This window comes from Kitasatospora sp. NPDC101155 (genome assembly GCF_044768305.1).
Classification (GTDB): domain Bacteria; phylum Actinomycetota; class Actinomycetes; order Streptomycetales; family Streptomycetaceae; genus Kitasatospora.
On record NZ_JBIWPN010000002.1, the window covers coordinates 88,889 to 146,559 of the forward strand.

The 57,671-nt window shown below is 74.1% G+C and carries 43 protein-coding genes, 1 pseudogene and 1 riboswitch (2 of these 45 running past the window's edge); of the genes and pseudogenes, 21 read left to right on the plus strand and 23 right to left on the minus strand.

From position 1 onward, the window contains the following. The 4 genes in view from cbiE to ACIRYZ_RS02975 are tightly spaced (at most 42 nt apart) and all read left to right on the plus strand, a layout consistent with a single transcriptional unit that may run on beyond the window. On the plus strand, positions 1–594 hold the end of the coding sequence (cbiE, locus tag ACIRYZ_RS02960) for a precorrin-6y C5,15-methyltransferase (decarboxylating) subunit CbiE (protein ID WP_402938707.1). 645 nt of this gene lie to the left of the window's left edge; the window shows 594 of its 1,239 coding nt (coding positions 646–1,239); its start codon lies off the left edge, out of view; it ends in the stop codon at positions 592–594. After that, positions 591–1,352, plus strand: coding sequence for a precorrin-4 C(11)-methyltransferase (gene cobM / locus ACIRYZ_RS02965; RefSeq protein WP_402938709.1), 762 nt, complete (start codon positions 591–593; stop codon positions 1,350–1,352). Before cbiE ends, cobM begins: the two co-directional genes overlap by 4 nt. Beyond that, positions 1,349–2,122 carry a cobalt-precorrin-6A reductase gene (locus tag ACIRYZ_RS02970; protein ID WP_402938711.1) on the plus strand — a complete coding sequence of 258 codons (774 nt, stop codon included), beginning with the start codon at positions 1,349–1,351 and terminating at the stop codon, positions 2,120–2,122. The genes cobM and ACIRYZ_RS02970 overlap by 4 nt, the downstream gene beginning before the upstream one ends. A gap of 42 nt (positions 2,123–2,164) precedes the next feature. Continuing rightward, the gene (locus ACIRYZ_RS02975; protein ID WP_402938715.1) at positions 2,165–2,668 is read left to right on the plus strand and encodes a DinB family protein; all 504 of its coding nucleotides are present in this window, start codon (positions 2,165–2,167) and stop codon (positions 2,666–2,668) included. Positions 2,669–2,781: 113 nt separating this feature from the next. Here ACIRYZ_RS02975 and ACIRYZ_RS02980 read toward each other — a convergent pair whose 3' ends face one another. Both ACIRYZ_RS02980 and ACIRYZ_RS02985 read right to left on the minus strand, forming a co-directional pair. Continuing rightward, positions 2,782–4,311 carry a UDP-N-acetylglucosamine 1-carboxyvinyltransferase gene (locus tag ACIRYZ_RS02980; RefSeq protein ID WP_402938718.1) on the minus strand — a complete coding sequence of 510 codons (1,530 nt, stop codon included), beginning with the start codon at positions 4,309–4,311 and terminating at the stop codon, positions 2,782–2,784. 161 nt (positions 4,312–4,472) lie between these two features. Continuing rightward, complete coding sequence (locus ACIRYZ_RS02985) at positions 4,473–5,666, minus strand: cobalt-precorrin-5B (C(1))-methyltransferase (protein WP_402938720.1); 1,194 nt, start codon at positions 5,664–5,666, stop codon at positions 4,473–4,475. 341 nt (positions 5,667–6,007) lie between these two features. Between ACIRYZ_RS02985 and ACIRYZ_RS02990 the strand changes: the two genes are divergently transcribed. Continuing rightward, a complete protein-coding gene (locus ACIRYZ_RS02990) occupies positions 6,008–7,747 on the plus strand; it encodes a TIGR03767 family metallophosphoesterase (protein WP_402938723.1) in 1,740 nt (579 codons plus the stop codon). 138 nt (positions 7,748–7,885) lie between these two features. On the opposite strand, the gene ACIRYZ_RS02995 is transcribed toward ACIRYZ_RS02990, so the two are convergent. From ACIRYZ_RS02995 to ACIRYZ_RS03005, 3 genes are read right to left on the minus strand one after another with little or no spacing between them, the layout of a single operon-like run. Then, positions 7,886–9,403, minus strand: a complete 1,518-nt coding sequence (locus ACIRYZ_RS02995) for a precorrin-2 C(20)-methyltransferase (protein WP_402938726.1) — start codon at positions 9,401–9,403, stop codon at positions 7,886–7,888. Further along, on the minus strand, positions 9,400–10,026 hold the full coding sequence (locus ACIRYZ_RS03000) for a precorrin-8X methylmutase (protein ID WP_402938728.1): 627 nt from the start codon (positions 10,024–10,026) through the stop codon (positions 9,400–9,402). The genes ACIRYZ_RS02995 and ACIRYZ_RS03000 overlap by 4 nt, the downstream gene beginning before the upstream one ends. Then, complete coding sequence (locus ACIRYZ_RS03005; RefSeq protein ID WP_402938730.1) at positions 10,023–11,267, minus strand: cobalamin biosynthesis protein CobG; 1,245 nt, start codon at positions 11,265–11,267, stop codon at positions 10,023–10,025. The genes ACIRYZ_RS03000 and ACIRYZ_RS03005 overlap by 4 nt, the downstream gene beginning before the upstream one ends. A 280-nt stretch (positions 11,268–11,547) precedes the next feature. Then, positions 11,548–11,633, plus strand: a riboswitch (cobalamin riboswitch). Positions 11,634–11,787: 154 nt separating this feature from the next. Between ACIRYZ_RS03005 and cobN the strand changes: the two genes are divergently transcribed. Further along, positions 11,788–15,516, plus strand: coding sequence for a cobaltochelatase subunit CobN (cobN, locus tag ACIRYZ_RS03010; RefSeq protein ID WP_402938733.1), 3,729 nt, complete (start codon positions 11,788–11,790; stop codon positions 15,514–15,516). A 108-nt stretch (positions 15,517–15,624) separates the two neighbouring features. Further along, positions 15,625–17,322: an apolipoprotein N-acyltransferase gene (gene lnt / locus ACIRYZ_RS03015; protein ID WP_402938736.1), complete on the plus strand. Its 1,698-nt coding sequence runs from the start codon at positions 15,625–15,627 to the stop codon at positions 17,320–17,322. Positions 17,323–17,346: 24 nt separating this feature from the next. Here lnt and ACIRYZ_RS03020 read toward each other — a convergent pair whose 3' ends face one another. The 4 genes and pseudogenes from ACIRYZ_RS03020 to ACIRYZ_RS03035 all read right to left on the minus strand — a co-directional run. Further along, positions 17,347–18,111, minus strand: coding sequence for a VOC family protein (locus ACIRYZ_RS03020; RefSeq protein WP_402938738.1), 765 nt, complete (start codon positions 18,109–18,111; stop codon positions 17,347–17,349). A gap of 52 nt (positions 18,112–18,163) precedes the next feature. Then, positions 18,164–19,072 carry an NADP-dependent oxidoreductase gene (locus tag ACIRYZ_RS03025; RefSeq protein WP_402938741.1) on the minus strand — a complete coding sequence of 303 codons (909 nt, stop codon included), beginning with the start codon at positions 19,070–19,072 and terminating at the stop codon, positions 18,164–18,166. A gap of 248 nt (positions 19,073–19,320) precedes the next feature. Beyond that, a complete protein-coding gene (locus ACIRYZ_RS03030; protein ID WP_402938744.1) occupies positions 19,321–20,196 on the minus strand; it encodes a GyrI-like domain-containing protein in 876 nt (291 codons plus the stop codon). Positions 20,197–20,316: 120 nt separating this feature from the next. After that, positions 20,317–20,589, minus strand: a pseudogene (locus tag ACIRYZ_RS03035) (glutamate dehydrogenase); the annotation flags it as partial. Between the two features lie 303 nt (positions 20,590–20,892). Here ACIRYZ_RS03035 and ribA point away from each other — a divergent pair. After that, positions 20,893–21,522: a GTP cyclohydrolase II gene (ribA, locus tag ACIRYZ_RS03040; RefSeq protein WP_402938746.1), complete on the plus strand. Its 630-nt coding sequence runs from the start codon at positions 20,893–20,895 to the stop codon at positions 21,520–21,522. Positions 21,523–21,636: 114 nt separating this feature from the next. On the opposite strand, the gene ACIRYZ_RS03045 is transcribed toward ribA, so the two are convergent. The 3 genes from ACIRYZ_RS03045 to ACIRYZ_RS03055 all read right to left on the minus strand — a co-directional run bounded on the left by ACIRYZ_RS03045 (position 21,637) and on the right by ACIRYZ_RS03055 (position 28,240). After that, a complete protein-coding gene (locus ACIRYZ_RS03045; protein ID WP_402938749.1) occupies positions 21,637–24,999 on the minus strand; it encodes a hypothetical protein in 3,363 nt (1,120 codons plus the stop codon). Positions 25,000–25,191: 192 nt separating this feature from the next. Next, a complete protein-coding gene (locus ACIRYZ_RS03050) occupies positions 25,192–27,312 on the minus strand; it encodes a putative bifunctional diguanylate cyclase/phosphodiesterase (RefSeq protein ID WP_402938752.1) in 2,121 nt (706 codons plus the stop codon). A gap of 121 nt (positions 27,313–27,433) precedes the next feature. Continuing rightward, positions 27,434–28,240 carry an SAM-dependent methyltransferase gene (locus ACIRYZ_RS03055; RefSeq protein WP_402938755.1) on the minus strand — a complete coding sequence of 269 codons (807 nt, stop codon included), beginning with the start codon at positions 28,238–28,240 and terminating at the stop codon, positions 27,434–27,436. 280 nt (positions 28,241–28,520) lie between these two features. Here ACIRYZ_RS03055 and ACIRYZ_RS03060 point away from each other — a divergent pair, with 280 nt between their 5' ends. The 8 genes from ACIRYZ_RS03060 (at position 28,521) to ACIRYZ_RS03095 (ending at position 38,022) form a co-directional block, all read left to right on the plus strand. Continuing rightward, positions 28,521–29,069, plus strand: a complete 549-nt coding sequence (locus tag ACIRYZ_RS03060; protein WP_402938757.1) for an SRPBCC family protein — start codon at positions 28,521–28,523, stop codon at positions 29,067–29,069. After that, on the plus strand, positions 29,066–30,265 hold the full coding sequence (locus ACIRYZ_RS03065) for an aminotransferase class I/II-fold pyridoxal phosphate-dependent enzyme (RefSeq protein WP_402938760.1): 1,200 nt from the start codon (positions 29,066–29,068) through the stop codon (positions 30,263–30,265). The genes ACIRYZ_RS03060 and ACIRYZ_RS03065 overlap by 4 nt, the downstream gene beginning before the upstream one ends. Before the next feature lie 211 nt (positions 30,266–30,476). Beyond that, positions 30,477–31,835 (plus strand): ergothioneine biosynthesis glutamate--cysteine ligase EgtA, encoded by a 1,359-nt coding sequence (gene egtA, locus ACIRYZ_RS03070; protein WP_402939499.1) that lies wholly within the window; start codon positions 30,477–30,479, stop codon positions 31,833–31,835. Continuing rightward, positions 31,832–33,175 carry an ergothioneine biosynthesis protein EgtB gene (gene egtB, locus ACIRYZ_RS03075; protein WP_402938763.1) on the plus strand — a complete coding sequence of 448 codons (1,344 nt, stop codon included), beginning with the start codon at positions 31,832–31,834 and terminating at the stop codon, positions 33,173–33,175. The genes egtA and egtB overlap by 4 nt, the downstream gene beginning before the upstream one ends. Further along, a complete protein-coding gene (gene egtC / locus ACIRYZ_RS03080; protein ID WP_402938765.1) occupies positions 33,175–33,924 on the plus strand; it encodes an ergothioneine biosynthesis protein EgtC in 750 nt (249 codons plus the stop codon). The genes egtB and egtC overlap by 1 nt, the downstream gene beginning before the upstream one ends. A 45-nt stretch (positions 33,925–33,969) precedes the next feature. Then, complete coding sequence (gene egtD, locus ACIRYZ_RS03085) at positions 33,970–34,941, plus strand: L-histidine N(alpha)-methyltransferase (RefSeq protein WP_402938768.1); 972 nt, start codon at positions 33,970–33,972, stop codon at positions 34,939–34,941. Positions 34,942–35,099: 158 nt separating this feature from the next. Continuing rightward, the gene (locus ACIRYZ_RS03090) at positions 35,100–36,524 is read left to right on the plus strand and encodes a sugar porter family MFS transporter (RefSeq protein WP_402938771.1); all 1,425 of its coding nucleotides are present in this window, start codon (positions 35,100–35,102) and stop codon (positions 36,522–36,524) included. A 397-nt stretch (positions 36,525–36,921) separates the two neighbouring features. Next, the gene (locus tag ACIRYZ_RS03095; protein WP_402939502.1) at positions 36,922–38,022 is read left to right on the plus strand and encodes a nitric oxide synthase oxygenase; all 1,101 of its coding nucleotides are present in this window, start codon (positions 36,922–36,924) and stop codon (positions 38,020–38,022) included. A gap of 57 nt (positions 38,023–38,079) precedes the next feature. Here ACIRYZ_RS03095 and ACIRYZ_RS03100 read toward each other — a convergent pair whose 3' ends face one another. Further along, positions 38,080–38,760 carry a TetR/AcrR family transcriptional regulator gene (locus ACIRYZ_RS03100; RefSeq protein ID WP_402938774.1) on the minus strand — a complete coding sequence of 227 codons (681 nt, stop codon included), beginning with the start codon at positions 38,758–38,760 and terminating at the stop codon, positions 38,080–38,082. A gap of 175 nt (positions 38,761–38,935) precedes the next feature. Between ACIRYZ_RS03100 and ACIRYZ_RS03105 the strand changes: the two genes are divergently transcribed. From ACIRYZ_RS03105 to ACIRYZ_RS03120, 4 genes are all read left to right on the plus strand, one after another. After that, a complete protein-coding gene (locus ACIRYZ_RS03105) occupies positions 38,936–40,099 on the plus strand; it encodes an acyl-CoA dehydrogenase family protein (protein ID WP_402938776.1) in 1,164 nt (387 codons plus the stop codon). A 27-nt stretch (positions 40,100–40,126) separates the two neighbouring features. Next, complete coding sequence (locus ACIRYZ_RS03110) at positions 40,127–41,326, plus strand: thiolase family protein (RefSeq protein ID WP_402938779.1); 1,200 nt, start codon at positions 40,127–40,129, stop codon at positions 41,324–41,326. Positions 41,327–41,355: 29 nt separating this feature from the next. Next, positions 41,356–42,114: a 3-oxoacyl-ACP reductase FabG gene (gene fabG, locus ACIRYZ_RS03115; RefSeq protein WP_387615472.1), complete on the plus strand. Its 759-nt coding sequence runs from the start codon at positions 41,356–41,358 to the stop codon at positions 42,112–42,114. Between the two features lie 287 nt (positions 42,115–42,401). Continuing rightward, complete coding sequence (locus ACIRYZ_RS03120; RefSeq protein ID WP_402938781.1) at positions 42,402–43,796, plus strand: S8 family serine peptidase; 1,395 nt, start codon at positions 42,402–42,404, stop codon at positions 43,794–43,796. A gap of 204 nt (positions 43,797–44,000) precedes the next feature. Here the strand turns inward: ACIRYZ_RS03120 and ACIRYZ_RS03125 are convergent, their stop codons facing one another. Continuing rightward, positions 44,001–46,193 (minus strand): hypothetical protein, encoded by a 2,193-nt coding sequence (locus ACIRYZ_RS03125; protein WP_402938784.1) that lies wholly within the window; start codon positions 46,191–46,193, stop codon positions 44,001–44,003. Between the two features lie 171 nt (positions 46,194–46,364). Here ACIRYZ_RS03125 and ACIRYZ_RS03130 point away from each other — a divergent pair, with 171 nt between their 5' ends. Next, a complete protein-coding gene (locus tag ACIRYZ_RS03130) occupies positions 46,365–46,898 on the plus strand; it encodes an HAD domain-containing protein (RefSeq protein ID WP_402938787.1) in 534 nt (177 codons plus the stop codon). Positions 46,899–47,323: 425 nt separating this feature from the next. On the opposite strand, the gene ACIRYZ_RS03135 is transcribed toward ACIRYZ_RS03130, so the two are convergent. The 9 genes from ACIRYZ_RS03135 to ACIRYZ_RS03175 form a co-directional block, all read right to left on the minus strand. Further along, entirely contained in the window at positions 47,324–51,331 is a 4,008-nt protein-coding gene (locus ACIRYZ_RS03135; protein ID WP_402938790.1) for a LysM peptidoglycan-binding domain-containing protein, read from the minus strand. Continuing rightward, positions 51,331–51,714 (minus strand): hypothetical protein, encoded by a 384-nt coding sequence (locus ACIRYZ_RS03140; RefSeq protein ID WP_402938792.1) that lies wholly within the window; start codon positions 51,712–51,714, stop codon positions 51,331–51,333. The genes ACIRYZ_RS03135 and ACIRYZ_RS03140 overlap by 1 nt, the downstream gene beginning before the upstream one ends. Positions 51,715–51,992: 278 nt before the next feature. After that, positions 51,993–52,478, minus strand: a complete 486-nt coding sequence (locus tag ACIRYZ_RS03145) for a TadE/TadG family type IV pilus assembly protein (protein ID WP_393024582.1) — start codon at positions 52,476–52,478, stop codon at positions 51,993–51,995. Continuing rightward, positions 52,475–52,849: a TadE/TadG family type IV pilus assembly protein gene (locus ACIRYZ_RS03150; RefSeq protein ID WP_402938796.1), complete on the minus strand. Its 375-nt coding sequence runs from the start codon at positions 52,847–52,849 to the stop codon at positions 52,475–52,477. Before ACIRYZ_RS03150 ends, ACIRYZ_RS03145 begins: the two co-directional genes overlap by 4 nt. Positions 52,850–52,884: 35 nt before the next feature. Then, on the minus strand, positions 52,885–53,178 hold the full coding sequence (locus ACIRYZ_RS03155) for a hypothetical protein (RefSeq protein ID WP_402938802.1): 294 nt from the start codon (positions 53,176–53,178) through the stop codon (positions 52,885–52,887). A gap of 48 nt (positions 53,179–53,226) precedes the next feature. Beyond that, positions 53,227–54,105, minus strand: a complete 879-nt coding sequence (locus tag ACIRYZ_RS03160) for a hypothetical protein (RefSeq protein ID WP_387615500.1) — start codon at positions 54,103–54,105, stop codon at positions 53,227–53,229. Continuing rightward, positions 54,102–55,076 carry a type II secretion system F family protein gene (locus ACIRYZ_RS03165; protein WP_402938804.1) on the minus strand — a complete coding sequence of 325 codons (975 nt, stop codon included), beginning with the start codon at positions 55,074–55,076 and terminating at the stop codon, positions 54,102–54,104. Before ACIRYZ_RS03165 ends, ACIRYZ_RS03160 begins: the two co-directional genes overlap by 4 nt. Continuing rightward, positions 55,076–56,737, minus strand: a complete 1,662-nt coding sequence (locus tag ACIRYZ_RS03170; RefSeq protein ID WP_402938806.1) for a CpaF family protein — start codon at positions 56,735–56,737, stop codon at positions 55,076–55,078. Before ACIRYZ_RS03170 ends, ACIRYZ_RS03165 begins: the two co-directional genes overlap by 1 nt. Next, positions 56,727–57,671, minus strand: partial view of a hypothetical protein gene (locus ACIRYZ_RS03175; RefSeq protein ID WP_402938808.1) — the 3' portion only. 288 nt of this gene lie beyond the right edge of the window; the window shows 945 of its 1,233 coding nt (coding positions 289–1,233); the start codon falls outside the window, past its right edge — the gene reads right to left on this strand; the stop codon is at positions 56,727–56,729. Before ACIRYZ_RS03175 ends, ACIRYZ_RS03170 begins: the two co-directional genes overlap by 11 nt.

Genomic DNA, 57,671 nt, shown 5'->3' on the forward strand with positions numbered 1-57,671 from the left:
CCCCGCAGCTCCCTCGTCCCCGGCCTGCCCGACGCCGCGTACGAGAGCGACGGCCAGCTCACCAAGCGGCACGTGCGCGCCGCCACCCTCGCCACACTCGCCCCGTCCCCCGGCGAACTGCTCTGGGACGTCGGCGGCGGCTCCGGCTCGATCGCCGTGGAGTGGCTGCGCGCCCACCGCGACTGTCAGGCCGTCAGCATCGAACGCGACGCCGTCCGGGCCGAGCGCATCGCCCGCAACGCCGCCGCGCTGGGCGTCCCCCGGCTGCGCGTGGTGACCGGCCCCGCCCCGGCCGCGCTCGCCGAACTCCCCGCCCCCGACGCCGTGTTCATCGGTGGCGGCCTCACCGCGCCCGGCCTGCTGGACAGCTGCTGGGCCGCGCTGCGCCCCGGCGGCCGGCTGGTCGCCAACACCGTGACCCTGGAGTCCGAGGCGCTGCTCACCGAGTGGTACCGGCGCCACGGCGGGGAGCTCGTCAAACTCGCTGTCGCCCACGCTGTCCCGGTGGGCGGCTTCACCGGGTGGCGGCAGGCCATGCCGGTCACCCAGTGGTCCGCCGTCAAGCCCAACCCCCTTCAGGAGGACGCCTCGTGACCGTCTACTTCATCGGAGCCGGCCCGGGCGCCGCCGACCTGATCACCCTGCGCGGCCAGCGCATCCTGGCCCGTGCCGAGGTCTGCCTCTACGCCGGCAGCCTGGTCCCGCGCGAGCTGCTGGACGAGTGCCCGCCCGGTGCCCGGCTGACCGACACCGCACAGCTCAACCTGGACCAGATCATCGCCGAGCTGGTCGGCGCGCACCGGGCCGGCCAGGATGTGGCCCGGCTGCACTCCGGCGACCCGTCCGTCTTCTCGGCCGTCGCCGAGCAGATGCGCCGCCTGGACGCGGCCGGCGTCCCGTACGAGGTGGTCCCCGGCGTGCCCGCCTTCGCCGCCGCCGCGGCCGCGCTGAAGCGGGAGTTGACCGTACCGACCGTCGGCCAGACCGTGATCCTCACCCGGATCGCCAAGCGCGCCACCCCCATGCCCGAGGGCGAGGACCTCGCCACCCTGGGCCGCAGCGGCGCCCTGCTGGTGCTGCACCTGGCCGCCGGGTACGTGGACGACGTGGTCGAGCAGTTGCTCCCCCACTACGGCGCCGACTGCCCGACCGCGGTGGTCGCGATGGCCAGCCGCCCCGACGAGCTGGTGCTGCGCGGCACGCTCGCCGACATCGCCGAGCAGGTCAAGGCGGCGGGCGTGGTCCGCACCGCCGTCATCATCGTCGGCCGGACGCTCGCCGCCGAGCAGTTCCGTGACAGCCACCTCTACTCGGCGGACCGCGAGCGCCCGCACGAGCCCTGCGGCGCATGATCCGGCACGTCCTGATCCTCGGCGGGACCACCGAGGGCCGGGCGCTGGCCGCCGCCCTCGTCCCGTCCGCGCGCAGGGTCACCAGCTCATTGGCCGGCCGGGTCGCCCAACCCCGGCTGCCCGCCGGGGAGGTGCGGATCGGCGGCTTCGGCGGCCCGGACGGACTGACCGCCTGGCTGCGCGTCGAAGGGGTGGACGCCGTGGTCGACGCCACCCACCCCTTCGCCGCCGGGATCTCGGGCAATGCCGCCCTCGCGGCGGCGGCCACCGGCGTGCCGCTGCTGGTACTGCGCCGCCCCGGCTTCACGCCCGTCGACGGCGATCGCTGGCACCCCGTCAACTCACTCGCGGCGGCCGCCGAACTGCTGCCGGGCCTCGGGCAGCGTGTCTTCCTCACCAGCGGCCGCCAGGGCATCGGCGCCTTCGCCCACCTCGACGGGATCCACTTCCTCGCCCGGTCGGTGGACCCGCCCGAGCCGCCGCTACCGCCCTCGCTCGAAGTCCTGCTGGACCGCGGCCCGTTCACCCTCGACGGCGAGCGGGCTCTGCTGCGCCAGCACCGCATCGACGTCCTGGTCACCAAGGACAGCGGCGGCGCCGCGACCGCGCCAAAACTCACCGCCGCACGCGAACTCGGCCTGCCCGTGGTCGTGGTGGTACGCCCGCCGGTGCCGGAGGGCGTACCGGTCGCCCGGGACGTCGAGGGGGCGCTGCACTGGCTGGAACAGCTCGACTCCGGCTCGGCGCCCACGCCGGTGTCCAGCGAGTGAAATTGCCGGGTGGCCCGACCGGCCACCCGGCACGATGGCCCGATGAGCGATGACCAGCGCGCCACCACCCTGCGTACCGCCGACGAACGGGCCACCCTGACCAGCTTCCTGGACCACCAGCGCGACACCCTCGCGATGAAATGCGCCGGCCTCAGCACCGAACAGCTGCGCACCCGCGTGCTGGAACCCTCCGGGCTCTCGCTGCTCGGGCTCGTCCGCCACCTCGCCGAGGTGGAGCGCAGCTGGTTCCGCAACGTCCTCGACGACGAGGCCAGGCACGGTTTCTGGAAGCACCCCGACGGCACCTTCGCCGAGTTCGACGTCGAGACCGCCGACCCGGAGGAGGCCTTCGCGATCTGGCGCCGGGAGTGCGACCACGCCCGGGAACTCGTCGCCGCCGCGGAGTCGTTGGACGTCCTGGGCCACTACGGCGAGGAGGTCTTCTCGCTGCGCTGGATCCTCACCCACATGATCGAGGAGTACGCCCGCCACAACGGCCACGCCGACCTCCTGCGCGAGCACCTCGACGGCTCCACCGGCGAGTAGCGCACCGAAGCCGGAGCGGGAGCGGGTGGGCCACTACCTGAACACCGGGTTGGACGTCGCCGCGCTGCTGGCCGACCTCAGCGGGTGAGGCCGGCCTGTGCGATGGCGATCTGTCAGATGTCGCGGAAGGTCTCGATCTGGGCGCCGATCGAGTTGAGGCGCTCGGCGAGGTCCTCGTAACCGCGGTTGATGACGTAGACGTTGCGCAGGACGGAGGTGCCCTGGGCGGCGAGCATCGCCAGCAGGATGACCACGGCCGGGCGCAGCGCGGGCGGGCACATCATCTCGGCGGCGCGCCAGCGGGTGGGGCCCTGGACCAGCACGCGGTGCGGGTCGAGGAGCTTGACGTCCGCGCCGAGCCGGGTCAGCTCGGTGAGGTAGATCGCGCGGTTGTCGTAGACCCAGTCGTGGATCATCGTGGTGCCGTGCGCGGCCGCGGCGATGGCGGCGAAGAACGGCACGTTGTCGATGTTGATGCCGGGGAACGGCATCGGGTGGATGGTGTCGATCGGCGCGGTCAGTTTGGACGGGCGCACGGTGAGGTCGACCAGGCGGGTGTGGCCGTTGTGGGCCGGGTACTCGGGGGTCCGGTCGTAGTCGAGGCCCATGCCCTCCAGCACCGCGAGCTCGATCTCCAGGAACTCGATCGGCACCCGGCGGATCGTCAGCTCGGAGGAGGTGACCACGGCGGCGGCGAGCAGGCTCATCGCCTCCACCGGGTCCTCGGCCGGGGTGTAGTCGACGTCGCAGGTGATCTGCGGGACGCCGTGGACGGTGAGGGTGGTGGTGCCGATGCCCTCGATCTTGACGCCCAGCTCCTCCAGGAAGAAGCAGAGGTCCTGGACCATGTAGTTGGGCGAGGCGTTGCGGATGACGCTCACGCCGTCGTGCCGCGCGGCGGCCAGCAGGGCGTTCTCGGTGACGGTGTCACCGCGCTCGGTCAGCACGATCGGGCGGTCCAGCGGGACGCCGGGCTCGACCGAGGCGTGGTAGGCGCCGCCGGTGGTGGCGACCTCCAGGCCGAAGCGGCGCAGCGCGGTCAGGTGCGGCTGGACGGTGCGGGTGCCGAGGTCGCAGCCGCCCGCGTACGGGATGGCGAAGCGCTCGGCGCGGTGCATCAGCGGGCCGAGGAACATCAGCACGCTGCGGGTGCGGCGGGCGGCCTCGACGTCCATCGCGGCGAGGTCGAGCTCGGCCGGCGGGGTGAGTTCGAGGTCGCGGCCCTCGTTGATCCAGCGGCTCTTGACGCCGATGCTGGTGAGCACCTCAAGGATGCGGTAGACCTCTTCGATCCGGGCGACGCTGCGGATCGTGGTGCGGCCGGTGGTCAGCAGCGAGGCGCAGAGGATCGCCACGCAGGCGTTCTTGCTGCTGCGGACGTCGATCGCGCCGGAGAGCCGGGTGCCGCCGGTGACCCGCAGGTGCATCGGGCCGGAGTAGCCGAGGGAGACGATCTCGCTGTTGAGGGCATCGCCGATGCGCGCGATCATCTCAAGGCTGACGTTCTGCTTGCCCTGTTCGATGCGGTTGACCGCGCTCTGGCTGGTGCCGAGCGCCTCTCCGAGCTGCGCCTGGGACCAGCCGCGATGCTGGCGCGCGGTACGGATGAGGGTGCCGATACGGGTGAGGTAGTCGCCTGTCACTCGGCAGACCATATCTCATGGTTGAGATCGCGACAGAATCAAGGTTGGGCGTGACGCTACTTTTGTCCGTTTCTCTCCTCGCATGAGTGTCAGATCTTCACATCACCGCGCGAAATTGCTGAACTTCTGCTGCGCCGACGCTGCGCTCAACTCGACGCCGTTCAGGGCCCGAACGGTTCCGCCCGGCCGACGATGGTGCCCGCGCGGTCGATGCAGATGACGTCCACCGCGACCGATGAGCCCCGCAGCACGTCCAGAGCCGTCGCCCGGGCCGCCTCGGCGACCAGGTCCCCGAGCGGCACCCCCGCCGCCCGGCACAGCTGCACCGCCTCCAGCCCGGTATTGGCCGCCGCCACCGCCTCGGCCAGTGCCTCGTCCGCCCCACCACGCCGGGCCAGTTCGGCCAGGTAGCCCTTGTCCACCTGGGAGCGCGCCGAGTGCAGGTCCAGGTGGCCGTAGGCGAGCTTGGACAGCTTGGCGAAGCCGCCCGCGATGGTCAGCCGGGGCACCGGGTGGCGCTTGAGGTACTTGAGGACGGCCCCGGCGAAGTCGCCCATGTCGAGCAGCGCGTCCTCGGGCAGTCCGTGCACCGCGACGGCGACCTTCTCCGACGTCGAACCGGTGCAGCCCGCCACGTGGGTGCGCCCGGCCGCCCGGGCCACGTCCACGCCGCGCCGGATCGAGTCGATCCAGGCCGAGCAGGAGTAGGGGACGACGATCCCGGTGGTGCCGAGGATGGACAGGCCGCCGAGGATGCCCAGGCGCGGGTTCCAGGTCGAGCGGGCGATCTCCTCACCGTGGTCGACGGAGACCTCGACCACCACGTCCCCGCTGCCGCCGTGCGCCGCCGCCACCTCTGCCACGGCGTCCCGGATCATCTGCCGGGGCACCGGGTTGATCGCGGGCTCGCCGACCGGCAGCGGCAGGCCCGCCTTGGTGACCGTCCCGACCCCGGGACCGGCCCGGAACACCACTCCGGCGCCGGGTTCGCCGGCCCGTACGGTCGCGCGGATCAACGCGCCGTGGGTGACGTCGGGGTCGTCGCCGGCGTCCTTGACCACCCCGGCCATGGCGCTGACCGGCCCGGCTCCCGACCCGGTCAGCGCCTCGGTTCCCGACCTGGTCAGGTCCCCGGAGCCCGACCCGGTCAGCTCCTCGGCGGCGAGGGCGAAGGCGGGTTGGTGACCCTTGGGGAGGGTGATGGTCACCGGGTCCGGGAACTCGCCGGTGAGCAGCGCGGTGTAGGCGGCCTTGGTGGCGGCGGTGGCGCAGGCGCCCGTCGTCCAGCCGTGGCGCAGACCGCTGCTCTTCAGCTGACCGGCCCGGCCTCCCGCCCCGGCTCCCGCTGCGGCCACCTGCGCCTCACTTCCGAACGTCCGAGCGTCGGACCGCGCTCGCGCGCCGTCCCGCTTGCCTCGGCGGCCGCACCCGGCCGTCGCCGCCGATTTTCCCCCATCCGTCCCGCGCCGCCCCGACCGGGGTGGCGGTCCGCGCCCGGACCGGGCCACCGCGCGCGAGCTGCGGAGGCGGTGCTGCCCCGCGTTCCCGAAGAGTTCTCCGCACGGGGCTAACACCCGGGGCCTACCCGTGGGTAATCTGTCGCTCCGCCAGAAGTGCGGGTTCATGACACTCAGGCCCGGTGGACGGGGCGCTCGCCCGGCCGGGCCATCAGCATGTGGGGGTTTTTGTGGCAGGGATGAGACGTCGTACGTTCCTCACGGGTACGTCAGTGGCCGCCGCCTGGTCGGCCCTGTCTCTGGGCAGCGCCCAGTTCGCCTCGGCCGCGGCGCGCGATCAGGCGCTGGCGACCACGGCCGCGCGGGCGGTCAAGGTCACCGGCACCACCCTGGAGCAGGTGGCCACTCCGGTCGGCACCGACTCCTACAAGCGGCTGACGGCCGGGCCCGGCTGGCCGCTGGTGGTGCGCGGGGACCTCGCGGCGCCGGACGCCGGACGGGACGACCGCCGCACCGGGCTGGCCAGCTTCGTCCAGTTCAGCGATCTGCACCTGGTGGACACCGAGTCCCCGGTGCGATTCGAGTTCCTGGCCAAGAGCAACGGCAGTGCCTACCGGCCGCAGGAGGCCCTGAACGCCCGCGGGGTGTCGGCCCTCGTCGAGCGGGTCAACTCGCTCGACGGCGGCCCCTACACCGGCATGCCGTTCAGCATGGTGATGGCCACCGGTGACAACACCGACAACCACGAGCTGGCCGAGCTCGACTGGTACCTCACGGTCATGGGCGGCGGGCGGATGGCCCAGAACACCGGTGACCTCAGCCGCTACGAGGGCGTGCAGAACTCCGGCAACTCCGCCTTCTGGAACCCCGAACTCGCCTACAACGACAGCTACAAGGCGAAGGGCTTCCCGCAGATACCCGGCTTCCTCGCCGCCGCCGGCCGCCCCTTCGACGCACCGGGTCTGCGCACCCCCTGGTACACCACGGTCGGCAACCACGACGACAGCATCGAGGGCACGCTGCCGGACTTCGGGCTGCTGAACGACCTCTACACCGGCGAGTACAAGCTGGAGGGCTGCGACGACGCGACCGCGGCCCAGCTGATGGACTCGCTGCGCCGCGACCCGGCGGGCGCCGTGCTGCTGCTCGCCAAGCTCCTCGCCAGCGGCGAGGCGGTGCGCCGGGTGACCCCGGACGAGCGCCGGCACCCGTTCACGCTCAAGGAGTTCGCCGAGGCCCACCTCAACCCGGCCGTCACCGGCGCGGGTCCGTACGGGCACGGCTTCACCTCGGACATGGCGAGCAGCGGCAAGCTCTACTACACCTTCCGGATCTCGGAGAAGGTGGTCGGCATCAGCCTGGACACCACCAACCGGGCCGGGTTCGCCGACGGCTCTCTGGGCACCGCCCAACTGCGCTGGCTGGAGCAGCAGTTGAAGGCGCACAGCGGGCACTGGTACGACACCAACGGGAACCGGGTGACGGGCGGCAGCACCGACGACGTGATCCTGGTCTTCAGTCACCACACCAGCGGCTCGATGGGCAACCTGCTGCCGGACCCGCGCAACATCTTCGAGAAGCGGCACGACGGCAACGAACTGGTCGCCCTGCTGCAGCGCTACCCGAACGTGGTCGCGTGGGTGAACGGGCACACCCACATGAACAAGATCACGGCGCACGGCCACCCGGTGCCGGAGCGGGCGTTCTGGGAGATCAACACCGCCTCGCACATCGACTACCCGCAGCACGGGCGCATCATCGAGATCGCGGACAACGGGGACGGCACGCTCTCCCTGTTCACCACGCTGATCGAGTCCTCCGCGCCGTACGGGACGGACTTCGGCAGTACCTCGGACGCAAATCTCGCGGCGCTGTACCGCGAGCTGTCGTACAACGACCCCAACGGGAGGGTCTCGGCGCTGCTGGGCTCCGGGGAGGACCACAACACCGAGCTGCTGATCACCAAGCCGACTCGGTGACGCACGCGGCAGCAAGAGCTGACAGCTGACAGGTAAAGGCGAACAGAAGACAGATGACAGCTAGCAGATAACGAAATCTGTCAGCTGTCATCTGTCAGTCGTGCGTAGCAGGCGTCGGGCGCCGTCAGCGGCCCGCCGTCACGCCTCCGGGTACCGCCGAGGCGTCCAGACGACCTCCACGCCGCCGCCCCGCTCGACCGCCTGGGTCTGCGAGGAGCCGATCAGCAGGATCGTCCGCATGTCGACCAGCGCCGGGTCCAGCTCGCCCAGCCGCACGATCCGGATCCGCTCGGTCGGCCCGCCGACGTCGCGCGCCATCACCACCGGGGTCTCCGGCGCGCGGTACTCCAGCAGCAGGTCCCGGGCCAGGCCGACCTGGGTGGTGCGGGACTTCGAGCCCGGGTTGTACAGCGCGAGCACCAGGTCCGCCTCGGCGGCGGCGCGCAGCCGCTTCGCCACCGCCTCCCACGGCTTGAGCCGGTCCGACAGCGAGACCGTCGCGTAGTCGTGCCCCAGCGGGGCCCCCGCCCGGGAGGCGGCCGCGTGCGCGGCGGTCATCCCGGGGAGCACCCGCACCGGCACGTCCCGGTACGCCTCCTCGCAGGCGACCTCCAGCACCGCGGTGGCCATCGCGAAGACGCCCGGGTCGCCCGAGGAGACCACCGCGACCCGGTGCCCGCGCCGGGCGAGCTCCAGGGCGAACTCGGCGCGCTCCGACTCCACCTTGTTGTCCGAGCCGTGCCGCCGCTGCCCCGGCCGCTCCGGCACCCGGTCCAGGTAGGTGGTGTAGCCGACCAGGTCGGTGGCCTCGGCCAGCGCACCGCGCGCCTCGGGGGTGAGCCAGAGCGGCCCGGCCGGACCGGTGCCGACCACGGTCACGCTGCCCGTGCCGTCCGACAGCCGCACGGTGGGCTCCAGTGGCGCGACCTTGCTCGGCAGCACCGCCACCGAGAAGTACGGGACGGTCTCGGCGTCGACCTCCGCGAGCGGCGCGACGCGCTCCCCGGCCATGAAGGCGCGCTCGACGTACTGGGCGTCCTCGAGTCGCCCGGCCCGCTCCAGCGCCCGCCGGACGGTCGGGAAGGTGCGCCCCAGCTTCATGATCACGGCGGAGTCGGCGGCGGCGATCCGCGCCGTCAGCTCCTCCTCGGGCAGGGTGCCCGGGATGACGGTGAGCGTCTCCTCGGCCTCGGTCAGCGGCTGACCGAGCCGGGCCGCCGCCGCGCTGACCGAGGTCACGCCGGGCACCACCTCGGTCGGGTAGCGGTGTGCGAGCCGCTTGTGCATGTGCTGGTACGAGCCGTAGAACAGCGGGTCGCCCTCGGCGAGGACCACCACGTCGCGCCCGGCGTCCAGGTGGGCGGCCAGCCGGGCGGCGGCCTCCCCGTAGAACTCGTCCAGCGCGCCCCGGTAGCCGCCCGGGTGGTCGGTGGTCTCGACGGTGAGCGGGTAGACCAGCTTCTCCTCGATCTGACCACCCGTCAGGTAGCGCTCGGCGATCGAGCGCGCGATGGAACGGCCGTGCCGGGCGCTGTGGTACGCCACCACGTCGGCCTTGCCGATGAGTTCGGCGGCGCGGACGGTCACCAGCGAAGGGTCCCCCGGGCCGAGGCCGACGCCGTACAGTCGACCGACGGCGGTCTGATTCTCCGTCACTCTTCTTCGCTCGCAATCGCGTTGATGGCCGCTGCGGCGATCGCGCTGCCGCCGCGTCGACCACGCACCACCAGGTGCTCCAGGCCGGACGGGTGCTCGGCGAGGGCCTGCTTGGACTCGGCGGCGCCGATGAAGCCGACCGGGACGCCGATCACCGCGGCCGGACGGGGCGCACCCGCCTCGATCATCTCCAGCAGCCGGAACAGCGAGGTCGGCGCGTTGCCGACGGCGACCACCGCGCCCTCCAGCCGGGGCAGCCACAGCTCCATGGCGGCCGCGCTGCGGGTGTTGCCCATCTTCCGGGCGAGTTCGGGCACCGACGGGTCGGTGAGGGTGCAGATCACCTCGTTGTCGGCGGGCAGCCGCTTGCGGGTGACGCCGCTGGCGACCATGTTGACGTCGCAGAGGACGGGCGCACCGGCGTGCAGCGCCGCGCGCGCCGAGGCGACCACGCCGGGCGAGTACACCAGGTCCTCGACCAGGTCGACCATTCCGCAGGCGTGGATCATCCGCACCGCGACCTGGGAGACGTCCGCCGGGAGGGCGGCCAGATCGGCCTCCGCGCGGATGGTGGCAAAGGACTGGCGGTAGATGGACGCGCCGTCCTTCTCGTACTCGATCACTTCGTGGTCCTCCTGGCCTCGGCGACCGCCTCGGCCATCTGCTCGTTCCTCACGTCCACGGAAGTGCCCGCGGTCGTCGCCGGCCCGTTGACCGTCACCCGGTAGCCGTGCCCCGTGGCGAGCACGTCCACCCACCGCCCGGCCGGGTGGCCGCAGCGTCGCTCACAGCCGGACCAGTGCACCGGCAGTCCGCCCGGCCCGGCCTCCGACGCCCGCGCGGCGTCCGACTCCAACGCCCGCGCGGCGTCCGCGCGGACATCGGCCAGCGACTTGGCGCAGCCCGGCAGCCCGGTGCAGGCGGTGGCCCGCTCCCAGGCCGAGCCGGGCGCGGTACGGAAGCCGGCGGCTTCGAGCGCGGGCAGCCGGTCGGCCGGGGCGCCGGGCAGCACCGCGCCGCGCCAGGGGGTCAGCCGCAGCTCGCCGACGGAGGCGGCGACCAGCGCGCGCCACTGCGCGGCGCTCGCTCGCCCGAAGCGCATGCCCACCGAGAGCCCGCCGGGCAGCGCGCCGACGACGGGCGCCGCGCCGGTGGCGGCGGGCAGCAGCAGCGTGCCGGCCGGCAGCAACTCGGGCACCTCGCGCAGGTGCCAGGCCTTGCGGCCGCTGGTGCGCAGCGCGTCCAGGAAGGTGCGGGCGGCGTCCAGGACGGCCGTCACCTCCTGCCCGGGCTCGACCGGGTGTCCGGCGGCGGCGCGCCCGAGGCGCAGCACGGCGGGCCCGCCCGAAGCTGCGATCAATGTCACATCGGCGTCGAGCGCGGCGACGTCGCCCCGCCCGTCATCCAGCGCGAACAGGAACTTGCCGGAGAGTGCGGCCGCCCAGTCGCTCGCGCACAGCCGCGCGTCCAGTTCCCGCACCCAGGCCTGCACATCGGCCGAGTCGGCCGGGCCCAGCCCCGCCAGCGGCGAGGCGACGATGTTGCGCACCCGCTCGTGGGTGTCCGAGGGCAGCAGGCCGACGGCGCGCAGCCGGTCGGCGAGTTCGGCGCCGCAGTCCGGGGCCAGGCCGCGGAGTTGGACGTTGCCGCGCGAGGTGGTCTCCAACTCCCCGTCGCCCAGGGCCTCGGCGGCCTCGGCCAGAACCAGCGCCTGACGGTCCGTCAGCAGGCCGCCGGGCAGGCGGACCCGGGCGAGGGCGCCGTCGTCGGCCGGGTGCAGACGAAGTGCCCCGGGGCAGGCGTCGGCGCGCCCCCGGTCGGGCACGGCGGCGCCCGGCGCGGTGGCGTCGGGTGTCGGTGGCATGGCGGCGAGCATACAGATGATCCGATCGGTTGCCTCCGTCCGCTGCATCACACCCGACGTCACCCGGAGGCACACGCGGCGTCACCCCGCAACGCTCCCGGCTCACGCACCGGCCCCCGCGCCCGATCACGCGCCGGGCCGTTCCGCGGCCCCGCGCCCGCCCGTACGCCACCCCCGTGCCGCACGTGGCGGAACTCGCCCTCCCCCAGGTCAGCCGCACCCCGTACGATGCTGCCGGGCGGTCCCAGCGGACCGTCCGCACGCCAGCGACGGCGCAGGGGAGGAAACCGGTGCAAGCCCGGTGCGGTCCCGCCACTGTGACCGCGGCTCACCGGGAGACCGGTCGGCCGCGGGAGCCAGGAACTCCCGCCGTCCTCCACCGGCCCGGGGCGCGGACCCCGAGGAAGGCAGAAATGCACCCCCGCTGTCGCATGCCCGCGCCCGTGTCCCCGGCCACCACCGCGGCCATCCTGGCCACCCCGGCCACTCTGGCCACCGACGAGGCCGGGAGGGCCTTCGCATGATTCTGCTGCTGTCGACGTCCGACACCGACCTGCTCAGTGCCCGCGCTTCGAACGGCCCCGTCCCGTACCGGCTCGGCAACCCGGCCCGGCTGTCCCCCGAGGACCTGCCCGCGCTGCTGGAGGGCACCGAACTCGTGGTGGTCCGCCTGCTCGGCGGGCGGCGCGCCTGGCAGGAGGGCCTGGACGCGCTGTTGGCCGGCCCCCGCCCGGTGGTCGTGCTGACCGGTGAACAGGCTCCCGACGCCCAGCTGATGGAGCTGTCCACCGTCCCGGCCGGCATCGCCGCCGAGGCGCACGCCTACCTCGCCCACGGCGGCGCGGCCAACCTGGCCGAGCTGGGCGCCTTCCTCTCCGACACGGTGCTGTTGACCGGCCACGGCTTCGCCCCGCCCGCCTCCGCCCCGGCGTGGGGTCCGCTGGAGCGCGAGGCTCGCGGCAACGACGGCCCGACGGTGGCGGTGCTCTACTACCGCGCCCACCACATGAGCGGCAACACCGCGTTCGTGGAGACGCTCTGCCAGGCGATCGAGGACCGGGGCGCCCGCGCCCGGGCCTACTACTGCGCCTCGCTGCGCGGCGCCGAGCCCGAACTGCTGGCCGCGCTCGGCGAGGCCGACGCGATCGTCACCACCGTGCTGGCCGCCGGCGGCACCCGCCCCGCCGACGCCCAGGCCGGCGGCGACGAGGAGGCCTGGGACGCCGGCGCGCTCGCCGCCCTGGACCGCCCGATCCTGCAGGCTCTCTGCCTCACCTGGTCGCGCGCCCAGTGGGAGGCCAGTGACGACGGCCTCTCCCCGCTGGACACCGCCACCCAGATCGCGGTACCGGAGTTCGACGGCCGCCTGATCACCGTCCCGTTCTCCTTCAAGGAGCTGGACGAGGACGGCCTGACCGTCTACGCCGCCGACCCGGAGCGCGCCGCCCGCGTCGCCGGCACCGCCGTCCGGCACGCTCTGCTGCGCCACACCCCGGCCGCCGAGCGCCGCCTCGCGCTGGTGCTGTCCGCCTACCCGACCAAGCACGCCCGGGTCGGCAACGCCGTCGGCCTGGACACCCCGGCCAGCGCGGTCCGCCTGCTGGACCGGCTGCGCGCGGAGGGTATGGACCTCGGGGACGACCTCCCCGGCCTCGACGCCGCCCCGCCCCGAGCCGAAGGGCCCGCCGGTGCCGAAAGGAAGGAGCGCGGGAGCGACGAAGGAGCGACGGAGCGACGACCGTCGGCGCCGGGTCAGGAGGGCCCGGAGGCGAGCGGGCGAGTCACAGCCCACGAGGGCGACGCGCTGATCCACGCCCTGATCGCCGCCGGCGGCTACGACCAGGACTGGCTGACCGAGGACCAGCTGGCCCGCAACCCGGTCCGCATCCCCGCCGCCGACTACCGCCGCTGGTACGCCACGCTCCCCCAGGCCCTGCGCGAGCAGGTCGAGGAGCACTGGGGCCCGGCCCCCGGCGAGCTGTACGTCGACCGCTCGCAGAACCCGGACGGCGACATCGTGCTGGCCGCGATCCGCTCCGGCAACCTGCTGGTGCTGATCCAGCCACCGCGCGGCTTCGGCGAGAACCCGGTCGCCATCTACCACGATCCCGACCTGCCGCCGAGCCACCACTACCTGGCCGCCTACCGCTGGATCGAAGCCGCGCAGGAGGACGGCGGCTTCGGCGCCCACGCCGTCATCCACCTCGGCAAGCACGGCAACCTGGAGTGGCTGCCCGGCAAGACCGCCGCGCTGTCCGCCGAGTGCGGCCCGGACGCCGTCCTCGGTGACCTGCCGCTGATCTACCCCTTCCTGGTCAACGACCCGGGCGAGGGCACCCAGGCCAAGCGCCGCGCCCACGCCACCCTGGTCGACCACCTGGTGCCGCCGATGGCCCGCGCCGATTCCTACGGCGACATCGCCCGGCTGGAGCAGCTGCTCGACGAGCACTCCAACATCGCCGCGATGGACCCGGCCAAGCTGCCCGCGATCCGCGCCCAGATCTGGACCCTGATCCAGGCCGCCAAGCTGGACCACGACCTCGGCCTCGACGAGCGCCCCGAGGACGACGGCTTCGACGACTTCCTGCTGCACGTCGACGGCTGGCTCTGCGAGGTCAAGGACGCCCAGATCCGCGACGGTCTGCATGTCCTCGGCCAGGCCCCGGCCGGCACCGACCGGGTCAACATCGTGCTCGCCATCCTGCGTGCCCGGCAGATCTGGGGCGGCGTCAGCGCCCTGCCCGGTCTGCGCGAGGCGCTCGGCCTGGACGAGGCCGCTCTCACCCTCGGTGCCACCGACGCGGCCGAGGCCCAGGCCCGCGCCCTGGTCGAGGCGATGGAGGCGCAGGACTGGGCGCCCGAGGCGGTGGAGAAGGTCGCCGCCGGGCTGCCGGAGGCCGTCCGCGAGGTGCTGAACTTCGCCGCCACCCAGGTGGTACCGCGCCTGGAAGCCACCACCGACGAGCTGGACGCCGTACTGCACGCGCTCCAGGGCGGCTTCGTTCCGGCCGGGCCGTCCGGCTCGCCGCTGCGCGGCCTGGTCAACGTGCTGCCGACCGGCCGCAACTTCTACTCCGTCGACCCGAAGGCCGTCCCCAGCAAGCTCGCCTGGGAGACCGGCCAGGCGCTCGCCGCCTCGCTGATCGAGCGCTACCGGGCCGACAACGACGGCGCCTACCCTCCCTCGGTCGGGCTCTCGCTCTGGGGCACCAGTGCGATGCGCACCGCCGGTGACGACATCGCCGAGGCCTTCGCCCTGCTCGGCGTCCGACCGGTCTGGGACGACGCCTCGCGCCGGGTCACCGGTCTGGAGCCGATCCCGCTGGACGAACTGGGCCGCCCGCGCATCGACGTCACGCTGCGCATCTCCGGCTTCTTCCGGGACGCCTTCCCGCACGTGGTCGCCCTGCTGGACGACGCGGTGCGCCTGGCCGCCGCCCAGGAGGAGGCCGACGCGGACAACTTCGTCCGGGCCCACGTGCAGGCCGACCTCGCGGTGCACGGCGACGAGCGCAAGGCCACCGTCCGCGTCTTCGGCTCCCGCCCGGGCACCTACGGCGCGGGCCTGCTCCAGCTGATCGACAGCCGGGACTGGCGCACCGACGCCGACCTGGCCGAGGTGTACACGGTCTGGGGCGGCTACGCGTACGGCCGCGGGCTGGACGGGCGCCCGGCGCGCGAGGAGATGGAGACCGCCTACAAGCGGATCACCGTCGCCGCGAAGAACACCGACACCCGCGAGCACGACATCGCGGACTCGGACGACTACTTCCAGTACCACGGCGGCATGGTGGCCACCGTCCGCGCCCTCACCGGCAAGGCACCGACCGCCTACATCGGCGACTCGACCCGCCCGGAGACGGTCCGCACCCGCACCCTGACCGAGGAGGCCGCCCGCGTCTTCCGCGCCCGGGTGGTCAACCCGCGCTGGATCGAGGCGATGCGCCGCCACGGCTACAAGGGCGCCTTCGAGATGGCCGCGACGGTCGACTACCTGTTCGGCTACGACGCCACGACGGGCGTGGTCGCGGACTGGATGTACGAGAAGCTGACCCAGGAGTACGTCCTCGACCCGGTCAACCGAGAGTTCCTGGCCGGTGCCAATCCGTGGGCACTGCACGGGATCAGCGAGCGCCTGCTGGAGGCGGCCAGCCGCGGGCTGTGGGAGCAGCCGGACCCGGAGCTGATCCAGCAGCTGCAGGCCGCGTTCCTGGAGACCGAGGGCGACCTGGAGGGCGGCGAGGGCTGATCTGCCGAGTGGCATGAAGCCACCGTGTTCGAAACGTGGCGTTCCCGTCATCCATTCGGGTGACGGGGCCACTGGTGGCGTTCGGCGCCCAAGCGGACAATACGGGGCATGTCGCGCCGCATCGCTCACGCACGCCAAGCCCTGAGCACGACCGCCACCCCGGCCGGCGATTCGGCCGCAGCCTCGGCCGACGGGTCGGCCGCCACCCGGGCCGCCGACTCGACCGCCGACTCGACCGCCGACTCGACTGCTGATTCGACCGCCGACCCGACCGCCGGGGAACGGGCGCCGCGCGCGCCGCACCGGTACCGGGCGCGGTTCGGGGCGCTGGCGGCCGGGGCGGTGTTGGTGCTGGCGTTCCCGGCGCCGGGACAGGCCTGGCTCGCGTGGGTCGGGCTGGTTCCCGGGCTGCTGCTGATGCAGCGGGCCCCGTCGGGGCGGGAGGCGTCGGTGCGCGGCTGGTGGTTCGGGGCGGGGTTCATCCTGACCGCGATGTACTGGCTGCTGCCGTCCATCGGACCCGGGCTGCCGGTACTCGCGGTGCTGTTCGGGGCGCTGCAGGGTGCGGTCGGGTACGCGGTGCACCGGCTGCTGCACCCTGCGCTGACCACGCGTCGGGCGCTGCTGGCACTGCTGGTCGTCCCGGCGGTCTGGGTGACCACCGAGTACGCGCGGTCCTGGCCCGCGCTCGGCGGGCCCTGGGCGCTGCTCGGCGCCACCCAGTGGCAGCACCCGGCGATCCTCGGGCTGGCCTCGGCGGGCGGGATCTGGCTGGTCAGCGCGGCGATTGCGGCGGTGAACACCGCGGTGCTGATCGTGCTGACCGCGGTGCACCGGCAGCCTCGGACGGTCGCGGCGCTGACCGCCGCACTGCTGCTGGCCGCCGGTCCGCTGCTGTTCGCGCTGCGCCAGGCGCCGGTGCGCACCGGCGCGGTGACGGTGGCGCTGGTCCAGCCGGGCATCGTGGAGGACCCGCAGGCCCGGTTCGACGCGAGCGCCCGGGCCACCGCCGCCCTGGTCGGGCAGCCGCTGGACCTGGTGGTGTGGGGCGAGAGCAGCACTGCCGCCGACCTGGACCAGGACCCGGCCACCCTGGACGCCCTGCGCCGGCTCGCGGCGACCACCGGCGCCGAGATCATGGCCGGAGAGGACGCCCGCAAGGCCGACGGGCGGATCTCCAAGGACGCGGTGCTGGTCTCCCCGGCGGGCGTGGTGGACCGCTACCGCAAGATCCGCCTGGTGCCCTTCGGCGAGTACATCCCGCTGCGCCCGGCGCTCGGCTGGATCGCCGGGGTCAGCCGGGCGGCGGGCGAGAACCGGGCGCCCGGCAGCGCCTTCCACGTGCTGCCGGCCATCGACCGGGCGGGCGGGCCGCTGCCGGTCGGCGCGCTGATCTGCTTCGAGTCGGCGTTCCCGGACATGGCCCGGACGGCGGCGCGGGACGGCGCCCGGGTGCTGGTCTACCAGTCCTCGACCTCGACCTTCCAGCGCACCTGGGCGCCCGAGCAGCACGTTGCGCTGGCGGCGATCCGGGCCGCCGAGACCGGGCGTCCCGCCGTGCAGGCCTCGCTGACCGGAGTCTCGGCCGCCTTCGACGCCCAGGGCCGGGAGCTGGCCCGGCTCGGCACCGACCGCACCGGGGCGCTGACCGTACGACTGCCGCTCACCGCGCCGGGGACGCTGACCTGGTACGACCGGGTCGGCGACGTGGTGCCGATGGGCGCGCTGCTGGTCACGGTGGCGGCGGCGCTGGGCGGGTGGCGCCCGCGGGCTGCGCGGAGCTCGGCTCAGCTCCCCGCCGTTTAGTGCCCGCCGTCCAGTGCCCGCCGCTCAGCTGCCCGCCGGGGCGGTGTAGACGCCGAACGCGGCGCCCTGGGCGTCGCGCAGCACGGCGATCCGCCGACCGCCCGGCATCGAGTAGCTCGGCATCAGCGCCTGCGCGCCGAGGGCGACCGCCCGCTCGACCGTGTTGTCGACGTCGGTGACCGAGAAGTACGGCAGCCAGTGCGGCGGCACCTCGGGCGGGAAGTTCTCGCCCATCACCAGCATGCCGCCGAAGTCCTGGCCGTCCAGGCCCCACTGGGTGTAATGCTCGGACGGGGCGACGGACCAGCCGAAGACCGCCGGGTAGAAGGCTCTCGCGCCGGCCGGGTCGCGGGTGAGCAGTTCCACCCAGCCGAGCGAACCGGGCTCGTTGAACACGTCGGCGCCCGGGAAGGCGCGGGCCTGCCAGAGGATGAAGGCCGCGCCGGACCGGTCGGCGACCACCGCGAAGACGCCGAGGTCGAACACGTCGCTGGGCGCCTTGAGGACGCGGCCGCCTTCGGCCTCGATCCTCTTGGCGGTGGCGCCGGCGTCGGCGACCGCGAAGGCCACCATCCAGGCGATCGGCTGCTGCGGCGCGTACCGCGGAGTGATGGCGGCGGCCGAGGCCTTGCCCAGGAACATCTGGGTGTAGTCGCCCGCGTCGGGCCGGACGTCGCCGTCGGGGCGCCAGCCGAACAGCTCGCGGTAGAAGGCCGTGGCGGCGGCCGGGTCGGAGGTGCCCAGCTCGACCCAGCACGGGGCGTTGGTGGTGACGGAGGTCTGCTTCATGGCTCATGCTCTCCGGCTGCTTTAGCTGATTGTTCGTCAGGTATTGGTTGTGTCAGGAGACTTCGAGGACAACCTTGCCGCGGGCGTGCCCGGACTCGACCGCGGCGACCGCCGCGGCGGCACGGGCTAGCGGATAGCGGTTGGTGACCTGGGGGTCCAGGTCACCGGTGGCGACGAGCATGGCCAGGGCGGCGAGGGTCTCGGAGGTGGTGGAGCGGGTGACATAGCGGCCGCCGAGTTCGGCGGCGACGGTCGGGTCGGCGGTGCTGACCAGTTCGGTGCGATCGCCGATCACCCCGGCCACGGCCTTCAGGGCGTCGCCGCCGACCAGGTCGAGGACGCCGTCGACGCCGTCGGGGGCCGCCGCGGTGATCCGCTCGACGACGCCGTCGCCGTAGCGGACCTGGGCGGCGCCGAGGGACTCCACGTACTCGCGGTTGGCGTCGCTCGCGGTGCCGAGTACGGTCAGGCCCTGACTGCGGGCGATCTGGGCGGCGGCGCTGCCGACCCCGCCGGCGATGCCGAGGATCAGCAAGGTCCGCCCGGCGCCGAGGGCGAGTTGGCGCACGGCGTCGTCGGCGGTGGCGACCGAGACGCAGAGCGTCGCGGCCTGGTCGAAGTCGACGGCCCCGGGCTTGAGGGCGCTCAACTCGGCGCGCAGCAGGGTCTGTTCGGCGAAGGCTCCGGCGGCGGCGAGGCCGAACACCTCGTCGCCCGGGGTGAACCCGGTGACCCCGGGGCCGACCTGCTGCACCACGCCGGAGGCTTCCTGGCCCATCACGGCGGGGAGTTGGCGCTCGCGGCCGAGGAAGCCCCGGCGGACCTTCCAGTCCACCGGGTTCACCCCGGCGGCGTGGACGGTGATCGCCAGTTGACCGGGGCCGGCCTCCAGCGTGGGGCGGTCGAGGAACTCCTGTGTCTCCGGTCCGCCGTAGTCGACGAAGCCGAACGCCTTGGCCATCGGTGATCCCACTCCTCGGGTAGCGGCCTGCGGCCCCTTGCTCCCCCGCCCCAGCATGCGGGGCGCGGCAGGGTGGGGGCGGGCGCTGGTGGGCCGAACGGGGGTGGGCAGAAGGCGGGCCGGGACGGCAGAGGGTGGGCGAGGGCGGCGGAGGAGTGGCAGCGGGGAACAAAAAGCAGTCGACAGATAACAGATTTCGAAATCTGTTATCTGTCGACTGTTAGTTGTCAGCAGTTCTCTGTCGGCTGTCAGGCCCGCACGGCCCGTGCCACCGGAATCCAGAGCTCCGCCTCAGCGTCGCCCGTCCCCGGGACGAAGCGGGTCTTCAGGACCTCCGGGCCCGGCCGGGCCTCGTACGGGTTGGACGGGAACCACTGGCTGGCCACGTCCCCCCACATCTCCTGCAGCGCCTGCGGGAACGCCCCCTTGTTGGTGAACACGGCCCAGGTCCCGGCCGGGACGTCCAGGACCTCCAGGTCGTCCGGGACGACGGCGTCCTCGCGCGCCACCACCGCGTGCCAGTAGTCGAGTTCGGAGCCCTCCTCGCGGTTGGGCGAGAGGTGGTCGGTCACCGAGACGATGCCGAGCGGGTCCTTGCCGGTCAGGGCCGTGATCCGCTCGACGGTCTCCGCCCCGAGCCCCTTGATGAACTCGGCGATGTGCGGGTTGACGCCCAGGTAGATCAGGGGTACCCGGGCCTTCCGGCCGACGATCCGGAAGTCCGGCTTCTCGACGATCCGGTATTCCATGCTGCTGCTTCCCTCCACGATGAGTCGGAAGGACATCCGGGGCTGGGAGGTGAGCACCGCACCGTCGCGCCGGGCCTCCCCCGGCCCGACCCCGTGCATCGACCGGAACGCCCGGGCGAACGCCTCGCCCGAGGTGTATCCGTACCGGACCGCGATGTCGAGCAACGTCCGCTCGCCGTCGAGCACTTCGGCCCCGGCGACGGTCAGCCGCCGACGTCGGACGTACTCCGACAGCGGCATCCCGGCGAGCATCGAGAACAGTCGCCGGAAGTGGTACTCCGACGTCATCGCGATCCGCGCCAGTTCGGCCACGTCGATCTCACCGGCCAGGTTCCAATCGATCCGGTCCATCGCCCGGTTCAGGTGCTCCAGCACACCGACCCCGTCCTTCCCTTGTTGATCACTACCGTAGGAAGGACCCACCTTGCCGCACCCGACAATCGGTGCCCGCTGCGGTCGGGCACCGATTGCCGGGCGACCGGCGCCAACCCGGGGTCAGACCAGGCCATGGGCCGGCATCGCGTCCGCGACCAGCTCGAAGCCGGCGATGTTCGCGCCCACCACGTAGTCGCCGGGGTGGCCGTAGCGCTCGGCGGTGGTGAAGCAGGAGTCGTGGATGTGCTTCATGATCCCGACCAGCCGCTCCTCGGTGCGCTCGAAGCTCCAGGAGTCGCGCGAGGCGTTCTGCTGCATCTCCAGCGCACTGGTCGCGACGCCGCCCGCATTCGCCGCCTTGCCCGGGCCGAAGGCCACCCCAGCCTCCTGGAACCATCCGATCAGGACCTTCCGTGGTCGTCGGTGGTCGTGCGCGAGGCGTTCCCGTGCCCAGGAAACGGGACGAAGTCTCGCAGTGTCCACACCCCGGCCACCACCCCTTCCACATGCTGGACCGCCGGACGGGAACAGTCGGGGCGGGTGGGGTGTTGTCCGCCTCCGTAGTCGGGTCGGTCACCGGCAGTACGCAGTTGTTCAAATTGGAACAGCAGAGTACGGTCGACATCCGATCCGCCCGGTCCATCCGGATCCGGAGCGATCCAACCCGGTCCACCCCCGATCGACGGAGGCCCATCCATGCCTCAGCCCGGCGCCGCCACGGTGCGCTCGCGCGTGCGCATCCCACTGACCTTCCCCGACGGCTACCGCGCCGAGGCGGAGGTCTTCACCTTCCACGGCCTCGCCGACGGCGCCGAGCACCTGGCGCTCGCCCTCGGCACGGTCCCGGACGGCGGGACGCCGCTGGTGCGACTGCACTCCGAGTGCCTGACCGGCGACGTCTTCGGCTCGGACCGCTGCGACTGCGGCCCGCAGCTGCGCGAGTCGGTGGAGCGGATCAGCGAGGCCGGCGGCTACCTGCTCTACCTGCGCCAGGAGGGCCGGGGCATCGGGCTGTACAACAAGCTCGACGCGTACGCCCTGCAGGACTCCGGCATGGACACCTACGACGCCAACACCGCGCTCGGCCTGCCCGAGGACGGCCGGGACTACACCGCGGCCGCCCAGATGCTCGGCACGCTCGGCGCCACCGGCATCGACCTGCTGAGCAACAACCCGGACAAGGCCGCCCAGCTGGCCGAGCTCGGGGTCACCGTCCGTCACCGGGTGCCGACCGGGGTCCACCTGTCGGCGAGCAACGTCCGGTACCTGAAGGCGAAGGTGGAGCGGACCGGGCACTCGATCGAGCTCTCCCGGCTGGTGGGCTGACGGCGGGCGTCTCTCAGCTGCCGGCTGGTAGCTGAGAGACGACGACTGACAGAGAACAGCTAACAGAAGACAGCTGACGGATAACAGATTTCGAAATCTGTCATCCGTCAGCTGTCATCCGTTAGTCGTCACCCTGCCGCCCTCACCCCGCCCCGCGCGCCCCCGCACCGTCCGCAGCACCCCGTACGCCGCCACCGGCAGCGCCACCAGCAGCGCGGCCCAGAAAGCCCCGTGCCCCCACACCCCCGCGACCGTGCCGAACAGCCTCTCGAACACCGGTATCCGCAGTGCCTCGACCGGCCCCAGCGCGCCGGGCCAGGCACCCAGGAACAGCGTGCCAAGGATCCAGCAGACGAACAGGACCCGCGCGGTGGCCAGCGTCCCGAGCGTGGTCAGCAGCGACACCACCAGCAGCAGGACGACGAACCCGGCCTGGTACCCCGCACCGGTCTGCCCCGTCCCCCAGGAGTCCGGCGTCCGGTGCACCCCGGTGGCCGCGAGCCGCACCTCGACCGCCGCCCACAGCAGCAGGACCAGCACCCCGGTGCTCCCGAGCGCGAACCGCAGCCGGTCCCGCGTTCCCGCGCCGCCCGTACCCCAGCGCCCGGCTGCCGGAACGGCCCGCATCGGGTGCCCGGCGGCCCGCGCGGCCCGCCGGTCGAGGTCCCGCCAGGACTCCCGGACCCGCCGCCGGGCCTGCTGGGCGGGCTTCAGCAGTCGGTTCGCCGCCCGCTCGATCAAGACAAGGGCCACCACGATCGCCACCACCGCCACGATCCCGGCCCAACTCCCCATCCCGCCCTCGAACATGACCACTCGGTCGGCCACCGGCTGCGGCGCCTCCACGGCCGTCATCGGCGGCCCGAGCCGCAGATAGCCGATCGCGAAGGCCCCGGCGCCGGTCAGCAGCGCGGTACCGAAGCCGACCCGCGCCGGAAAGAAGGCGAGCACCACGGCCGCGACGAAGGCCGCGCCCAGTTTGCCGACCACCTGCTCGGCCGCGTGCCGACCGGCCAGGTGCAGCCGCCCGCCGAACAGGTCCGGCGAGAGGTCCAGCTTCTGCCCGGCCTCGATCGGGTAGCGCAGCACAGCTCCCGCCCACAGCAGCAGCCCGAGCCCGATCACCAGCAGCGCGACCGCGCCCACCCGGCGCGGCAGCATGGTGCGGGCGTACGGCCACCAGAGCCGCAGCCGGGCCGACCAGTCCACCGGCGGCCGACGGCGCCGGCCCTGCCACAGCCGGGCCACCCGCCCCTGGCGCAGCGCGCCGCCCTCCGGTTCGGGCCGCTCGGCCCGACCGCGGCCGCGCCGTCGCAGTGCCTCCGCGGCCACCAGCGCCGCCCGCCCCGCGACCTCGCTCTGGTCCGCCGCCACCGCCCGCCGGCGCAGCGCCGACCAGCGGCGCCGCACCACGTCCCGAGGGGTGGCCGCCTCCGGGTCGGGCGCCGGCCGCCGGGCCGCCGGACGGACGGCCGCCCTGGCCGCGGCGCCCGCCGCGAGCGTCCCGTCCACCACCGCGGCGAGCTCCGACACCCGTACGGGCAGCGGCAGCCGGTGCAGCGCGGCGGGCAGCGGGGAGAGCCGGCCCAGCAACCGATAGCGCTCCTCGGGGCGGATGCTGAGCCAGACCGCCAGCCGGTGCGCCTCCTCGCGCTCCTCCGGGCTGAGCCCGTCGCCGCCACGCCGACCGCCGCCGACCGTCCCGGCGGTCCGCTCCACTTCGGCCAGCACGTCCGGCAGCCCGGCCAGCGCGAGCAGCCGCGAGCAGTGCTCACCGGAGCACTCGGGGTGGAAGCAGTCGTAGCGGGCCACCACGGCGGGAGCGCCGCCGCGCACCAGCTCGTCGATGAACGCGGCGCCGTCCGGTTCGGTGGCGATCCGCTCCAGTCCGGCGGTGTCGATCGGCCGGTCACGGTAGTGCGGCACGGCGGACGGGGCGTAGGCGGCGCCGAGGGCGAGCACGGCGACGGCGGCCACCGCCTCGCGCCGGGAGCCGGGCGCGCGGACCACGTCGGTGAGGTAGTGGAGGTCGAAGACGGAGTCCTTGACCTCGTCGCGCAGCCAGTCGCGCAGCCGCTCCGCCCCCACCGCCGCGAGCCAGCGCGCCGCCGCGCCGGAGTTGCGCAGCAGCACCTCGGTGAGCCGGACCGGGTCGGTGAACGGGTCCCCGAGGAAGGTGATCGGACGGCGAGCCTGCGGGCGGCGCCGGATCACCTCGGGGCTGCCGCCGGCCAGCCAGCTGCGGACCTCCGGGGCCGTCCAGCGGTCCTCCGGCTTCTTGGTGAACAGACCCTGGAGGAGCAGCAGTTGGCGCTGGTCGGCGACGGCGGCGAGGTCCACCTCCTCGCCCATGACGAGCTCCAGCTCCAACTCCTGGTCGGCGGCCCGCTCGCCGTCCGCGCCGACGAACCGCGGGCGGCCGACGAACAGTTCGTACAGCACGTTGCCTAGCCCCCACCAGGGCCCCGCCTCGTGGTTCTTGCCCGCCAGTTGCTCGGGCGCCATGTAGGCGACGGTGACCATCATCGCGGAGGTGAAGCGGCGGCTGTCGGTGAGCCGGTCGACCCCGCCGAAGTCGGCGATCACGAACTCGCCGGGCCCGCGGCCCGGGCGCACCAGGATGTTGGCGGGCTTGAAGTCCAGCGGGTTGCGCTGGATCCGCCGCTGCCAGAATTCCAGCAGGGAGACCAGCTCGTAGACGATCTGCTCGGTGGTCCGCGGGTCGGTGTGCGCGCCGCTGCGGCGCAGCTCGGCGACGTGCGCGGAGAGGGTGACCGGCAGGTACTCCATCGCCACCCAGTCGACCACGGCGCCGTGGTGGCGCACCCGCCCGAAGTCGATCAGGTGCGGGACGTGCCGGCGGAAGCCGTCGTTGCGCAGGTGGGCGAGCAGGTCGTGGTCCATCGGCTGGCCGACGGCGGCCACCTTGACCGCGGCGTCACGGCCGCCGTCGGTGCGCCGGACGTACCAGACGGTGCCCTCGGCGCCGGCCCCGGCCTTGCCCAGCGGGGTGAAGCGGTCCCGCAGGGCATCCGGGAAGGTCACCTCGGACGGGCCGCCGGCCTCGGCCCCGGTGAAGCCGCCCGCCGCGAACCCGCCGCCCGGGACGGGCCCGGGGCCGATGTTGTCCTGCCAGGACGGGCCTGCGGACGGGCCGGCGGTGGCCCGGGGCCGGACGACCTCGGTGGTCGCGTCCGGGTCGAAGCGCCGCGGAACGCCCCGCTGGACCTTGGTCCCGGCCTCCGGGTCGTAGCGCGGCCCGGGCGTCAGCCTGGTCCCGGCCTGCGGGTCCACCCGGGTGTGCGGCTGGGCGCCGAGCCGGGACGGCCGGTCCGTACCGGCCTGCGCGCCGCGCCGACGGCCCCGCGAGCCGCGGTCCACCCTGGTCCGCGGCGGCTCCCCCGGTCCGCGGCCGCCTCCCGGCGCCGCCCCGCGTCGGTCCCCGTCGGCCGGGCCGGCATCCTCCGTTGCGCCCATGGCTGGCGCTCCCCTCCCCGCGCCCCGGGGCCGGTGCGGGGCCGTGACCGCGGGCGCACCGGTGCCGGGTGGTGATTTTGACGCGCCATCATCCCGCATACCGGGCACGGGTGTCGGGTGCTTTCGGAACGCTTCCCGGAACTGTTTCCGCACCGCGACCAGGCCCGCACGGCACCGGTACCACGGCCCGGCTCAGCACTCCCCGACGGGGCGCCCCTTCGGCTCCTCGACGATCCGGCGCGCGATCTCGGCCGGCCACACCGGGCGGCCGAAGTGCCAGCCCTGCGCCCAGTCGCAGCCCATGGTGCGCAGCCGCTCGGCGTCCTTGCGGGTCTCCACGCCCTCGGCGGTGACGGTCAGTCCGAGGGTGTGCGCCATCGACACCAGGCCGCTGACGATCCGCCACCCGGTGGCGCCGTCCTTCGCCGGGTCGTGCAGGTCGCCGACGAAGGACCCGGCGATCTTCAGCCCGGAGACCGGCAGGTCGCGCAGGTAGGCGAGGTTGGACCAGCCGGTACCGAAATCGTCCACGGCCAGCGAGACGCCGAGGTCGACCAGTCCGTGCAGGGTGCGCAGCGCCTCGTCCTCGGGGCCGACCACGGTCGACTCGGTGATCTCCAGCTGCAGCCGGGACGGGTCCAGGCCGGTGCTGTCCAGGATCCGCCCGAGGTCGGTGACCAGCGCGGCGCTGCGCGCCTGCCGCACCGCCAGGTTGACGTTCAGCTGGGGCGCGGCGTCGCCGTACTGCTTGATCCAGTCGGCGGCCTGGCCGCAGGCCTGTTCCAGCACCCAGCGGCCGAGCGGCATGATCAGCCCGGTCTCCTCGGCGGTGGTGACGAACTCGTCCGGGCCGAGCACGCCGAGCTGCGGATGGCGCCAGCGCACCAACGCCTCGACGGCGGCCATCCGGCCGTCAGCCAGCTTGTACAGCGGCTGGTAGTCGATGAAGAACTCGCCGCGGTCCAGGGCGGCCGGCATCCGCACCGACACCGCGTAGCGGCTGACCGCGCGGGCGTTCTCCTGGGGGTCGAACAGCGTCCAGCGGCCGCGGCCGGCCTCCTTGGCGCGGTAGAGCGTGAGGTCGGCGGCCCGGACGGCGGCGCCGGGGGTGGTGGTGGACACCCGCCGCTCCAGCACGCCGACGCTGGCGCCGACGGCGAGCTTGTGGTCGCCGATCAGCACCGGCCCGGCCAACGCCTTGAGCACGGTCTTGGCGGCGGCCACCGCCTCCTGCTCGCCGCGGCAGTTCTCCAGCAGGACGACGAACTCGTCGCCGCCGAGCCGGGCCACCAGGTGGCCGAGCGGGGTGAGGGCGGCCTTCAGCCGGGCGGCGACGGCGGACAGCAACTGGTCGCCCATGTCGTGGCCGAGGCTGTCGTTGACCACCTTGAAGCCGTCGAGGTCGACGTAGCAGAGGCCGAACCGGGCGCCCGGCTCCGGCTCCTCGAACAGCTTCTCCAGCCGTTCGAAGAAGGCGGCACGGTTGGGCAGGCCGGTCAGGGGGTCGTGGGTGGCCTGGTGGCGCAGCCGCTCCTGGAGTCGGTAGCGGTCGGTGACGTCCTCGAGCATCGCGACCTGGTACTGCGGGACGCCGTCGTCGTCGCGGATCAGCGAGACGGTCAGGTGGGTCCAGACCACCTCGCCGTCCTGGCGGTAGTACGGCTTGTCGAACTGGAAGTACTCCCGCTTGCCGCTGATCAGCTCCTCGTAGGCCTCCCAGACGCCCGGGGTGTCCTCGGGGTGGACGAGGTCGTCGACCCGGCGGCCGATCATGTCGTCCGGCCCCGCTCCGAACAGCTCCTGCACGGCCTTGTTGACGGCCAGGATGTTGCCGTCGGTGTCGCCGATGGCGATGCCGATCGCGGCGCTCTCGAACAGGGCACGGAACCGGGCCTCGGAGGCGCGCAGCGCACGCTCGGCCTCCTGACGGGCGGCGTCGGCGGCGGTGCGGATGGCCTCCTGCTCGCGCAGGGTGCGCTCGCGCAGGGCGTTGGCCCAGCCGGCCGCGAAGGCGCCGGTCAGCGCGGGGCCGCGGTCGTCGCCGACCGGCTGGGCCTGGAGCAGTTCGACCGTGCGGGCGAGCAGGACCGGGTCGGTGAAGTGCGCGTCGACCAGTTCGGCGCCGGCCTGGGCGGCCAGCCGGGGCTCGAAGGGCTCCTCCACCTGGGCGCGGTGCAGCAGCGCGGCGGTGCGCGCGACCAGGCGACCGAGCAGACCCGGGTGGACGACGATGCCGTGGTCGGCGGAGAGCAGCCGGCCCCAGTCCTCGTGGAACCGCTCGCCGCTGCCGTTCACCGGGGTGGTGCCGCTCATCCGAGGGCCCCGGTTCCGCGGACCGTCGTGTGCCGAGGCCGGACCGTCGTACGCACGGCGGGAGGCCCGACGGCCGCCGCACGGGGCGTACGGTCGTCGACTGCTCTCCCGTGGCGACGACTCAAGGGCGGAACCCCACGCCCGCCACCCCGGCGATCCGCTCGGGGTGCTCGCCGACCGTGTCCGGCTGGTCCGGGCGCCACTGCGGCAGGTGGACCACGCCCGGCTCGACCAGTTCGAAGCCGGCGAACATCGCGGTGACCTGCTCGCGGGTGCGCATGGTCAGCGGGGTCGGGGTCATCCGGTAGAGCTTCTGGTGGTCCTCGGCCTGATCCGGTCGGGCCTCCAGGGAGGCGTGCGAGAGGACCAGCGCGCTGCCGGAGGGAAGCGCGTCGCGGATCGCGCCGACCAGCTTCCAGGGGTCCTCGTCGTCGCTGACGAAGTGGGCGACGGCCACCAGCAGCACGGCCACCGGCTCACCGGCGGACAGCATTTCGATCACCTCGGGGCGGGCCATCAGGTCCTCGACGTCGCGCAGGTCGGCCTGGACCACGGCGCTGCGCGGGTCGTCCTGCATCAGCAGGCGGCTGTGCGCGACGGCGACCGGGTCGCGGTCCACGTAGACGACCTCGGCCTCGGGCCGGATCACGCGGGCGGTCTCGTGCACCGCGCCGAAGGTGGGGATGCCGGAGCCGATGTCCAGGAAGCGGGTGACGCCGCGCTCGGCGAGGAAGGTCACGGCGCGGCGCAGGAAGGCCCGGTTGGAGCGCATGATCTGCGGCAGCTCGGGCCACATGGACATCGCCTTGCGGGCCATCTCCCGGTCGACCTCGAAGTTGTGCGAGCCCCCCAGGTAGTAGTCGTAGACCCGCGCGGCGTTCGGTTTGTCCAGGTCCATGTCTTCCGGTACCCAGCTCGGTCGCCGCATGCCTGGGACTCCTTCACTCCGGTTCCGGGGGTGCAGCGCCTGGGGATGCTGCCGTGACTGATGAGACTACAAGCACGGAGGATCCTCCCCCGCACCCCGAACGGCTGCAAGCGGAATGCGCCATTCCCCGCGAACCGCGTCCTTTGCCGAGCGTTTACCCGCCGTTCGAGGCCGTTGCGGGGCACCCGGGCACACGGGATTCGCGGGGCGGGCGCCAACTCGGCGGCGGTCCACCGGCGTTCCGCCGTGGCGCGGCACGAGCCCGGCTAGGGTGTGGCGCGTGGACCCCAACCACTACCGCTTCCAGGGCGTGTGGCGACTCGCGGCACCGGCCTCGGCGGTGTACGCGGCACTGGAGGACGTCCAGGGCTACCCGCTGTGGTGGCCGGAGATCCGCGAGGTCCGGCAGGCCGGCCAGGACGCCGGGGAGGTGGTGGTGCGCGCGCTGCTGCCGTACCGGCTGGTGATCCACCTGGAAGCGACCCTGCGCGACCCGGGCACCGGGGTGCTGGAGGCGGCGATGCGGGGCGACCTCAACGGGTGGTCGCGGTTCACGGTCACGCCGGACCGGCCGAACGGGCCGGACGGGCCCGGCAGCGCGGGGTGCCGGGTGCTGTTCGAGGAGGACACCCGGCCCGGCAAGCCCCTGCTGCGGCGACTCGCCCTGCCGCTGCACCCGCTGTTCCGGGCCAACCACGCGGTCATGATGCGCCGGGGGCGGCGGGGGCTCGCGGCGTACTTGGCGAGTGGCGGTCCCGGCGGGGCGGGCGCCGGTCCGGGCGGCTCCGGCGGGGCGGGCACCGACGCGCAGGAGGCGGCGAACAGATGACAGACGACAGCTTTCAGCGAACAGCTGACAGATTTCGAAATCTGTCAGCTGTTCATCGTTCGCCCGAGCCCGCCTTCACCTTCGACACCCCCTTCGACCGCACCGGCACCGGCAGCAGCAAGTGGGCCCGGGCCGAGGCCCCCGGGGTGATCCCGCTGGGCCTGGCCGACATGGACCTGCCCGGCCCGCCCGCCGTCGCCGAGGCCCTGGAGCGGCGCGCCCGCCACCGCGCGTACGGCTACACGGTCTGCGACCCGGCCGGCCGGAGCCTGGTCGCCGACTGGTACCGCGCCCGGCACGGTGTGGCGGTGGACCCGGACTGGGTCCTGCTGCTCCCCTGCGGTCCGCGCACCGCGCTGCGCCTCCTGCTGGACACCCTCCGCCCGCAGGCGCCCGTGCTCTTCCCCACCCCCGAGTGGGCCGGCTTCGCCCAGCTCTGCCGCGCAGCGGGGATCGCCCACAGCGAGCTGCCGCTGCCCCTCGGCCCGGACGGCTACCACCTCCCCGACGGCCCGCTCCCCTCCCCGACGGCCGCCGTCCTGCTGAGCAGCCCGCACAACCCCTCCGCCCGGGTCTGGCCCACCGCCGAGCTGCGGGCCCTCGCCGAACGGGCGGCCGAGGCGGGCGCGCTGCTCGCCTCGGACGAGGTGCACGGCGACCTCACCCACCCCGGACACACCCACCCCGTCGCCGTCACCACCGTCGACCCGGCCCTCCGGCACCGCGTGGTCACCCTGAACTCCGTCGGCAAGACCTTCAACTGCTCCGGCATTCCCAGCAGTTTCGCCCTCGTCCCCGACCCCGCCCTGCGCTCCCGCTTCACCGACACCCTGGCCGGCTACGGCCTCTGGGAGGGCGGCCTGCTGGAGCAGACCGTGCAGCACGCCGCGCTGCGTGAGGGCGGCCCGTGGCTGGACGCCCTGCTCCTCCACCTCGCCGCCGCCCGCACCCGGCTCACCGGGCGACTAGGCCCAGCCGCCCGCTCGGCACCGCAGGCCTCCTACCTGCTCTGGCTGGACGCCGCCGCCCTCGGCCTGCCACCCGGGGCCGCCCGCCGGGCGCTGCTGGAGCGCTGCGCCCTGGAGGCCTCCGACGGCGCCGACTTCGGCCCCGGCGGCACGGGCTCGCTGCGGCTGAACTACGCCCTGCCGGGCCCGGTGCTGGACGCCGTCCTGGCCCGGCTGGACCGCCTGTGACCTGGGCATGTGCCCATGACGAGGGCAGCCCCCACACCCCGCGCACAGCCCGCCCCGAACCCCCGCATTCACCCGATCGCCACGTCCCCGACCTGCAAAAACGAACATTCACGCGATATTTACGGAGCGGCCCCGCATGCTCCGTAGCAGACTGGGCAGGGTAGCCCGGGCCGCAATCGTGATCCCGAGGATGGTGAGTCCGGTGATACCGATATCCCGCACCACTGTGCCCGACCGGCAGAGCGCACCCACACCCCCGCCGGGGGTGACCCCGTTGACCGAATCGGGGGCGCGCAGCCATGTGTCGGGCGTCTGTTTCAAGATCGGACCGCCCCGCCTGGTCGGTGTGGAGGTCGAGTGGTTCGTCCACGACGACCGATGTCCCACCCAACCCGTTCGGCCCGAACTGCTCCACGCCGCACTGGAGTCGCTGCCCCTCGGCGGCCCGGACGGCACCTCGCTCCCCTCCGGTTCGCGCCTCACGCTCGAACCCGGCGGACAGGTCGAGCTCAGCTCCCCGCCCGCCACCGGCCTCGTGGCCTGCGTCGACGACACGCGACGCGATCTGACCGTCCTGCGGGCCGCCTTCGCGGCACAGGGTCTGCGCCTCACCGGTACCGGGACGGACCCGTTGGTTCGCCCCCGGCGGATGGTGCTGGACCACCCGCGCTACCTCGCGATGGAGCGATTCTTCGACTCGGCCGGCCCGTGGGGCCGGATCATGATGACCGGTACCGCGTCGGTGCAGGTGTGCCTGGACGCCGGTGACGCGGACGGCCCGCACGCGGTGGAACGGCGCTGGCAGCTGGTCCACCGGCTGGGCCCGGTGCTGGTCGCCGCCTTCGCCAACTCCCCGCTGCTGGACGGCAGGCCGACCGGCCACCGATCCACCCGGCAGACCGTCTGGTCCCGGATGGACCCGAGCCGCACCCTCGCCCCCGAGCCGGACCACGGCGACCCGCGCGAGGCCTGGGCTCGGTACGTGCTGGATGCCCAAGTCCTGTGCGTGCAACGGCCGGAGGGCATGCCGTGGACGGTCCCGCCCGGACTGACCTTCCGGGACTGGATCCGCGGCGCGGGCGAACGCCCGCCCACGCTCGCCGACTTGGAGTACCACTGCACCACGCTGTTCCCGCCGGTGCGCCCGCGCGGCCACCTGGAGCTGCGGATGATCGACGCCCAGCCCGGCGACGGCTGGGTGGTGCCCACCGCCCTCGTCACCGCGCTGCTGGACGATCCGGTGGCCGCCGACGCCGTGTTCGCCGCGCTGGAGCCGCTGGACTCCTTCGACCGGCGGGAGGGGGCGACCGGCCCGCGACCGCCGCGCAGCGAGGCCTGGCGCCGCGCCGCCACGCTGGCCGTCGCCGACCCCGAGCTGCGCCGCGCCGTCCTCACCTGCTTCGCCGCCGCCGACGCCGCGCTGGGCCGCCTGCCCGGCGCCGGCCGGCTGCGCACCGCCGTCGCCGAGTTCGCCGAGCGCTACCCCGCGCGCGGCCGCTGCCCGGCCGACGACCAGCTGGACGCCCTGCGCTCCGGCACCCGACGCACTCCGCCGGAGGAGGCACCATGACCGACGTCCGACCGCCCGCCGACCCGGGGACGGGCACCGAGGCGCTGCGCGAGAGCATCGCCGCCGAGCTGCTGGCCGCCCGCGACCGGACCGCCGCGCTGACCGACTGCGTGGAGGACGCCGATCTCACCGCCCAGCATTCGCCGTTGATGTCCCCGCTGGTCTGGGACCTCGCACACATCGGCAACCAGGAGGAGCTCTGGCTGCTGCGCAACGTCGGCGGCCGGGACCCGATGCACCCCGAGATCGACCCGCTCTACGACGCCTTCCAGCACCCCCGCGCCGAGCGTCCCAGCCTGCCGCTGCTGCCGCCCGCCGAGGCCCGCGCCTACGCCCACGAGGTGCGCGGCCGGGTGCTGGACCTGCTGGCGGCCAGCCCGTTGGAGGGCGCGCCGCTGCTGGACGCCGGGTTCGCCTTCGGGATGATCGCCCAGCACGAGCAGCAGCACGACGAGACGATGCTGATCACCCACCAGCTCCGCAAGGGCGAACCCGCCCTGGCCGCTCCCCCGCCGCCCCCGGCGCCCGCCGACGCGGCCGCCCTGCCCGCCGAAGTCCTGATCCCGGCGGGCCCGTTCACCATGGGCACGGACACCGAGCCGTGGGCGCTGGACAACGAGCGCCCGACGCACACCGTCGACCTGCCGGCCTACTTCCTGGACACCACCCCGGTCACCAACGCCGCCTATCAGCGCTTCATCGCGGACGGCGGCTACGACGACCCGCACTGGTGGACCCCGGAGGGCTGGGAGCACCGCCGCCGGGCCGGGCTGACCGCCCCGCTGTTCTGGAGGCTCCAGGACGGCCAGTGGCTGCGCCGCCGCTTCGGCACGGTCGAGCCCGTCCCGCCGAACGAGCCGGTACTGCACGTCAGCTGGTACGAGGCGGACGCCTATGCCCGGTGGGCCGGGCGGCGCCTGCCGACCGAGGCAGAGTGGGAGAAGGCGGCCCGGCACGACCCGGCCACCGGCCGCTCCCGCCGCTACCCCTGGGGCGACGGCCCGCCCGGCCCCGAGCACGCCAACCTCGGCCAGCGCCATCTGCGGCCGGCCGCGGCGGGCAGCTACCCCCAGGGCCAGTCACCGTACGGTGTGCGGCAGTTGATGGGCGACGTGTGGGAGTGGACGGCCAGCGACTTCCGCCCCTACCCGGGGTTCCGGGCCTGGCCGTACCAGGAGTACTCCGAGGTCTTCTTCGGGCCCGAGCACAAGGTGCTGCGCGGCGGCTGCTTCGCGGTGGCAGCGGTCGCCTGCCGGGGCACCTTCCGCAACTGGGACTACCCGGTCCGGCGGCAGATCTTCTCCGGCTTCCGCACCGCCCGCAGCCCGGAGGAGGCCTGATGTGTCGCCACCTCGCCTACCTGGGCGAACCGCTGGCACCGCAGGAGCTGCTGGTGCACCCGCCGCACGCGCTGTACCGGCAGTCCTGGGCGCCGCGGACCCAGCGGCACGGCACGGTCAACGTGGACGGCTTCGGCCTCGGCTGGTACGCGGACGGCGACGACCTGCCCGCGCGCTACCGCCGGGCCGGGCCGATCTGGGCGGACGCGACCTTCGCCGACCTCGCCCGGGTGATCCGCACCCGGGCGCTGCTGGCGGCCGTCCGCTCCGCCACCGAGGGCTGCGCGGCGGGCGAGAGCGCGGCCGCGCCGTTCTCCGCCGGGCGCTGGCTGTTCAGCCACAACGGCGCGGTGGCCGGCTGGCCCGGCAAGCTGGACCCGCTCGCCGCCCTGCTCCCGCCGGCCGAGTTGCTGGAGCTGGAGGCGCGCACCGACTCGGCCCTGCTGTGGGCCCTCACCCTGCACCGGCTGCGCCGGGGCGCGGACCCGGGCGAGGCGCTGGCGGCCACCGTCGCGGACGTCGCCGCGCACACCACCGGGCGGCTCAACCTGCTGCTCGCCGACGGCACCGCGATCGCCGCGACCACCTGGGGAGACACCCTGCACCACCGCACCCTGCCGGGACTCGGCACGGTGGTGGCCTCCGAGCCGTACGACGACGACCCGGGATGGACGCCCGTCCCGGACGGCTCCCTGCTGCTGGCCGACGCCCGGGGCGTGACCGTCCGGCAGCTCCCCAGCCACTACTGACCCTCCACTCTCCCTTCATCTTCTGAACAGAGGAACCACCCTGTCATGGACACATTCGATCTCACCCGACTGCTGCCCGCCGACCACTTCAGCACCGCGCTGCGCCAGGACGTGCAGCACGGCCTGACCTCCGAACCCAAGTGGCTGCCGCCCAAGTGGTTCTACGACGCGCGGGGCAGCGAGCTGTTCGAGGAGATCACCCGGCTGCCCGAGTACTACCCGACCCGCGCCGAACGGGCCATCCTGACCGCCCGGGCCGGCGAGATCGCCGCCGCGACCGGGGCCCGCACCCTGGTCGAGCTGGGCTCCGGCTCCTCCGAGAAGACCCGGCTGCTGCTGGACGCGCTGCGCGCGCTCGGCGCCCTGGAGACCTACGTCCCGGTGGACGTCAGCGAGAGCGCGCTGACCCTGGCCGGCGCCGCGCTCGCCGCCGAGTACCCGGGCCTGGCCGTGCACGGCGTGCTGGCCGACTTCACCGCCCGGCTCGGCCTGCCCCCGGACGGCGGCCCCCGCCTGGTCGCCTTCCTCGGCGGCACCCTCGGCAACCTGCTGCCGCAGGAGCGGGCCGCCTTCCTGCGCCGCGTGCGCGCGGCCCTCGACCCGGGCGACTTCCTGCTGCTCGGCACCGACCTGGTCAAGGACCCGGCGGTGCTGGTCGCCGCCTACGACGACAGCGCCGGGGTGACCGCCGAGTTCAACCGAAACGTGCTCAACGTGCTCAACCGCGAGCTGGGCGCCGACTTCGACCCGGACGCCTTCGAGCACGTCGCACGCTGGGACGCCGAGCAGGAGTGGATCGAGATGCGGCTGCGCTCGCTCCGCTCGCAGACCGTGAAGATCCCGGCGCTGGACCTGCCGGTGCACTTCGACCGGGGCGAGGAGCTGCGCACCGAGGTGTCGGCCAAGTTCCGCCGGGAGCGGGTGGCCGGGGAGCTGGCGGCGGCCGGGCTGCGGCTGAGCCACTGGTGGACGGACCCGGAGGGCCGGTTCGGCCTGTCGCTCGCGGCCCCGGCCTGAGCGGCCGCACCAACGCCCAGGGCGGGAACGCCCAATTTGCTTGTTCACCTTACGAATTCTCGAAGCACAGATTGAGGATCCCGGTGTACAAGACTTAAACGAATAGGGGTTACGATCGCGGCTACCGAGCTCAGTGTTGAGTACCAGGAGTCAAGATCGTGAGCGTCACCCAGAAGCCCTCCGGGGCGGTCGAGGCCCCCGCGCCCGGCCGCCTCGGCTTCGTCGTCTTCATCACCGCCGCCGCGGCCCTCGGCGGCTTCCTGTTCGGCTACGACAGCTCCGTGATCAACGGCGCCGTCTCCGGTATCCAGGGCAAGTTCGGTGTCGGCAGCGGCGAGACCGGCCTGATCGTCTCCTCGGCACTGCTGGGCTCGGCGGTCGGCGCCGCGCTGGCGGGCCGGTTCGCCGACCGCTACGGCCGCATCAAGGTCATGAAGGCGGGCGCGCTGCTGTTCGCGGTCAGCGCCGTCGGCTCGATGCTGCCCTTCTCCCCCTGGGACCTCGCCCTGTGGCGCGTCCTCGGCGGCGCGGCCATCGGCATCGCCTCGGTGATCGCCCCGACCTACATCGCCGAGGTCGCGCCGACCAAGTACCGGGGCCGGCTGGCCTCCTTCCAGCAGGCCGCGATCGTGCTCGGCATCGCGATATCCCAGCTGGTCAACTGGGTGCTGGCGGACGCCGCCGGCGGTGACACCCGCGGCCACCTGCTCGGCCTGGAGGCCTGGCAGTGGATGCTGGGCATCTGCGTGATCCCGGCCGTGGTCTACTTCGTGCTCTCCTCGATGATCCCCGAGTCCCCGCGCTACCTGATCCAGGCCGAGCGCCTGGACGACGCCCGCAAGGTGCTGGCCCAGGTCGAGGGCGACGGCATCGACACCGACGCCCGGATCGCCGAGATCCAGACGCTGATCGCCTCCGACCACCGCCCGCGCTTCCGCGACCTGCTCGGCGGCCGCTTCGGCCTGCTCCCGATCGTCTGGGTCGGCATCGGCCTGTCGGTCTTCCAGCAGCTGGTCGGCATCAACGTGATCTTCTACTACTCGTCGATCCTCTGGCAGTCGGTCGGCATCGACCAGGGCAACTCGCTGCTGATCAGCTTCATCGGCTCGGTCATCAACATCCTCGGCACCGTGATCGCGATCCTGCTGGTCGACCGGATCGGTCGCAAGCCGCTCGCCCTGATCGGCTCGGCCGGCATGGCCGTCACCCTCGCCGCGGCCGGCTGGGCGTTCTCCTCCGCCACCGGCTCCGGCGACCACGTCTCGCTGCCCGACCTCCAGGGCACCGTCGCGCTGATCTCCGCCAACGCCTTCGTGCTGTTCTTCGCGATGTCCTGGGGCGTGGTCGTCTGGGTGATGCTCGGCGAGATGTTCCCGAACCGGATCCGCGCCGCCGCGCTCTCCGTCGCAGCCTCCGCGCAGTGGATCGCCAACTGGGCGATCACCGTCTCGTTCCCGTCCCTGTCGCGCTGGAACCTCTCGGCGACCTACCTGGTGTACGCGGCCTTCGCGGCGCTGTCGATCGTCTTCGTGGCCAAGTACATGAAGGAGACCAAGGGCGTCCGACTGGAGGACATGGGCTGATCAGCCTTCCATGGGCTGGTCGGACCATCCGGCTCCCGGCCCCCGCACCCTAGCGCGATCGGCGCGGGTGCGGGGGCCGAATCGTTCACTCTCTGCGGCGGGTCGAGCACCTCCGGTACTCCTGTGCGGCAGGAGGGATGTGTCCTTGATCTTCAACCGGCTTCGCACCCGCAGAACCGCCACCGCCCCGAGCGGCGGCTGTCCGTACGCCCACGCCCACAACCACGTCGGCCCACCGGGCGCGTTCCCGCAGCCCGCCCCGGCGTCCGCACCGCAGACGCCGGGACCGCAGACGTCGGGACCGCACCCGTTCGAACCGCAGACGTCCGCACCGCAGACGTCCGCACCGCAGACGTCGAGACCGCAGACGCCCACACCGCACCGCCCGGGCCCGCAGCTGCCGCCCGAGCCACCGCCGTTCACCGACCCGGAGCAGGCCGCCGAGTTCATCCGCCAGTTCCACCGCGAGCAGCCCGCCGCCGGTGCCCCGAAGCCGCGGCTGCGCGCCGTCCTGGACGAGATCGACCGCACCGGCAGCTACCTGCACACCCCCGCCGAACTCGCCTACGGCGCCAAGCTCGCCTGGCGCAACGCCGCCCGCTGCATCGGCCGGCTGTACTGGCGCAGCCTGGTGGTCCGCGACCTGCGCCACCTCTCCTCGGCCGACGACATCGCCACCGAGTGCTTCGAGCACCTGCGGACGGCCGGCAACGGCGGGCGGATCCGCCCGGTGATCTCGGTGTTCGCCCCCGACCGTCCGGGCCGACCGGCCGCCCGCATCCTCAACCAGCAGCTGGTCCGCTACGCCGGGCACCGGGTCGACGGCGCCGTGGTCGGCGACCCGGCGGGCGCGGTGCTCGCCGCCCGGGCCCGCGACCTCGGCTGGAAGTGCGCCGAGGAGCGCTTCGACGTGCTGCCGCTGATCATCCAGGAGCGCCCGGGCGAGCGCCCCGTCTGGTACGAGCTGCCGGACGACACCACCCTGGAGGTGCCGCTCAGCCACCCCGGGTACGAGTGGTTCGCCGAACTCGGGCTGCGCTGGTACGCGGTGCCCGCGATCAGCGACATGACCCTGGAGATCGGCGGCGTGCGCTACCCCACCGCGCCGTTCAACGGCTGGTACATGGGCACCGAGATCGGCGCCCGCAACCTCGCCGACGCCGACCGCTACGACATGCTCGGCACCGTCGCCGAGCGGCTGGGCCTGGACACCTCCAGCGACCGCACGCTCTGGCGCGACCGTGCGCTGATCGAGCTCAACATCGCCGTGCTGCACTCTTTCCAGGAGGCCGGGGTGATGATCGCCGACCACCACACCGAGTCGGAGCGCTTCCTCAAGCACATCGCCCAGGAGAAGCGGCTCGGCCGCCCGACCCCGGCGGACTGGAGCTGGATCGTGCCCCCGGTCTCCGGCGCGCTGACGCCGGTCTACCACCGGTACTACGACCCGGTGGACCCGGAGCAGCGGCCGGCCTTCACGGCCCGCGAGCCCTGGTAGGACCGGCCCGGCACCGGCACCGCGAACGCGCACCGGGGCTGCGAACGCTCGCCGGGGCTACGCCCTCGCGGCGAGGCGCTCGAAGCGCAGCACGAGTCCGTCCAACAGCGCCTCCAGGCCGGTCTCGAAGGCACCCTCGTCCACCGTCCCCCGGTGCCCGGCCAGCCGGTGCGCCTCGCCGAGGTGCGGGTAGTCGGCCGCGTCGTAGACCCCGGCGTCCGCCGGGAAGCCGGCCGCGAAGGAGGCGAGCGCGGAGCCGGTGACGAAGTAGCGCATCAGCGCGCCGATCCGGGTGGCCTGGCCGCGCGGCCACCCGGACTCGACCAGGTGCCCGAAGACGGCGTCGGCCAGGCGCAGCGCGTTGGGCCGCCGCCCCGGGCCCTGGGCGAGCACCGGGACGATGTTGGGGTGGGCGGCCAGCGCGGCGCGGTAGGAGCGGGCCCAGTGGCGCAGCGCCTCCGGCCAGGGGGTCGTCGGCCTCGCCGGCCCGGTCGGGGGGCCGGGGTCCTCGCCACCGCTGAACATCGACAAGTCGACTTCGCCGATGACGCTGTCCACCACCGCGTCCAGCAGTTCGTCCTTGGTGGCGAAGTGGTTGTAGAGCGAGGGCCCGCTGACCGACAGCTCGGTGGCCAGGCGCCGGGTGGAGAGGGCGTCCAGCCCCTCCTCGTCGATCAGCCGCAGGGCGGCGGCGACGATGCGCTCGCGGCTGAGCAGCGGGGTGCGCGGACGGGCCATCGCGGTGACTTCCTCCGATTCCTCCGGCCGGCTCCCCCGGTCGGGTGGGTGGGGGACCGATTCTGACAGCTGCCTCTTCCCAGCGCGGGCCGCCCGGGGCTACAGTCCCCCCGTAAAACTTGCAGCGCTAGTTTATCGGCCCGAAGCGTCCACCGGGCCCGAGTCGGGAGCCGCCGTGAACCTGGAGTTGTCCGAGGAGCAGAGCGCCGTCCGGGACCTCGCCGCCGCCTTCACCGACCGCGAGATCGTGCCGTACGCCGCCGAGTGGGACCGCGTCGAGTCCGTGGACCGGGCGATCATCGGCAAGCTGGCCGAGCTGGGCTTCCTCGGCCTGACCATCCCCGAGGAGTACGGCGGCAGCGGCGGCGACCACCTCGCGTACTGCCTGGTGCTGGAGGAGCTCGGGCGCGGCGACTCGGCCGTGCGCGGGATCGTCTCGGTCTCGCTCGGCCTGGTCGGCAAGTCGATCAACAGCTACGGCACCGAGGAGCAGAAGCGGCACTGGCTGCCCCGGCTCACCTCCGGCGAGTCGCTCGGCTGCTTCGCGCTCACCGAGCCCGGCACCGGCTCGGACGCGGCCAACCTGACCACCCGGGCCGTCCGCGACGGCGACGACTGGCTGATCAGCGGTGCCAAGATGTTCATCACCAACGGCACCTGGGCCGACGTCGCGCTGGTCTTCGCCCGCACCGGCGGCGGCGAGCCCGAGCAGCGGGGCCACCGGGGCATCACCGCCTTCCTGGTCCCCACCGACCTGCCCGGCTTCGGCCGCACCACGATCCACGGCAAGCTCGGCCTGCGCGGCCAGGCCACCGCCGAACTCGCCCTGGACGGCGTCCGGGTGCCCGACAGCGCCCGGCTCGGCGAGGTCGGCAAGGGCTTCACGGTGGCGATGGCGGCGCTGGCCAAGGGCCGGATGTCGGTCGCGGCCGGCTGCGTCGGCATCGCCCGCGCCTGCCTGGAGGCCGCCGTGCGCTACGCGGGCGAGCGCGAGCAGTTCGGCCGGCCGATCGCCTCGCACCAGCTCGTCCAGGAACTGCTGGTCGGCATCGCGGTGGACGTCGAGGCCGCCCGGCTGCTCACCTGGAAGGTCGCCGACCACATCGAACGCGGCCTGCCCTTCGCCACCGAGTCCTCGATCGCCAAGCTCCACGCGAGCGAGGCCGCCGTCCGGGCCGCGAACAACGCGCTCCAGGTGTTCGGCGGCTACGGCTTCATCGACGAGTACCCGGTCGGCAAGTACCTGCGCGACGCGCGGGTGATGACCCTCTACGAGGGCACCAGCCAGATCCACCAACTGCTCATCGGGCGTGCCCTGACCGGCGTCAACGCCTTCTGACCCCCTTCCCCCGATAAGGAGCACGACGTGCGTCCCGTCTACTTCGCCGCCGCCCGCCGCACACCCATCGGCCGGCTGCGCGGAGCGCTCGCCACGGTCCGCCCGGACGACCTCTCCGCCACCGTGCTGCGCGCCCTGCTCGCCGACGTCCCCGCCCTCGACCCGGCCCGGATCGACGACGTCTACTGGGGCGCCGCCAACCAGGCCGGCGAGGACAACCGCAACGCCGCCCGGATGGCCGTCCTGCTGGCCGGCCTGCCGGAGAGCGTCCCCGGAGCCACCGTCAACCGGCTCTGCGCCTCAGGCCTGGAGGCCGTCACCCTCGCCGCCCGGGCCATCGGCTCCGGTGAGGCCGACGTGGTGCTGGCCGGCGGCTGCGAGTCGATGACCCGCGCCCCCTTCGTCCTGCCCCGCCCCGACGAGGCGCTGCCGCACCGGATCGAGACCTACGACACCCGGCTCGGCTGGCGGCTCACCAACCCGCGGATGGCCGAGCTGCACGGCGTGCTCAGCATGGGCGAGACCGCCGAGGAGGTCGCCGCCCGGTACGGCATCGGCCGGGAGCGCCAGGACGCCTTCGCACTGCGCAGCCACCAGCGAGCCGCCGCCGCCCGCAAGGACGGGCACTTCGACACCGAGCTGATCCCGGTCGAGCGGCCCGACGGGGTGACGGTCGGCCAGGACGAGGGCATCCGCGAGGACACCAGCCTGGAGAAGCTCGCCAGGCTCAAGCCGGCCTTCCGCCCGGGCGGCACCGTCACGGCCGGCAACGCCTCGCCGATGAACGACGGCGCGGCCGGGCTGGTCCTGGTCAGCGAGGAGGCGCTGCGCGACCTCGGGCTGCAGCCGCTCGGCCGGTACGTGGCCGGGGCCTCGGCCGGGGTGCACCCCGACGTCATGGGCATCGGACCGGTGCCCGCGACGCGGAAGGTGCTCGGACGGGCCGGCTGGACCCTCGCCGACCTGGACACCGCCGAGCTCAACGAGGCCTTCGCCGCCCAGGCACTGGCCTCCGCCGACGGCATCGGGTTCAGCCCGGAGCAGGCCGACGAGGTGGTCAACCCGAGCGGCGGGGCGATCGCCCTCGGCCACCCGCTGGGCGGCTCGGGCGCCCGGATCCTGACCACCCTGCTGCACCGGATGCACCGCACCGGCGCCCGACGCGGCCTGGCCACGATGTGCGTGGGCGTGGGGCAGGGTACGGCCGTGCTGGTCGAGAACGTCTGAGGGAGTTTCCAGTGATCGGAGGAACTGACATGGCCCGTTTCACGGGGAAGGTCGCCGTGGTGACCGGCGCGGCGCAGGGCATCGGCGCGGCCACCGCCCGCCGGCTGGCGGAGGAGGGCGCGGCGGTCGCCGTGGTCGACCTGACCGCCGAGCGGGCGGCCGGGACGGTCGCCGAGATCACCGCCAAGGGCGGCACCGCCCGGGCGTACGGCTGCGACGTGGCCGACTACGACTCCGTCGACGCGGTGTTCGCCCAGGTCGCGGAGGAACTCGGCGGGCTGCACATCCTGGTGAACAACGCCGGGATCACCCGGGACAACCTGTTCTTCAAGATGCCCAAGTCCGACTGGGACGCGGTGCTGACGGTCAACCTGACCAGCGCGTACAACTGCAGCCACGTGGCGCAGAAGTACATGGTGGCGCAGAAGTACGGGAAGATCGTCTCGCTCAGCTCGCGCTCCGCGCTCGGCAACCGGGGCCAGGCCAACTACGCGGCCGCCAAGGCCGGCATCCAGGGGCTCACCGCGACCCTGGCGATCGAGCTCGGGCCGTTCAACGTCAACGTCAACGCCGTCGCCCCCGGCTACATCGCCACCGCGATGACGGCGGCCACCGCCGAGCGGGTCGGCGCCACCGCCGAGGACCACCAGACCGAGGTGGCCGCCCGCACGCCGCTGCGCCGGGTGGGGCAGCCGGAGGAGATCGCGTCGGTGGTGGCCTTCCTGGCCAGCGAGGACGCCTCGTACGTGAGCGGGCAGACTCTGTACGTCAACGGTGGGGCCCGGTGACCCGACGGAGGCTTACCCGAGGCCGGTCAACTTGGTAAACTTGGCCAACTCGGTGAAAAGTGTGAAATCGGTGAGACTTGACTGACGATTGGTCAGTCGGCCGTCCCAGGTGCGGGGTTACCTTCTCCTGGGACGGCCTTTACCTTTTTGCGTGGCCGATCAGAACCATGCCGCTGATGGGACTACCCCACTAAATGACTATGGCATGATCATGCGGCAGTCGATGGGATGGCCGGACCGACCCGACCTGACCAAGGTCGGGCCCTGCGTCCCCCTCAAGGAGTCCCATGGGCAGCCCCGCTACCCTCCGCCGCGCCCTGGCTCTGCTCGCCGTGGGGGCCACCGCCCTCACCGCCGGCACCATCGCCGTACCGGCTGTCGGCGCGGCGACCGCCGCCCCCGCGCACGACCTCGCGGGCGTCCACGTCCGCCCCGCCTCCTTCGGGCACCACCTCGCCACCGCCCGCCCGGCGCCGCTGAGCACCACCCAGTGCGTCAGCCAGATCGGCATCCACTGCTACTCGCCCGTCCAGTACCAGGCCGCCTACAACCTGGCGCCGCTGTACAAGGAGGGCATCACCGGCAAGGGCCGCACGATCGTCATCGTCGACTCCTTCGGCTCGCCGACCATCCAGCACGACCTGGAGGTCTTCGACAAGCAGTGGGGTCTCAAGGACACCCAGGTCGAGGTCCGCAAGTGGGGCAACGTCCCCGCCTTCGACCCGAAGAACCCCGACCACACCGGCTGGGCCGGCGAGACCACCCTGGACGTCGAGTACGCCCACGCGATCGCCCCCGACGCCCACATCGTCCTGGTCGAGACCGGTGTCGCCGAGACCGAGGGCACCACCGGCCTGCCCGAGATGATGGACGCCGAGAAGGACCTCATCAAGAAGGGCGTCGGCGACGTCATCTCGCAGAGCTTCGGCGCCACCGAGAACACCTTCCCGGGCTACGACAAGGGCGACTTCAAGTCGCTGACCGACCTGCGCTACGCCTTCAAGGCCGCCGCCGACCGCAACGTCACCGTGCTCGCCGCCTCCGGCGACAACGGCGCCACCGACTCGCAGACCAACGGCACCGACCTGTACCCGTTCAAGGTCAACTCCTGGCCGTCCTCGGACCCGCTGGTCACTTCCATCGGCGGCACCCAGCTGACCCTGGACGACAACGGCAAGCGCACCGCGGCCGACAAGGTGTGGCACGACAAGTCCGGCGCCGGCGGCGGCGGCGTGTCCGGCATCTTCAGCCGCCCGTGGTACCAGACCGGCGTCGCCAACGTCACCGGCGAGCACCGCGGCACCCCGGACATCAGCATGAGCGCCGCCGTCGACGGCGCCGCCTGGACCTACGAGTCCTACGACCCGACCGCGGTCGGCTGGCACCTCACCGGCGGCACCAGCGAGGCCACCCCGCTGTTCTCCGGCATCGTCGCGCTCGCCGACCAGCTGGCCGGCCACCGCCTCGGCCAGCTCAACCCGAGCCTGTACGGCCTGAGCCTGCTCCCGAGCCAGTGGAGCGGCATCGTCGACGTCAAGGACGGCGACAACGGCTGGGGCGGCGTCACCGGCTACAACGCCACCGAGGGCTACGACCTCGCGAGCGGCCTCGGCACCATCGACGGCGCCAAGTTCGTCCACGCGCTCGCGGGCGACATTCAGGGTGACGACGACCAGCAGTGAGTAGTGGCCGGTCGTGGTGGGTGCGTGACGACTGCGACCGGCTTCTGACGGCTGACAAGTAACAGCGAACGGATAACAGATTTCGAAATCTGTTATCCGTTCGCTGTTTTCTGTCTGCTGTTTTTGTCGGCTGGTGGCTGGTGTCTGGTAGCCGGTGGCTGCCGGCCCGACAACCGTCAGGCGGCAGCCGACCGGGCGTCAGGCCTACTCGGCCGGGGTCGGGCCGGCGGCCAGCTGGGCGAGGTAGCGCTCGGCGGCGCGGAGCTTGCGGCCGTCGCGGCCGGGGAGGTAGGCGCGCAGCTCGATGATCTCCGGGGCGATGCGGATGGCCTCCGTACGGTCGGTGATCGAGCGCCAGCAGGCCTCGGCGTTGGTGGCCGCCTGCTGGGTCTCCGGGTGGTTCGCGCCCTGGGAGCGGAGCAGCGTCAGGGCGACCTCGCGGTAGATGTCGGCCGCCTCGGCCGTTCGGCCCGCGAGCCGGCACACGTGCGCGCGCACCTGCCGCACCTGGAGGACGGGCTCGGAGACGGCGCCGTGCTCGGCGATCGCCTCCAGTTCGAGTGCGAAGGCGAGGTCGGTGGCGGCGGCGTGGTCCCCGGCTTCGGCGCTGCGGACGATCCGTCCGATGACCTCGCGGTAGTCCGCGCGGGGCGCGTTGGCGGCCGGGGTCCCGGCGACGGCCTCGGCCGGGATCTCGGCCGGGGTCTCAGCCAGTGCAGGCGGCTGATCGGCGGGCGCCTCCTCGGCCGGGACCTGGTCCTGCGGCACCTCGCCCGTCGACACGGCTTCGACCGGTACGACGTCGACTGGCACGGCGTCGGACGATACGGCCTCGGACGGTACGGCGTCCTGGGGCTCCTCCGCGGCCTCGACGACCTCGACGACCTCGGCAGCCGGCTCAACCGGCTCGGCGACCTCCTCAGCCGCCGGAACGGCCGCAGCCGCCTCGACAGCCTCGTCCGCGGGCTCCAGCTCCGGCTCCGGCTCCGGCTGCGACTTGCGCAGCGTCACGCCCGCCAGCCGCACGGTCTCCGCCGCCGGCGCATCGGCCGGGACGGGCTTGTGCAGGCTCACGCTCGACGCCTCGTCAGGCTGCTCGCCCGCCTTCACCAGGCTGACCGGCTTGGCCGGTCGCGGCGGCGTGGGCGGCACCCCCGGCTTGATCAGGCTCACCAGGCCGTCCACCGACGGAGCCGGCACCGGCCGCTCGGCCACCGCGCCGTGCGGCCCGGCCTGACGCGGCAGCGGCGGCACCGGGGGCAGCGGACGCTCCGCCGCGACCGCGTCCGGCACCGCGACGCCGTCCGGCACCGGCATGGCGTCCACCGCCGGAACCGCATCCGCCATCGGCACGGCGTCCATCACCGGCAGCACCTCGGCCGCCGGGACCTCGCCGCGGCGGGCGGTGTTGCGGAAGACCGGGCGGTCCGGGACGTGCGTGGCCAGGATGACCACGTCCGGCCGCAGCACCGAGTACACCTGCTGCCGCAGTTGCTCGGGCGCGAGCACGTCGCCCGCGCCGGGGCGGCCGCCGTGCAGCGCCTCGATCAGGGCGCGGGTGAAGGTGCCGATCTGCTCCGGGTCCGGGCTGACGACCGCCCACAGCGGGATGCCCTCGCTGAGCGGCGAGACGGTGCCCTGGAGGTACGGCCAGGCGTTCTGATCGGCGCTCAGGTCGGCGATGACCAGGGTCTGCCACTCGGCCGGACGGTGGCTCAGCTCCGCGGCGATGGCCTGCCAGGGCAGCCCGTCCTGCTTGGAGTCACGCAGGGTCAGCTGGAGCTGGCCACCGCGCTTGTCGGCGACCACGTGCCCGCCCAGGTGCACCAGCAGCGGCCCGGGGTGCCGGGAGGCGGCGCGCAGGTGGGCGAGGACGGTGTGCGGGTCGCTGGCACCGGGGAGGTGGACGGCGTCCACCGCGTCCGCGGCGAGCAGCACCTGCGGCGAGACGGCGGCCAGCATCGCGGACAGCACCGGCGCCTGGGCCGGTCCGCCCCTGCCCCAGGTGCGGCGGCCGGAGGTGCCGTACCCGCCCTCGATCACCAGGATCCGGCCGCGCGGCGCCGTGCCCAGGCCGCCCAGCCCGCCCGTACCGGCGGCCGCGCCACCCGGGACGGTGAACGGCGGCGGCGTGGCCGAGGCCGGCGCGCCCGCGGCGGGCAGGCCGGTGAGGGTCCATCCGGTGGGCGCGACCGGCGGCGCGGGCGGCACCGAAGCGGGCGCGCTCGGTGCCGCCGCAGCTGGGGGCGCCGGGGGCGCGGGCGGCGGCTCGTACAGCGCGGCGGGCCCGGGCGGGTGCTCCTCAGCAAGCAGGCGGGCGGGCGGCGGTACGGCGTCCCAGGGGCCCGAGTCCGCGGCCGGCTCGGGACCTCCGGAAACAGCTGTCGTCTCCGCCATCTTCTGGTCACCGCCCCGCCCCGCCGCTGCCGCGGCGTCTGATGCCCTTGCCTGCGTGGTGCCTGCCACCACGTTCCGTGCGCGCCACCCTACGAGATCCCGGCGCACCCGTTCCAGGCCGGGTGCCGATCGGCGTGCTACCCGGCCCGCAACGCCCGCTATCGTGCCGCCATGACCGGCTCCGATGCGCCCCTGCTCTTCCTCGACGTCGACGGACCGCTCATTCCGTTCGGCGCCCCGCCCCCGGGCGGCTACCCCACCTACCCGGGCCCGGAGCCCTCCGGGAACCCGCTGGTGACCCGGGTCGACCCGGCGCTCGGGCGGCGCCTGCTGGCCCTGCCCTGCGCACTGGTGTGGGCCACCACCTGGCTGGACGATGCCAACGACTGCCTCTCGCCCCGGCTGGGCCTGCCGCAACTGCCCGTCGTGGACTGGCCGGTGGCGGACGACGAGGACGGCGGGAACGGCGGGAACGGCGAACCGCTCTGGAAGACCCGCCCACTGCTCGACTGGGCGGCCGGACGCCCGTTCGCCTGGGTGGACGACGAGATCACCCCCGCCGACCGTCGCTGGGTCGAGACCCACTCCCCCGCTCCCACTCTGCTGCACCGCGTTGATCCCCAAGTCGGGCTCACCGAAGCCGACTTCACCGTCCTCGACGCCTGGCTGCGCACGGCCCGCCCGGCCACCCCCCGGAAGGAGTGACCGGGCAGACGTGCAGGTTCCGTGGCTTCGCGAGCACTGGTTCCTGCCCGAAGGCCGGCATCCGGGCGCGGCGAGCAGCGGCGGTGTCGACGGATCTTGAGCGATCCGAGCCTTCAGGGCGATCGGTCCGATGACAGAGAGCGAAGTCCCGCACCCCGATGACGTGGGTGGGCCCAGCGCTGCCGCCGACCTGAGGGCAAGCCCGAGCGGTAGTGGAACGCTGGGGGCCCAGCAGCCCGCCGGCGTCTACTTCACCGCGCACGGCCTGTTCGGCCCGCTGTACCCCGAACGGGGCTGGGCCTGGTTCGTGCCCACGTCCGAGGACGCCGCACGCGCCGACTGGCCCGGCCTCCTCTCGCGCACCTCAGCGCCCCTTGGCGCTACGGTACTCACGGAATCGTGGCCCCTGGAAGGGGCTGAGTTCCTCAGGAGCCGGCCAGCAGGTCACGCAGCAGGGCGACCGTGTCGGCGTCCAGGTCGCGGCCGGTGCGGCGGCTCAGGGCGTCCAGGCGGTTGACGGCGCGCAGGAGTTGGTCCCGGGCGCCGGCCGAGGCGTAGGCGTAGAAGAGGTCCCGGTGCAGCAGCTCGACGTCCGGGGCGACGGCGAGGCCGCGGAAGACGGCGGCCTCGGCGCTGCGGTGGTCGCCGTACTGGAGGCGGCGGGCGGCGAGTTCGTGGGCGGTGTCGACGATGGCGGCGATCATGTCCTGGCGCTCGGCCTCGGCCCAGCCGTAGGAGGCAGGCGGGGCCTCGGCGAACGGTGCGCCGCGGACCAGGGCCAGGGCGTGGGCGAGGGCGGCGTCGGCGGTGGCGCTGGTGCTGCGCATGCCGCGCCGGTAGAGGCTGCGGAACTCGTCCCAGTCGCAGGTGACGGCCGGGGCGAAGGCGTAGCCGTCGGTGGCCGCGGTGGACAGGTAGGCGCGGCCCTCGCCGGAGGTGCCGAACCAGGCGGCCAGGTCGGCGAGTTTGGCCGGGAGCGGGCTCTCGGCGTCGGCGGCGGTGGGGTGCGGGTCCAGGTGCGCGGCGCCGGGGTGCAGGTCGTGGTCGAGCGCGTGGTGGTCGGAACCGGGGCGCAGCGCGAGGTAGACGGCGAGCTCGGTCAGCCGGGACAGCGCGCCGGGTTCGACGGTGCCGAAGGTGCCGGCCACGTCGATCGGGCCGAGCAGCCGGATCCGGGGGGCGTTGCGCGGGGTGTGCGCCTCCGGGGAGCGGAGGATGGCGAGCAGGTCGTCGCTGTCGCTGCGGCCGGGGGTGGCCCGGGCGACCGGCGCGACCGCGGCCGGTCCGGGCTCCACCGCCGGCTCCACCCGCTCCTCGGTGTCGGCCGCGCGCTCCGCGACGGAGCCGGGCTCCGGCCGGGACGGCACGCGCGGATCGACGCCGGTGGGCGCGGGCGCGCTCTGGTGCGTCGGGGCGGGCTCAGCGGGCACGGGCTCGGCGGGCACGGGGACGGGCACGGGGACGGCGGGCGCCGGGGCAGGATCGGCAGGCGTCCGGGCGGGCACGAGAACGGGCACGGCTGCCGACTGCGGCGCCACGGGCTGGACCGGCTGGACGGGCTGGACGGGCTGGACGACCACCGGGGCGTCGGCCGGCATCACCTCAGCAGCCTCGGCCGTGTCCACCGCGGCGTCCGTGGAACCGACCGGCTCGCCGGGCAGCCGCAGGTCGCGGGTGGTCTCATCGGTGGCCTGCCCGGCCTCGGCGGCGCCCTGCTCGGTCTCCGTGGCGGCCATCCCGGTCTCGGTCGCCGCCTGCCGTCCCTGCCCGTTGACGGCGAACCTCGCCGGGCCGGCCGATGTGGGGGCGGGGACCTGAGCGGGGGCGGGCGTCGCCGGGTCGGTTCCCGCGAACGGGCTGACGCCGGTGCCGATGACCCGGGTCAGCAGCCGGGGCCCGGCGGCCGTGTCCGCGCCCTCCCCGGCCTCCCCGGCCTCGCCTGCCTCCGTCGCCGGAGCGCCGACGACGGCCAGCACCGGTACGACGGGCGGCAGTTCGGCGGTGTCCGGGTCGTCGTCCGGATCCGGGTCGAGGCCGGGACCGTCCAGGGTCCAGGCCGGCGCCGGGTGCTGGGTGGCGTCGTCGGCGGCCCGGAGGAGTTCGGCGATCTGGTCGTACTGCTGTCCGTCGAGCCGCTGGAGTTCGACGGACAGGTGCAGGCCGGGGATGGCGGCCTGGCCGGTGGTGGGCAGGGTCCAGCGGGCGACCGGGCCGGTGCCGCGCTCGGGGGCGAGGGTGATGACGGCGACGCAGGTGCGCGGACGGGCGTCCAGCAGACGGCCGAGCTCGGCGGGGGTGCCGCCGCCGGGCTGCTGGGCGCAGAGCACGATCTCGGGTACCCAGGACTCGTCCGCCTGCCCCCGGCTGCGGGCCTCGCGCGGGCTGGCGGCCTCGGCGGCGATCAGGGTGGCACGGGCCTTGGCGGTGCGCGGGCCGAGGGCGGCCAGCGCGGCCTCCAGGGTGGGGTGGCGGTGGACGCGCTCGGCGGCCGGGCCGCTGATCGGTACCTCCTCGGCGAGGTCCACCAGGTGCAGGTGGAGCCGGTCGGCCAGCGGGCTGTGGGCCAGTTCGATGGCCAGGGTGCGCAGGACGTCGCGCGCGTCGTCGGGGTGTCCGGAGAGGTGGAGCAGCCGGACGGCCTCCAGGTCGGCGAGGACCACCGAGCCGTCGGGCGAGGTGCCGAGGGTGACCAGCGCCGGGTAGGGCGCGGCGGTCTTGCGGGCCTGGGCCGCGCTCAGCACGTCGCCGGACTCCTCGCTGCACCACCAGACGTTGGCGGCGTGCGCGGCGCGGAACGGCGCGATCGGCGTGGCCGGTCCGGACAGGTGCAGCTCGATGGTGTGGCCGGGGGTGATCCGGGCCGCGACGATGGCCGGCAGCCGCTTGCCGCCGCGCACGGTGTTGCGGGCCAGGGTACGCAGGGCGCGGTCCAGCAGTTCGAGCCCGGCCTGGTCCTGCCGGACGATCAGCTCGTTCTCGAACGCGGCGGCCTCGGCGGCGGGCATCGCGATGCGGTGCAGGGGGCGGCGGGCGCGCAGCTGGGTGCCGCGCTTGTAGGCGACGGTGCCGACCATCATGGCGGCGAGCAGGACCCCGACGGTGGAGGCGGCCAGGGCGACGGTGTAGTCGCCGTCGGACGCCGGGTCGGCGTGCGTGGCGGGGGCGGGAGCGGGTGTGTGGGCGGGCGCCGGCGTCTGGGCGGCCGGGGCGGGCTGCGACGCGCCCGGCGTCGGGGCGGCCTGCGTCGGGGCGGGGGCGGGCGTCTGCTCGGGAGCGGGCGCCGGAGCCGGCGTCTGGGCGGCCGGAGCGGCCGCCCCCGGCACCGTGAGCACCGCCCCGGGCTCCAGTACGTCCGGGTCGGTCAGCCGTTCCCCGTCCGGCGCCTGCACCCCCTTGTTGGCCTCGAAGAGCTTCGGCCAGGCCTCACCGTCCCCCAACTCCCGCTGGGCGATGGCCGACAGGCTGTCCCCGGCCTGGACGGTCACGGTCTTCTGCCCGGCCGCGCCCGGCTCCGTCCCGGCCTGCGGCGACTGCGCGGGAGCCGGGGCCTGCGCCTGACCGGCAGCCGGAGCGGGGGCCTGGGCCGGGGCCTGCGCGGGCGCCTTCGCCTCGTCCGCCTTGGCGTCCGTCGGCATCAGCAGCTCCCAGCCGGGCTGGATCGGCCGGTCCGCGTCGAAGCGGACCCCGGAATCGTCCATCACCCGGCCGTCGTTGAGCTTGGCGATCTCCACCCACCGCTCGCCGGAGCCCAGTTGGCGCTCCGCGATGGACCACAGGCTGTCCGCCGGCCGGCTGTCCCGGACGGTGTACGTGGGGTGCTGCTCGGCCGCCGGGCTCAGCGCGGGCGCGGACTGGGCGGCGGGCAGCGCGGCCCGCTGCACGCCGGGGGTCAACTGCGCCTGGGCCACTGGGTGGTGGGCCGGCTCCGGCACCGCGGCGAAGGCCGAACCGGCCACCGGCAGCAGCGCGAGCACCGAGCCGACCAGCCCGGCGGCGAGCCGCTGGCTCCAGCCGAAGGCCGGGATCCGCCGGGCGATCCGGCCGCGCAGCTGGGCCGGGATCTCCAGCAGGACGGAGAGCGCGAAGCACGCCCAGGCCAGCCACCCGACCACCACCAGCAGCCAGAGGAACAGCCGCCCGTCGTCCGGACTGGTGAGCGCCTCGCCCACACCGCCCGGAGCGACCTCGCCCATCGAGGCGACCGCGTGGGTGCCGTACAGCAGCAGCGCGGGGACGCCGAACAGCAGGGCGAGCAGGGTCACCAGCGCGGCGAGTGCGGTGATCAGCGCGCCGCCGCGGCCGCGGCCGGCCCGGTGCGCGCTTCGACCCCGACCCCTCGCGGTTCGATCCCGGTCGTTCCCCGGCCCGGTCCCGGTCCGGCCGGTACGGGCCGGGGTGGTTCGGGCCTGGTCCTTGGCACGTGGCGCGGCCATCAGTCGGTCTCCGCTTTCTCGACTCCGTGGACGAGGGTCGCACTGCCCTTGCCCGTTACCTTCCGCTGCCCGAGGGCGCCCAGCAGAACCGGCCGGTAGTCGGCCCGCACGGTGACGGTGATGACCTTGCCGTCACCGGAGAACTCGACGCCGTCGACGTGCAGCCCGTACAGCCCGAGGTAGGCGTCGGCGGCCTGCTTGACGTAGTCCTGCCGGACCTTGAAGCCCTTGCCCTGCAGCACGGCCGCCTGGTCGAGCTGCTGGCCTCCGACCCGCGCGGCCTCCTGGGCGTACGCGTCGGTGCGCTCGGCGACCCGCAGTCGGCCGCCGGCGTCGATCACCAGGGCGATGACGAGCACCAGGTAGGCCGCGCAGATCGCCACGAAGAGGGCGACCGCACCCCGGTCCGACCGGCGAAGGCCCGGGTGAACCCGGCGATCCCGATGAACCCGGCGATCCCGGTGAACCCGGTGAAGCCGTCGACGCCGCAGGCCGCTCAGCACTCGCACCCCCTCCCCCCGATCCGCACGATGTCTCCCCACCGGCCCCCGCCGGGCGCCACTCGGTTCCGTTGCGTCATCCCCCGAGCGCTCTCCGCTTGCGTCTCCCCCGCACGAGCCGTCCCCAATCCCCCGACCGCCCGTCACGGCCCGCCCCGCCGTCATGTGCCGCGGTAGCGGTCCACCACGGAGGTGAACTCCCCGACGAGGTGCTTCGTCACGGGCACGCCGGAGGGTCCGCCGAGCAGGTCGGCGAGTTCGACGTCGCAGACCACGGTGACCTTGACGGTGGCGACCGGCCCGTCCGCCAGCTCCAACTCGCCCTGGTCCAGCTGGACGTCGCTGTTCCGGCAGGAGACGCCCTGCTGGCGCAGTGTTTCGAGGGCGGAGTCCCTGGCCGGCTTGTCCATCCCGGCGACGCTGCGCTGCAGCGAGGCCGTCCGGGCCCCGGCACGGGCGGCGGCCTCGACCGTGCCGGCCGCGGTCTGCACCCGGCCGGCGGCGATCGCCAGCAGGACCAGTGCGACCACGCCCGGCACCACGATCGCCGCCTCGATCGCGATCCCGCCCCGGTCCCGCCGTCGCGGGCGCCACCGCGGCCCCCGCCGCCCGGCGCCACCGCGCGCCACCACGGCACGAGTGCTCACTTCGTCACCACCGGCGGGACGAAGCGCTCACGCGGCGCCTCGGCGTACTGCCGGATGCTGGGCCCCGTGAGCCCGGGTATCAGCAGCGGGGGCGTCAGCTCCACGGTGACCTTGATCCTCTCGGACGTGCTGCCGTCCGTGACCACCTCGTACCCGTGGACGCCCTGCCGGTCCAGGAAGTCCCGGGCCTGCCGCCGGGCGGCCTCGTCCTTCGCCCCGTCCGTCGCGTTCCCCTGTACCCGCCCGGCGTCCACGCCCTCGCGGGCGGCGCTGAGCGCGACCTGGCGGTCGTACCACCACAACGAGGCCTGGACGACGAGCAGGACGAGCAGCAGGACGACCGGGAAGACGATGGCGAGGCTGATGCTCATCGACCCCCGGTCGCTGCGGCGGCGAGGCACTCGGATCACTTGGAGGCGCCGCCCGCGCCGCCGGCGCCGCCAGGCATGTTCGGATCCTGTTCGACCTTGGTGACCACCTTGTCCTTCAGCAGGTACAGCGCGGTCGCGACGGCGCCCGCGACGAACACCAACGCGATGATGGCAAGGGCGAGTTCGATGCTGATGGCGCCGCGGTCGCCGCGCGCGCGGGCGGCGCGCAGCCGGCCCCGCCGGAGCGTGAACAGCAGCAGGGCGAACTGCACGGGCAGCAGGACGGGCCGCAGCACCCGGCCGGCCAGCTGGGCGAGTCGTACGGACATCAGGGGTCTCCAGGGTGTGGTGTGGTGTCAGCTGCTCTGGGACGGGCGTCAGTTGAGCATCTGGTGGAGCGCGGGAAAGACGATCAGGACGGTCATCAGCAGGGTCAGGGCAGCCCCGGGCGCGACCATCCGTTCACTGTCGGCGTTGGCGCGGGCGAGGTCCTCGGCCAGCAGCTCACCGCGCAGGCCCTTGGCGCGGGCCCGCAGGGTGTCGTACACGGCCGCGCCGTCGGTGCCGGACAGCCGCATGATGTCGGCCACGTCCTGGAGCGGACTGAGTCCCAACTCCCCGGCCAGCGCGTCGAGTCCGGCCCAGGGCGGGAGGCGGTCGGTGGCGGCGCGCTCCAGCGCGTCGCGGATCCGCCGGAACACCGCGCCCTGTCCGACCGAGGCGGCGCGGCGCAGTGCCTCGGCGGGGCCGCAGTCGGCGGCCCGCTCCAGGGCGACGAGTTCCAGGTAGGCGGCGATGCCGTGCAGGTACTCGGTGCGCGCCTCCTTGGCCTCGCCGCGCACGATCGCGTCCGGGACGAAGAACAGCAGCCCGGCCAGCAGCGGTCCGGCGACCAGCGGCAGGGCGAAGGGCAGGCCGACGTCCATCAGCGCGGCCATCGCGCCCAGGTAGGCGGGCAACATCAGCCCGAGCGCGGCGAACAACAGCTTGTGCACCATGAACCGGGCCGGGGTGCGGCCGATCAGGGCGAGTTCGCGGCGTGGGACCGAGACCCCGCGCAGGGTGAGCGAGCGCTCGCCGATCCGGTCGTACCAGGGCACCCGCTCGTCCGGGTCCTGCGGCCGGTCGGCCGGGGCGCGGTGCAGCCGGTCCAGCGCCTGGCGCAGGTCCGGTGGTGCGGGCCGCAGTTCGGCGATCAGCAGGGCGATGCCGCCGGCCGCGGCGGCGCCGGCCAGCACGGACCAGGGGGAGATCACCGGACCTCCCCGAGCTGCTCGGCGGGCTCCTGCCCGGGCCCGTCCTTGCCGCGCCCGCCCCTGCTCCGACCGCCCTTGCTCCGCCGGTCCGGCGTGAGCAGCCGGGGCACCGGCGGGTGCGAGGCCAGCGCCCGCATCCAGGCGATGATCGCGACGAACAGGGCGGCGACCACGGCGAGCACGATCTGCCCGAGGAAGGTCCCGTACGGGCGGGTGTACTCGGTGTTGAAGGAGCCGACCGTGACGACCAGCACGATGATGCCGACCAGCCAGCGGATGGTGGTGCGGTGCTTGGCCCGGTCGGCCTCGATGGTGCGGCGCTGGCGGACCTCCTCGCGCACCGAGTCGGCCATGTCGGAGAGCGTCCGGGCCAGGCCCGGGCCGCTGTCCCCGGCCCGCAGCACGAGGGCGGCCAGCACCTTGTCGGCGGTGGCGTCGGCCAGGCTGTCGGCAAAGGCCCGCAGTGCCTCCTCGGGCCGCCAGCGGGCCTGCAGCCGGGCGGCCAGCTCGCCGATCTCCTCCTCCAGGGCCGCGGGGGCGGTGCGGCGGCTGGTGACGATGGCCTGGTTGAGGCCGACGCCGAGCAGCAGCACGTCGGCGATCCGCTGGGTCCACTCGGAAAGTGCTTCCAGGCGTTCGATCCGGTGGGTGTCCGGGCGGGTGGTGTCGAACAGCCAGGGCAGGCCGAAGACGGCCAGCGGCACCAGCAGCGCGGTCAGCGGGATGCGGGTGAACAGCCAGGCCAGCGGGGCGCCGACGAGCGCCAGCGGCAGTTGGATCCGGCGCAGCCGCACCATCCGCAGGGAGGCCGCGCCGGGGGCGCCGTACCAGAAGACGTGGGCCCGGCCGGCCAGCGGGTTGCCCGGGCGGTCCGGCTCGTCCTCGTCGGCGGGCTCGCTGCCGCGGGCCCAGGCCACCAGGGCGACCAGGCCGCCCGCGACCGCCAGCCCGCACAGGGCGAACAGCAGCATCACCGCGCGCCACCGCCGATCCGCAGCTGTAGCGGGGCGGCCCAACTCCCGTACCGGGAGCCGAGCAGCGAGGCGTCGAAGCCGGCCCGGCGCAGGTCGTCCAGGCACTGCGGCGGGGTGTGCGGGACGGCGCGCGGCTCGCCGAGGTCCGGCCGGGGGCCGAAGACGGTGTTCAGCGCGGGCCGGCCGCTCTCGCCGAGGCCGGTGACCTCCAGGACGTGGGAGACGAAGCGGTGCCGGCGGCCGCCGACGGCGGTCTCGTCGACCATGGTGACGTGCACGATGAGGTCCAGGGCGTTGGCGGTGAGCCGGTAGGCGAGGGCGTCGGTCATGTGCGAGCCGTACTCCAGGCAGAGTTCGGCGATGCGGTCGACCACCATGTGCGGGCCGCGGGCGTGCAGGGTGCACATCGAGCCGCCCTCGCCGTTGGTCATGACCCGCAGCATCGGGACGACCTCGCCGGAGCGGACCTCGCCGACGATGATCCGGGAGAGGGTCATCCGCAGCGCGGCGGGGATGAGGTCGCCGATCGTCAACTCACCCGCCAGGCGGCCGTCGACGCGTTCGCCGTTGCCCTCACGGGACTCCATCGGGACGACCTGGCGCAGGTGGCCGAGGGTGTGCAGCCAGAGCTCGAACTCCGACTCCAGGGTGCCGATCCGCTCGTCCGGCGGGATCTCGGCGGCCATCGCGCGCAGCAGGCTGGTCTTGCCGACGCCCTGGGTGCCGGTGATCATCACGTTCTTCCGGGCCCGGATCGCGGCGGCCAGGAAGGCGGCCAAGGTGCTGTCCAGGGTGCCGAGTTCGACCATCTCCGGCAGCGTCGCCGAGGCCACCCGGTGGCGTCGGATCGCCACGTACGGGCGCGGCGTCACCTCGGTGAGCGCCTGCAGACGCATACCGCCCTCCAGGCGCAGCGCGAGGGTCGGGCTGGCAGTGGACAGGCTGCGCTCGCCGCCGCCGTGCTGGCGGGCCAGATCCTGGAGCAGTTCGACGAGTTCGGCGTCTGTGTCGGCCACCGGCGGGACCTGGCGCAGGGGTTGGTGCACCTTGGAGACCCAGACGTCGTCGCAGCCGTTGATCAGGATGTTCTCGATCTCCGGGTCGTCCAGGTAGGGCTGGAGCCGGCCGGCCCGGAACAGCAGGTCGAAGACGGCCTCGGCGAGGGCGCGGTCCTGCTCCCGGGTGGGCGGGATGCCGTGGGTCTGCGCGTAGGCGTCGGACCAGCGGGCGACCGCCTCCTCGATCAGCGCGCGGCCGCGCTGACGGCGGGTGGCACGGTCCGGCTCGGCGCCGGAGCCGGCGGTCAACCGGGAGATCTGCTGGTGCAGTTCGGCTGCGACCTGGCGCTTGAGCTCGCGCGCGACCTGCGGGTCGACGGCCGGCCGGGTGGCGGCGCCGCGCAGGTCCAGCGAGGGCAGCTGGGAGGGTACGGCGGTGGGCCCGGCGCCGCCGGGGGCCGGGGCGACGGGTTGGGGCGCGACCGGGCCGGGCTGGTACGCCTGCGCGGGCTGCGGCGGCGCGGCGGCCGGCACGGGCGTAGGCGCGGGCGCGGGCGCGGGCGCGGGCGCGGGCGCGGGCGCGGGCGCGGGCGCGGGCGCCGACCAGGGCAGGGCGGCCGGGTCGGCCGTCGGACGCTGGTGCAGGGGGCTACCGCGCACGGAGCACCTCCCCGGGGGTGTGCGGGTACGGGCGCCCGTTTATCTGACGGTCAGTCACCATAGGTTGCTGGAGCGGGTACTGCTCGTCCTCCTCAGCCGGTCGCGGAGACTGGACGTGCGCCGGGAACGGCGCCGGCGCGGCCGGCTGCGGCGCCAGCCCGGCCAGCGGCGCGACCGGGCCGGTGGTGATCACCGGCGGGGTGTACGAGGGCTGCTCGCCCTCGCCCGGCCCGTAGGCCGACTCCCCGTACGGCGTCTGGCCGTACGGCTGCTGTCCGTACGCCGGGGCGGACACCGGAGCCGTCGGCGACATCGGCGGCACCACGGGCCCCGGAACCGGCCCCGGGGCAGGCACCGGTACGGCGGCGGGCGCGCCCGGCGCGGCCGGGTTCGGCGCCGCGAGCTGGGCGGGCGTGGGTGTCGGCGCGGCCGTCGGCGCGAGCCGCTGCCGCCGCCGGCGGATCAGCAGCTGCACCTCGTCGGCGGCCGAACGGGCCGTGCGCATCAGCTCCGAGCGGATGAACCGCCGGTCGGTGGTGTCCCCGCCGTCGGAGAGCACCCGCGCGGTACGAGCGGCGTGCGGCAGCACCCCGAGCACCGGCAGTCCGAGCTCGCGGGACACCTCCGGTCCCGGGTACGGCCCCTCGGCGACCAGCAGCAGCCCGAGCGCGTCCGCCCCGGTCCCGCCGGCGGCCAGGTCCTCGGCGAGGGCGGCGAGCCGGGGGCGGGCCGCGCTCAGCCCGCGCAGTGTGGTGCGGACCGTCACCGCCACCACGTCCGCACAACGGGCCAGCACCGCGCTCGTCCCGGTGGCGCCGGAGCGGCCGAGGTCCACGATGACGTCGTAGCCCTGCTGCTCGATGCCGTGCAGCAGTTCGGCGAGCGGCTCCCAGGTGTAGGCGAGGCCGGGCGCCTGGGCCGGGTCGGTCAGGCC

Bases quoted from the DNA above. Each gene is read 5' to 3' on its own strand.
- ACIRYZ_RS02970 (WP_402938711.1), top strand. From the start codon at position 1,349: ATGATCCGGCACGTCCTGATCCTCGGCGGGACCACCGAGGGCCGGGCG.
- ACIRYZ_RS02975 (WP_402938715.1), top strand. From the start codon at position 2,165: ATGAGCGATGACCAGCGCGCCACCACCCTGCGTACCGCCGACGAACGG.
- ACIRYZ_RS02990 (WP_402938723.1), top strand. From the start codon at position 6,008: ATGAGACGTCGTACGTTCCTCACGGGTACGTCAGTGGCCGCCGCCTGG.
- ACIRYZ_RS03005 (WP_402938730.1), bottom strand. From the start codon at position 11,267: ATGCCACCGACACCCGACGCCACCGCGCCGGGCGCCGCCGTGCCCGAC.
- cobN (WP_402938733.1), top strand. From the start codon at position 11,788: ATGATTCTGCTGCTGTCGACGTCCGACACCGACCTGCTCAGTGCCCGC.
- lnt (WP_402938736.1), top strand. From the start codon at position 15,625: ATGTCGCGCCGCATCGCTCACGCACGCCAAGCCCTGAGCACGACCGCC.
- ACIRYZ_RS03020 (WP_402938738.1), bottom strand. From the start codon at position 18,111: ATGAAGCAGACCTCCGTCACCACCAACGCCCCGTGCTGGGTCGAGCTG.
- ACIRYZ_RS03025 (WP_402938741.1), bottom strand. From the start codon at position 19,072: ATGGCCAAGGCGTTCGGCTTCGTCGACTACGGCGGACCGGAGACACAG.
- ribA (WP_402938746.1), top strand. From the start codon at position 20,893: ATGCCTCAGCCCGGCGCCGCCACGGTGCGCTCGCGCGTGCGCATCCCA.
- ACIRYZ_RS03045 (WP_402938749.1), bottom strand. From the start codon at position 24,999: ATGGGCGCAACGGAGGATGCCGGCCCGGCCGACGGGGACCGACGCGGG.
- ACIRYZ_RS03050 (WP_402938752.1), bottom strand. From the start codon at position 27,312: ATGAGCGGCACCACCCCGGTGAACGGCAGCGGCGAGCGGTTCCACGAG.
- ACIRYZ_RS03055 (WP_402938755.1), bottom strand. From the start codon at position 28,240: ATGCGGCGACCGAGCTGGGTACCGGAAGACATGGACCTGGACAAACCG.
- ACIRYZ_RS03065 (WP_402938760.1), top strand. From the start codon at position 29,066: ATGACAGACGACAGCTTTCAGCGAACAGCTGACAGATTTCGAAATCTG.
- egtB (WP_402938763.1), top strand. From the start codon at position 31,832: ATGACCGACGTCCGACCGCCCGCCGACCCGGGGACGGGCACCGAGGCG.
- egtC (WP_402938765.1), top strand. From the start codon at position 33,175: ATGTGTCGCCACCTCGCCTACCTGGGCGAACCGCTGGCACCGCAGGAG.
- egtD (WP_402938768.1), top strand. From the start codon at position 33,970: ATGGACACATTCGATCTCACCCGACTGCTGCCCGCCGACCACTTCAGC.
- ACIRYZ_RS03100 (WP_402938774.1), bottom strand. From the start codon at position 38,760: ATGGCCCGTCCGCGCACCCCGCTGCTCAGCCGCGAGCGCATCGTCGCC.
- fabG (WP_387615472.1), top strand. From the start codon at position 41,356: ATGGCCCGTTTCACGGGGAAGGTCGCCGTGGTGACCGGCGCGGCGCAG.
- ACIRYZ_RS03120 (WP_402938781.1), top strand. From the start codon at position 42,402: ATGGGCAGCCCCGCTACCCTCCGCCGCGCCCTGGCTCTGCTCGCCGTG.
- ACIRYZ_RS03125 (WP_402938784.1), bottom strand. From the start codon at position 46,193: ATGGCGGAGACGACAGCTGTTTCCGGAGGTCCCGAGCCGGCCGCGGAC.
- ACIRYZ_RS03130 (WP_402938787.1), top strand. From the start codon at position 46,365: ATGACCGGCTCCGATGCGCCCCTGCTCTTCCTCGACGTCGACGGACCG.
- ACIRYZ_RS03135 (WP_402938790.1), bottom strand. From the start codon at position 51,331: ATGGCCGCGCCACGTGCCAAGGACCAGGCCCGAACCACCCCGGCCCGT.
- ACIRYZ_RS03150 (WP_402938796.1), bottom strand. From the start codon at position 52,849: ATGAGCATCAGCCTCGCCATCGTCTTCCCGGTCGTCCTGCTGCTCGTC.
- ACIRYZ_RS03155 (WP_402938802.1), bottom strand. From the start codon at position 53,178: ATGTCCGTACGACTCGCCCAGCTGGCCGGCCGGGTGCTGCGGCCCGTC.
- ACIRYZ_RS03165 (WP_402938804.1), bottom strand. From the start codon at position 55,076: ATGCTGCTGTTCGCCCTGTGCGGGCTGGCGGTCGCGGGCGGCCTGGTC.